Source organism: Mycobacterium sp. NGS33, from assembly GCF_059812885.1.
The window spans coordinates 1-54,624 of sequence record NZ_JCALDN010000027.1 but is presented as its reverse complement, the minus strand read 5'-3'; the positions used below and the strand labels follow the sequence as shown (position 1 = coordinate 54,624).

General features: G+C 69.4%; 57 protein-coding genes, 1 tRNA gene and 2 pseudogenes (1 of these 60 only partly in view). 28 read left to right on the top strand and 32 right to left on the bottom strand.

The features are described 5' to 3' along the window. The 4 genes from AC5Y5B_RS24435 to AC5Y5B_RS24420 all read left to right on the top strand — a co-directional run. Positions 1-186, top strand: partial view of a GGDEF domain-containing protein gene (locus AC5Y5B_RS24435; protein ID WP_112634748.1) — the end only. Its footprint begins 762 nt before the window's first position; only the last 186 of its 948 coding nucleotides appear in the window; its start codon lies beyond the left edge, outside the window; the stop codon is at positions 184-186. Positions 187-252: 66 nt separating this feature from the next. Beyond that, a complete protein-coding gene (locus AC5Y5B_RS24430; protein ID WP_500007142.1) occupies positions 253-789 on the top strand; it encodes a hypothetical protein in 537 nt (178 codons plus the stop codon). 20 nt (positions 790-809) lie between these two features. Beyond that, entirely contained in the window at positions 810-1,298 is a 489-nt protein-coding gene (locus AC5Y5B_RS24425; protein ID WP_500007140.1) for a glutathione peroxidase, read from the top strand. 84 nt (positions 1,299-1,382) lie between these two features. After that, positions 1,383-2,078: a TetR/AcrR family transcriptional regulator gene (locus AC5Y5B_RS24420; protein ID WP_500007139.1), complete on the top strand. Its 696-nt coding sequence runs from the start codon at positions 1,383-1,385 to the stop codon at positions 2,076-2,078. On the opposite strand, the gene AC5Y5B_RS24415 is transcribed toward AC5Y5B_RS24420, so the two are convergent. From AC5Y5B_RS24415 to AC5Y5B_RS24380, 8 genes and pseudogenes are all read right to left on the bottom strand, one after another. After that, positions 2,050-2,472 (bottom strand): methyltransferase, encoded by a 423-nt coding sequence (locus AC5Y5B_RS24415; protein WP_430919962.1) that lies wholly within the window; start codon positions 2,470-2,472, stop codon positions 2,050-2,052. The two genes, AC5Y5B_RS24420 and AC5Y5B_RS24415, sit on opposite strands and share 29 nt — an antisense overlap. Continuing rightward, positions 2,405-2,689 (bottom strand): hypothetical protein, encoded by a 285-nt coding sequence (locus tag AC5Y5B_RS24410; protein WP_500007138.1) that lies wholly within the window; start codon positions 2,687-2,689, stop codon positions 2,405-2,407. The genes AC5Y5B_RS24415 and AC5Y5B_RS24410 overlap by 68 nt, the downstream gene beginning before the upstream one ends. Before the next feature lie 238 nt (positions 2,690-2,927). Further along, positions 2,928-3,026: pseudogene (locus AC5Y5B_RS24405) on the bottom strand (hypothetical protein); the annotation flags it as partial. Between the two features lie 434 nt (positions 3,027-3,460). After that, positions 3,461-4,255: an RsiV family protein gene (locus AC5Y5B_RS24400; protein WP_500007136.1), complete on the bottom strand. Its 795-nt coding sequence runs from the start codon at positions 4,253-4,255 to the stop codon at positions 3,461-3,463. A 187-nt stretch (positions 4,256-4,442) separates the two neighbouring features. Further along, positions 4,443-4,519: transfer RNA gene (locus tag AC5Y5B_RS24395), tRNA-Met, on the bottom strand. Between the two features lie 77 nt (positions 4,520-4,596). Next, positions 4,597-5,133 carry a cupin domain-containing protein gene (locus AC5Y5B_RS24390; protein ID WP_112634753.1) on the bottom strand — a complete coding sequence of 179 codons (537 nt, stop codon included), beginning with the start codon at positions 5,131-5,133 and terminating at the stop codon, positions 4,597-4,599. A 42-nt stretch (positions 5,134-5,175) separates the two neighbouring features. Then, positions 5,176-5,880, bottom strand: a complete 705-nt coding sequence (locus tag AC5Y5B_RS24385) for a nitroreductase family protein (protein WP_112634754.1) — start codon at positions 5,878-5,880, stop codon at positions 5,176-5,178. A 16-nt stretch (positions 5,881-5,896) separates the two neighbouring features. Then, positions 5,897-6,547, bottom strand: a complete 651-nt coding sequence (locus tag AC5Y5B_RS24380) for an HD domain-containing protein (protein WP_112634755.1) — start codon at positions 6,545-6,547, stop codon at positions 5,897-5,899. Between the two features lie 136 nt (positions 6,548-6,683). Between AC5Y5B_RS24380 and AC5Y5B_RS24375 the strand changes: the two genes are divergently transcribed. Beyond that, the gene (locus tag AC5Y5B_RS24375; RefSeq protein ID WP_112634756.1) at positions 6,684-7,628 is read left to right on the top strand and encodes a GlxA family transcriptional regulator; all 945 of its coding nucleotides are present in this window, start codon (positions 6,684-6,686) and stop codon (positions 7,626-7,628) included. Between the two features lie 3 nt (positions 7,629-7,631). On the opposite strand, the gene AC5Y5B_RS24370 is transcribed toward AC5Y5B_RS24375, so the two are convergent. After that, complete coding sequence (locus AC5Y5B_RS24370) at positions 7,632-10,613, bottom strand: UPF0182 family protein (protein ID WP_500007133.1); 2,982 nt, start codon at positions 10,611-10,613, stop codon at positions 7,632-7,634. A 74-nt stretch (positions 10,614-10,687) separates the two neighbouring features. Next, the gene (locus AC5Y5B_RS24365; protein ID WP_112634758.1) at positions 10,688-11,710 is read right to left on the bottom strand and encodes a YlbL family protein; all 1,023 of its coding nucleotides are present in this window, start codon (positions 11,708-11,710) and stop codon (positions 10,688-10,690) included. Positions 11,711-11,814: 104 nt separating this feature from the next. Here AC5Y5B_RS24365 and AC5Y5B_RS24360 point away from each other — a divergent pair, with 104 nt between their 5' ends. The 3 genes from AC5Y5B_RS24360 (at position 11,815) to AC5Y5B_RS24350 (ending at position 15,594) form a co-directional block, all read left to right on the top strand. Next, complete coding sequence (locus AC5Y5B_RS24360; protein ID WP_500007131.1) at positions 11,815-13,218, top strand: zinc-dependent metalloprotease; 1,404 nt, start codon at positions 11,815-11,817, stop codon at positions 13,216-13,218. A gap of 36 nt (positions 13,219-13,254) precedes the next feature. Next, a complete protein-coding gene (locus AC5Y5B_RS24355; protein ID WP_500007129.1) occupies positions 13,255-14,121 on the top strand; it encodes a cyclodehydratase in 867 nt (288 codons plus the stop codon). Between the two features lie 129 nt (positions 14,122-14,250). Beyond that, positions 14,251-15,594, top strand: a complete 1,344-nt coding sequence (locus AC5Y5B_RS24350; RefSeq protein ID WP_112634767.1) for a macrolide-binding ATPase MABP-1 — start codon at positions 14,251-14,253, stop codon at positions 15,592-15,594. Positions 15,595-15,604: 10 nt separating this feature from the next. Here AC5Y5B_RS24350 and AC5Y5B_RS24345 read toward each other — a convergent pair whose 3' ends face one another. Together AC5Y5B_RS24345 and AC5Y5B_RS24340 are read right to left on the bottom strand one after the other, a co-directional pair. Next, on the bottom strand, positions 15,605-15,877 hold the full coding sequence (locus AC5Y5B_RS24345; RefSeq protein ID WP_112634761.1) for a WhiB family transcriptional regulator: 273 nt from the start codon (positions 15,875-15,877) through the stop codon (positions 15,605-15,607). Between the two features lie 412 nt (positions 15,878-16,289). Beyond that, positions 16,290-18,398: an ATP-dependent DNA helicase UvrD2 gene (locus AC5Y5B_RS24340; protein ID WP_500007126.1), complete on the bottom strand. Its 2,109-nt coding sequence runs from the start codon at positions 18,396-18,398 to the stop codon at positions 16,290-16,292. A 125-nt stretch (positions 18,399-18,523) separates the two neighbouring features. Between AC5Y5B_RS24340 and mrx1 the strand changes: the two genes are divergently transcribed. Then, positions 18,524-18,778 (top strand): mycoredoxin Mrx1, encoded by a 255-nt coding sequence (gene mrx1 / locus AC5Y5B_RS24335; RefSeq protein WP_112634764.1) that lies wholly within the window; start codon positions 18,524-18,526, stop codon positions 18,776-18,778. Between the two features lie 3 nt (positions 18,779-18,781). Here mrx1 and nudC read toward each other — a convergent pair whose 3' ends face one another. The 5 genes from nudC to AC5Y5B_RS24310 are packed head-to-tail and all read right to left on the bottom strand — an operon-like array spanning position 18,782 to position 28,158. Then, positions 18,782-19,714 carry an NAD(+) diphosphatase gene (nudC, locus tag AC5Y5B_RS24330; RefSeq protein WP_112634765.1) on the bottom strand — a complete coding sequence of 311 codons (933 nt, stop codon included), beginning with the start codon at positions 19,712-19,714 and terminating at the stop codon, positions 18,782-18,784. After that, the gene (locus AC5Y5B_RS24325) at positions 19,714-20,784 is read right to left on the bottom strand and encodes a potassium channel family protein (protein WP_112634766.1); all 1,071 of its coding nucleotides are present in this window, start codon (positions 20,782-20,784) and stop codon (positions 19,714-19,716) included. Before AC5Y5B_RS24325 ends, nudC begins: the two co-directional genes overlap by 1 nt. Before the next feature lie 48 nt (positions 20,785-20,832). Beyond that, positions 20,833-24,150 carry an ATP-dependent helicase gene (locus AC5Y5B_RS24320; protein ID WP_289176370.1) on the bottom strand — a complete coding sequence of 1,106 codons (3,318 nt, stop codon included), beginning with the start codon at positions 24,148-24,150 and terminating at the stop codon, positions 20,833-20,835. Next, positions 24,147-27,281: an ATP-dependent helicase gene (locus AC5Y5B_RS24315; protein WP_500007117.1), complete on the bottom strand. Its 3,135-nt coding sequence runs from the start codon at positions 27,279-27,281 to the stop codon at positions 24,147-24,149. Before AC5Y5B_RS24315 ends, AC5Y5B_RS24320 begins: the two co-directional genes overlap by 4 nt. Positions 27,282-27,315: 34 nt before the next feature. Beyond that, positions 27,316-28,158, bottom strand: a complete 843-nt coding sequence (locus tag AC5Y5B_RS24310) for a DUF6159 family protein (RefSeq protein WP_500007115.1) — start codon at positions 28,156-28,158, stop codon at positions 27,316-27,318. A 117-nt stretch (positions 28,159-28,275) separates the two neighbouring features. On the opposite strand from AC5Y5B_RS24310, the gene AC5Y5B_RS24305 reads away from it, so the two are divergent. The 3 genes from AC5Y5B_RS24305 to AC5Y5B_RS24295 are packed head-to-tail and all read left to right on the top strand — an operon-like array spanning position 28,276 to position 29,624. Next, entirely contained in the window at positions 28,276-28,482 is a 207-nt protein-coding gene (locus AC5Y5B_RS24305) for an Rv3202a family protein (RefSeq protein WP_112635583.1), read from the top strand. 45 nt (positions 28,483-28,527) lie between these two features. Beyond that, on the top strand, positions 28,528-29,313 hold the full coding sequence (locus AC5Y5B_RS24300; protein WP_500007113.1) for an alpha/beta fold hydrolase: 786 nt from the start codon (positions 28,528-28,530) through the stop codon (positions 29,311-29,313). Positions 29,314-29,315: 2 nt separating this feature from the next. Then, positions 29,316-29,624, top strand: coding sequence for an MGMT family protein (locus AC5Y5B_RS24295; RefSeq protein ID WP_112635586.1), 309 nt, complete (start codon positions 29,316-29,318; stop codon positions 29,622-29,624). An 11-nt stretch (positions 29,625-29,635) separates the two neighbouring features. Here the strand turns inward: AC5Y5B_RS24295 and AC5Y5B_RS24290 are convergent, their stop codons facing one another. The 3 genes from AC5Y5B_RS24290 to AC5Y5B_RS24280 form a co-directional block, all read right to left on the bottom strand. Beyond that, the gene (locus AC5Y5B_RS24290) at positions 29,636-30,490 is read right to left on the bottom strand and encodes a TIGR02569 family protein (protein ID WP_112635588.1); all 855 of its coding nucleotides are present in this window, start codon (positions 30,488-30,490) and stop codon (positions 29,636-29,638) included. 91 nt (positions 30,491-30,581) lie between these two features. After that, entirely contained in the window at positions 30,582-31,766 is a 1,185-nt protein-coding gene (gene moeZ / locus AC5Y5B_RS24285; protein ID WP_500007112.1) for an adenylyltransferase/sulfurtransferase MoeZ, read from the bottom strand. 85 nt (positions 31,767-31,851) lie between these two features. After that, a complete protein-coding gene (locus tag AC5Y5B_RS24280) occupies positions 31,852-32,991 on the bottom strand; it encodes a DUF3152 domain-containing protein (RefSeq protein ID WP_112635594.1) in 1,140 nt (379 codons plus the stop codon). 93 nt (positions 32,992-33,084) lie between these two features. On the opposite strand from AC5Y5B_RS24280, the gene fasR reads away from it, so the two are divergent. Then, positions 33,085-33,768, top strand: a complete 684-nt coding sequence (gene fasR, locus AC5Y5B_RS24275) for an HTH-type transcriptional activator FasR (RefSeq protein ID WP_066867944.1) — start codon at positions 33,085-33,087, stop codon at positions 33,766-33,768. On the opposite strand, the gene AC5Y5B_RS24270 is transcribed toward fasR, so the two are convergent. Then, complete coding sequence (locus AC5Y5B_RS24270; protein WP_112635596.1) at positions 33,765-34,025, bottom strand: DUF3107 domain-containing protein; 261 nt, start codon at positions 34,023-34,025, stop codon at positions 33,765-33,767. The genes fasR and AC5Y5B_RS24270 overlap by 4 nt on opposite strands. Positions 34,026-34,243: 218 nt before the next feature. Between AC5Y5B_RS24270 and AC5Y5B_RS24265 the strand changes: the two genes are divergently transcribed. Continuing rightward, positions 34,244-34,966: an MmpS family transport accessory protein gene (locus tag AC5Y5B_RS24265; RefSeq protein WP_289176372.1), complete on the top strand. Its 723-nt coding sequence runs from the start codon at positions 34,244-34,246 to the stop codon at positions 34,964-34,966. Positions 34,967-34,982: 16 nt separating this feature from the next. On the opposite strand, the gene AC5Y5B_RS24260 is transcribed toward AC5Y5B_RS24265, so the two are convergent. Further along, positions 34,983-35,702, bottom strand: coding sequence for a ferritin-like fold-containing protein (locus AC5Y5B_RS24260; RefSeq protein WP_500007110.1), 720 nt, complete (start codon positions 35,700-35,702; stop codon positions 34,983-34,985). Positions 35,703-35,981: 279 nt separating this feature from the next. Here AC5Y5B_RS24260 and AC5Y5B_RS24255 point away from each other — a divergent pair, with 279 nt between their 5' ends. Continuing rightward, entirely contained in the window at positions 35,982-37,529 is a 1,548-nt protein-coding gene (locus AC5Y5B_RS24255) for a DEAD/DEAH box helicase (RefSeq protein ID WP_500007108.1), read from the top strand. A 17-nt stretch (positions 37,530-37,546) separates the two neighbouring features. Further along, on the top strand, positions 37,547-38,773 hold the full coding sequence (locus AC5Y5B_RS24250) for an Rv3212 family protein (protein WP_500007106.1): 1,227 nt from the start codon (positions 37,547-37,549) through the stop codon (positions 38,771-38,773). Positions 38,774-38,931: 158 nt separating this feature from the next. Here AC5Y5B_RS24250 and AC5Y5B_RS24245 read toward each other — a convergent pair whose 3' ends face one another. Then, a complete protein-coding gene (locus AC5Y5B_RS24245; protein ID WP_112635096.1) occupies positions 38,932-39,732 on the bottom strand; it encodes a ParA family protein in 801 nt (266 codons plus the stop codon). A gap of 132 nt (positions 39,733-39,864) precedes the next feature. Between AC5Y5B_RS24245 and AC5Y5B_RS24240 the strand changes: the two genes are divergently transcribed. The 3 genes from AC5Y5B_RS24240 to AC5Y5B_RS24230 are packed head-to-tail and all read left to right on the top strand — an operon-like array spanning position 39,865 to position 42,028. Next, complete coding sequence (locus tag AC5Y5B_RS24240; RefSeq protein ID WP_112635095.1) at positions 39,865-40,455, top strand: acid phosphatase; 591 nt, start codon at positions 39,865-39,867, stop codon at positions 40,453-40,455. Next, positions 40,452-41,549 (top strand): isochorismate synthase, encoded by a 1,098-nt coding sequence (locus tag AC5Y5B_RS24235; protein WP_500007097.1) that lies wholly within the window; start codon positions 40,452-40,454, stop codon positions 41,547-41,549. The genes AC5Y5B_RS24240 and AC5Y5B_RS24235 overlap by 4 nt, the downstream gene beginning before the upstream one ends. Next, a complete protein-coding gene (locus AC5Y5B_RS24230; RefSeq protein WP_112635093.1) occupies positions 41,546-42,028 on the top strand; it encodes a GNAT family N-acetyltransferase in 483 nt (160 codons plus the stop codon). The genes AC5Y5B_RS24235 and AC5Y5B_RS24230 overlap by 4 nt, the downstream gene beginning before the upstream one ends. On the opposite strand, the gene AC5Y5B_RS24225 is transcribed toward AC5Y5B_RS24230, so the two are convergent. Beyond that, positions 41,980-42,411, bottom strand: a complete 432-nt coding sequence (locus tag AC5Y5B_RS24225; protein ID WP_112635092.1) for a hypothetical protein — start codon at positions 42,409-42,411, stop codon at positions 41,980-41,982. The two genes, AC5Y5B_RS24230 and AC5Y5B_RS24225, sit on opposite strands and share 49 nt — an antisense overlap. A 63-nt stretch (positions 42,412-42,474) precedes the next feature. Here AC5Y5B_RS24225 and AC5Y5B_RS24220 point away from each other — a divergent pair, with 63 nt between their 5' ends. Beyond that, on the top strand, positions 42,475-43,440 hold the full coding sequence (locus tag AC5Y5B_RS24220; protein ID WP_112635091.1) for a diacylglycerol/lipid kinase family protein: 966 nt from the start codon (positions 42,475-42,477) through the stop codon (positions 43,438-43,440). Positions 43,441-43,721: 281 nt separating this feature from the next. Continuing rightward, positions 43,722-43,976: a transcriptional regulator WhiB1 gene (whiB1, locus tag AC5Y5B_RS24215; RefSeq protein WP_003874607.1), complete on the top strand. Its 255-nt coding sequence runs from the start codon at positions 43,722-43,724 to the stop codon at positions 43,974-43,976. 66 nt (positions 43,977-44,042) lie between these two features. Here whiB1 and AC5Y5B_RS24210 read toward each other — a convergent pair whose 3' ends face one another. Both AC5Y5B_RS24210 and AC5Y5B_RS24205 read right to left on the bottom strand, forming a co-directional pair. After that, complete coding sequence (locus AC5Y5B_RS24210; protein WP_500007092.1) at positions 44,043-45,542, bottom strand: sensor histidine kinase; 1,500 nt, start codon at positions 45,540-45,542, stop codon at positions 44,043-44,045. A 50-nt stretch (positions 45,543-45,592) separates the two neighbouring features. Further along, positions 45,593-45,808 carry a biotin/lipoyl-binding carrier protein gene (locus tag AC5Y5B_RS24205; RefSeq protein ID WP_007773063.1) on the bottom strand — a complete coding sequence of 72 codons (216 nt, stop codon included), beginning with the start codon at positions 45,806-45,808 and terminating at the stop codon, positions 45,593-45,595. A 238-nt stretch (positions 45,809-46,046) separates the two neighbouring features. Between AC5Y5B_RS24205 and AC5Y5B_RS24200 the strand changes: the two genes are divergently transcribed. Next, positions 46,047-46,121: a 50S ribosomal protein bL37 gene (locus AC5Y5B_RS24200; RefSeq protein ID WP_011728008.1), complete on the top strand. Its 75-nt coding sequence runs from the start codon at positions 46,047-46,049 to the stop codon at positions 46,119-46,121. A 9-nt stretch (positions 46,122-46,130) separates the two neighbouring features. Here AC5Y5B_RS24200 and rsrA read toward each other — a convergent pair whose 3' ends face one another. Together rsrA and AC5Y5B_RS24190 are read right to left on the bottom strand one after the other, a co-directional pair. Continuing rightward, the gene (gene rsrA, locus AC5Y5B_RS24195; protein ID WP_112635089.1) at positions 46,131-46,445 is read right to left on the bottom strand and encodes a mycothiol system anti-sigma-R factor; all 315 of its coding nucleotides are present in this window, start codon (positions 46,443-46,445) and stop codon (positions 46,131-46,133) included. After that, on the bottom strand, positions 46,442-47,104 hold the full coding sequence (locus tag AC5Y5B_RS24190) for a sigma-70 family RNA polymerase sigma factor (protein WP_112635088.1): 663 nt from the start codon (positions 47,102-47,104) through the stop codon (positions 46,442-46,444). The genes rsrA and AC5Y5B_RS24190 overlap by 4 nt, the downstream gene beginning before the upstream one ends. Before the next feature lie 312 nt (positions 47,105-47,416). Between AC5Y5B_RS24190 and AC5Y5B_RS24185 the strand changes: the two genes are divergently transcribed. Both AC5Y5B_RS24185 and AC5Y5B_RS24180 read left to right on the top strand, forming a co-directional pair. Beyond that, positions 47,417-48,277, top strand: a complete 861-nt coding sequence (locus AC5Y5B_RS24185; RefSeq protein ID WP_500007090.1) for an SDR family oxidoreductase — start codon at positions 47,417-47,419, stop codon at positions 48,275-48,277. Positions 48,278-48,336: 59 nt separating this feature from the next. Then, positions 48,337-48,822, top strand: a complete 486-nt coding sequence (locus AC5Y5B_RS24180; protein ID WP_500007088.1) for an aminoacyl-tRNA deacylase — start codon at positions 48,337-48,339, stop codon at positions 48,820-48,822. Here AC5Y5B_RS24180 and AC5Y5B_RS24175 read toward each other — a convergent pair. From AC5Y5B_RS24175 to AC5Y5B_RS24160, 4 genes are read right to left on the bottom strand one after another with little or no spacing between them, the layout of a single operon-like run. Next, on the bottom strand, positions 48,809-49,819 hold the full coding sequence (locus AC5Y5B_RS24175) for a zinc-dependent alcohol dehydrogenase (protein WP_500007086.1): 1,011 nt from the start codon (positions 49,817-49,819) through the stop codon (positions 48,809-48,811). The genes AC5Y5B_RS24180 and AC5Y5B_RS24175 overlap by 14 nt on opposite strands. Further along, positions 49,816-51,000, bottom strand: coding sequence for a sulfotransferase family protein (locus AC5Y5B_RS24170; protein WP_500007084.1), 1,185 nt, complete (start codon positions 50,998-51,000; stop codon positions 49,816-49,818). The genes AC5Y5B_RS24175 and AC5Y5B_RS24170 overlap by 4 nt, the downstream gene beginning before the upstream one ends. Before the next feature lie 4 nt (positions 51,001-51,004). Then, positions 51,005-51,754, bottom strand: a complete 750-nt coding sequence (locus AC5Y5B_RS24165; protein WP_500007081.1) for an SDR family NAD(P)-dependent oxidoreductase — start codon at positions 51,752-51,754, stop codon at positions 51,005-51,007. Continuing rightward, positions 51,751-53,001, bottom strand: a complete 1,251-nt coding sequence (locus AC5Y5B_RS24160) for an alkyl sulfatase dimerization domain-containing protein (protein WP_500007079.1) — start codon at positions 52,999-53,001, stop codon at positions 51,751-51,753. Before AC5Y5B_RS24160 ends, AC5Y5B_RS24165 begins: the two co-directional genes overlap by 4 nt. Before the next feature lie 63 nt (positions 53,002-53,064). Here AC5Y5B_RS24160 and AC5Y5B_RS24155 point away from each other — a divergent pair, with 63 nt between their 5' ends. The 4 genes and pseudogenes from AC5Y5B_RS24155 to AC5Y5B_RS24140 all read left to right on the top strand — a co-directional run. Next, positions 53,065-53,274: a hypothetical protein gene (locus tag AC5Y5B_RS24155; RefSeq protein WP_112635081.1), complete on the top strand. Its 210-nt coding sequence runs from the start codon at positions 53,065-53,067 to the stop codon at positions 53,272-53,274. An 8-nt stretch (positions 53,275-53,282) separates the two neighbouring features. After that, a complete protein-coding gene (locus AC5Y5B_RS24150; protein ID WP_112635080.1) occupies positions 53,283-53,903 on the top strand; it encodes a TetR/AcrR family transcriptional regulator in 621 nt (206 codons plus the stop codon). A gap of 78 nt (positions 53,904-53,981) precedes the next feature. Beyond that, a complete protein-coding gene (locus AC5Y5B_RS24145) occupies positions 53,982-54,218 on the top strand; it encodes a hypothetical protein (protein ID WP_500007076.1) in 237 nt (78 codons plus the stop codon). Positions 54,219-54,404: 186 nt separating this feature from the next. Continuing rightward, positions 54,405-54,624, top strand: a pseudogene (locus AC5Y5B_RS24140) (HNH endonuclease signature motif containing protein); the annotation flags it as partial.

Genomic DNA, 54,624 nt, shown 5'->3' with positions numbered 1-54,624 from the left:
CTGCTGGTCGGTGCCGAGCGCGCCGAGGCCGAGCGGATCCTCGATCGGCTGCGCGACCGCTGGGCTCAGGATGGCGAACCGGTCGGCTTCAGCGCCGGGATCGCCGTCGGCGAGCGGGACCTCATGCGGCTGGCCGACGAGCACATGTATGCCAACAAGCGCTCCCGCGATCTGTCCGCCGACTGAGCCGTCGTAGTGAGCGCGCGGTCTACGCTCGATGAGGATCGCGATGAGGACAAAGAAAGGTGCGCGATGCTGGCAGCGTTCGGATTCGAATCCCTGGGCGTGGTCGTCGGGGACATGTACTTCATCGACCCGTCCCCGCTCGAGGGTCAGGAGACCCCGGAGCGCGGAGTCAGACTGGAACTGCGCCTCGTCGAGCGGGCCGAGCCGCAAGGCTCGATCTACGCCGGCGTCCCGTTCGCCTTCACCCGCCCGGTGTGGCGGGTGGACCTGTTCGGGTCCACCGAGAGCCCGCCCGGGACCCTGGACCGCGCCCATCACCACCCGCAGTTCAACGGCTGGGAACCCAGTCGCCGGCACTTCGTGCCCGAGCTGTCGGCCGACCCGCTGACCTGGCTGTCCGAGCAGCTGGCCGACCCGGTCGCCGTGCTGGCCCGCGCCGGCGTCGGCGCGGACGAGGTCAGCGAAGCCGACACGGCCGGGCTCGCGGCCGCCGCTCCGGAGATCGTCGCCGCGGTGAAACGGTTGCTCGACGGCGTGCGCAACGGCGAATTGGCCCCGGCACCCGCCGAGCCGGTCGCCGCCGCCCGCACCGGCTGGCTCTGACGTGCGTTAGCGTCGTCGGCGTGACACTGAAAAACATCGCCCTGACTACCCTCGACGGCCGGCCCACCACGCTGGCCGAATTGTCCGACGGCGCAACGCTGGTCGTCAACGTAGCCTCCAAATGCGGGCTGACGCCGCAGTACACGGCGCTGGAAAAGCTGGCCACGGACTATCGCGATCGCGGCCTGACCGTCGTCGGCGTCCCCTGCAACCAGTTCATGGGCCAGGAACCGGGCACGGCCGAGGAGATCCAGGAGTTCTGCTCGACGACCTACGGCGTGACGTTCCCGCTCCTTGCCAAGACCGACGTCAATGGCAAAGGCCGCCACCCGCTATACGCCGAGCTGACCAACGCCGCCGACGCCGACGGACAGGCCGGCGACATCCAGTGGAACTTCGAGAAGTTCCTGCTCGCACCCGACGGTGCGGTGGTGCGCCGCTTCCGCCCCCGCACCGAGCCCGACGCCCCGGAGGTCATCAGCGCCATCGAGGACGTGCTGCCGCGATAGGCGGGCGCCTGCACTTAGTCCTGCCGTTGGGCAGCAAACCGTGGCCAACCTTTTCACTATGGGTTGAAATGATAGGGTTCGCACGTGCCGCCACCTGGGAATACGACGAAGCGACGAGGCAGGCGCCAGGGTGGACCGGTATCGCGCGACGCGGTCCTGCACGCTGCGAAGCAGCAGTTCGCCAAGCGCGGCTATGACAAGACGACGCTGCGAGCGATTGCCGACGATGCGCGGGTCGATCCTTCGATGGTGCTGTACCTCTTCGGCTCGAAGGCGGAATTGTTTCGGGAGTCGATGAAGCTGGTGCTGCCGGCGAACCTGTTGACGAACGAACTCGCCGAGAAGGACGACGATGTAGGACGCCGCGTGGTGCGGGCCTACCTCGGCATTTGGGAGCGGCCCGATACGGCCGCCAGCATGGCCTCGATGGTGCAGTCGGCGACGTCGAACAGCGATGCCAACGAGGCGTTTCGCGGTTTTCTGCACGACTATCTGCTCACTGCCGTGGCCAACGCTCTGGGCGGCGGCGGCGAAGCGCGACTGCGTGCGATGCTGGCCGCCACCAGCCTCGTCGGCACCGCGATGTTGCGCTACATCATGCGTGTGCCGCCCCTGTCATCGCTCGGAGTCGATGAGGTGGTCGCGCTCGTCGGTCCCGCAGTGCACCGATCCTTGACCATCCCCGCCGACGAGCTGGGGTTGGACCTGCCGCCCAGTAAAACCCGGGCCGCCCAGACCACGGGCCCCGCGGCTACACTGCGGTCGCCTCGAGGATATTGAGCGGCGACACGGTTTCGACGACGCGGTTCAACCGGAAACCGGCTTGACCGAACAGCCGGTCGTACTCTTGGGCGATGCGTTCGCGCGCGCCGGCAACGACCAACATCTCGATATCCACCCACTTGCCGTGGAAGTCGCGATCGTGGTCGGGAATAACGAACTCGCAGAGCAGAATTCGCGCGCCGGTGCGAGCCGCGCTGCGGACGTTGTTCAAGATGCGCACCGCGTCATCCTCGGGCCAGTCATGGATTACGTTTTTGAGCACATACGCGTCACCGCCGGCCGGCGCGGAATCGAAGAATGAGCCCTGCTCGATCCGGACGCGGTCATGGACACCGTTCTCGCGCAACAACTCTGGAGCGCACGCCACCACCTCCGGGAGATCGAACAGCACGCCGCGCGAATTCGGAGCCGCTGAATGGCGGCCAGCAACCGACCGTGGCCGCCACCACATCGACGATCGTCGCGAAGGTACTGAAGTCATACGCCGCCGTCAGGGGCGCGATGGAGAATTCGGACAGATTGGTCATGGCGGAGTTGAAAATCCGGCCGAGCTTCGCCTCGCCAGCCAGGTACTCGAAGACCGTTTTGCCGCGAAGCTTTGGAATCACCGGTTTCCCGGTCCGAATTGCTTCGGTCAGGTGGCTCCAGTGCTCGCGATGCTGAGGCGACCCGACCCACCTTTGCCATCCCGGCCATCACACCGGCGCGTCGGTCCGCAGCGTTTCGGCGAGCGGATTGAGGGCGTAACGGCCGTCTCTGCGTCGCCGGAAAATGCCGACGCCGATCCGCGCGCAGCAGTCGCCGCAGCGCGGCGGTGTCGGCGCCGACCCGGCCCGCCAACTGCTCCCCAGACAACGGACCATCCGCGAGGGCGTCTGCCACTCCAAGATCCGCGGCGGTCGCGACCGCCTGAGCGACCCATCCGTTCAGGGTCGTCTCCAGCATCACCACCGCGGGCGGAGCAAAGCGTTGGCGCAGACCCGTCAAGTGGTGGCGGGCGCGTTCAACGGCTCGCGCTACCTTGGCCGGCGGAACTTTCGACGTCAATTGCCACCTTCTCACGCACTTCGAACGGGCACCTTCTACCCTGCCCGCAAACCAACAATATTTCAATAGTCATTGAAATATTGTCCGGATCGCTCTAGAGTCCTGCCAGGGGGCCGGATGAATGGAGCTGCCATGTCGCGTCTAGCCACCAAGGTCGTCGTTGCGGCGATCCTCGCCTTCACCGCCGTCACGGCGAGCGGATGCCTTCCCACGGCCAGCGTCGAGCCACCGCTCGGCGTCGCAGCCGGTTAGTGCGGTCGCGGCAGGGTGGTGGCGCGCCGCGCCACCACCCGAGCCCAGCGGGGAGAGGTCTCGAACCTGCGTTGCGCTCGTTAAGCGAGCATGGGGTCGATCGCGGAGCGCGGTACCAACACCTGAGGGGCACCCGCCGCGTCGGGCAGCATATGACCCTGGTCGAAAAAGAAGATCACACCGTCGTTGGTGACGGCGAAATTCTGATAGTTCGCCGGGTCGTAGAGGACGGCCGGCGCGATGGTCACGGGCGGCGCGGTCGGCGCCTGGTTCGCCGGCGACGTGGTCTGCGTCTGGTTCGCCGGCGGCGCGGTCGGCGCCTGGCCCGCCGGCGGCGCAGTCTGCTTCTGCAGCTCGCTCTGCACGATGGGCGCGACGGTCGTCAGCGGGTCGTCGACGCGCCACAAGGGCGTGTTGTTCTTGTCGTCTGACGCTGCGGTCCACACAATCGCCTTGCGGTACGTCTGGTCCCAATTGAAGGACTTGTAGGTCGTCTGGGGGTGTGCGCCGACGTTCTGAACGACCTTCAACACCACGGCCTCGGTGCCGCGCGGCGGTATCGCCGACCCGTAATTCGTCGCCGAAATGGTCAGCTGGGAGGGCTGATCGCGGGATGCGGAGGATTTGGCGACGTTGAGGAAATCGTCGCGCTGCTTGGTAATGAAGTCGGCGATGGACTTCTCGTCGGGGTAGTTGGCCGGGAAGCTGATGTCGACGTTGTAGCCGACGTCAGCCATGTGGATTTCGCACGCCTGGCCCGTGTTGGCACCTTTGAGATCCGCGCAGTAATCCTTGGGCGGCGCGGCAGCGGCGACGCCAGCGGAGCCAAAGAGAACGAGGACCGTCGCGAACGCCGCCACCTTGAAGCTGCGCATGTGGGATCTCCTCCGACAACTCGCGGTACCGATGGACAGATGCAGGTAAAGATAAGCCATCGCCCCGCCGGCCATGATCGCCGGACTTCCGGAGAGGGCTCATCGGCGAACGGCGCCCGCCTTGCGCGCGAACGTCTCACCGGGCATGAAAACGGCCCCCGGACAAATCTCCGGGAGCCGTTTTACCTGGTAGCGGGGACAGGATTCGAACCTGCGACCTCTGGGTTATGAGCCCAGCGAGCTACCGAGCTGCTCCACCCCGCGTTGGTGAATGCCAGGTTACCGAACCGGTCTCTCGGCGACCAAATCGCGCGGTCAGCGGCCGTCGCAACCGCGAATGCTCAGTGCGATGGCGGGTTCAGCCCGTATCGCTGCGCGATGTCGTCCATCCACTCCGGGGACCCGTACGTCAGCCCGTATTTGTCGGCGAGCTCGCCGAACTCGGGCAACTCGTGCAGGGGCTTGCCGGCCGGATCCCGGTCGTGCTCCAGGAGCAGCTCGCCCAATTCGCGGAAGTAATTCTCGAATCCGCCCGGGGTGATGACCTCGATGATGCGGCCCGGCTCGCTGCCGGCATTCCACATCGCATGCATCTGCCCGCGCGGCTTGGTGATGTATCCGCCGGGACCCAGGACCACTTCGCTGTCGTCGGAACGGAAGCCGATCTCGCCGGCCAGCACGATCGAATGCTCGTCCTCGCGGGTGTGGCGGTGCGCCGCGGTGAGCAGGCCGACGGCGAACGGATGCTCGACGATGGACACCTCGCCGCCATTGGTCCTGCCGGACAGCTTGAACACCACCCCGAACCCCGGGAGGGTGACGACATCGCCCTCCCCCGGCTGCACCACGGTGACACCGATTGGATCTGAACCACTCATGCAACTACCTTCCTCGCAAATCCGTTGCGCCGCAAGGCCTATTCAGCCCGCCTCGGCCAGGTCGGCCGTCATCTCGTCGCGCGGCGGCCACAGCGGCTGCGGCACTTCGATGCCAAACGGCTTGTCCCAGCCGTTGCGGGACGAAACCTCTTGCACGGGATGGCGATTGGCCGCGACGCCCCACCTGCCCAACGGGTAGCCCAGGGTGAGCATGGCCGACATCTTCCAGCCCTGCTCGACCGGGACTCCCAGGAGTTCATTCACCTCGTCCTCGAAGTTGCGCAGCACCATCGTCATGACGCCGCCGACGCCCTCGGCACGGGCGGCGAGCAACGCACTCCAGATCGCCGGGTAGATGTTGGCGCCGCCAAGGTCATCGATGGCGTAGACGAACAGCAGCAGGGGGATCTCTTCGAAATGGTCGGCCAGGTAATTGCCCGAGCCCTTCATTCGGCGCATCGTTTCGGCGTGAGCTTCCGGATCCGCTCCAGGCGCCGTCGCCACCATCGGTCCCGTTCCCGCGCTGAACTTTTCGTATTCGACGGCGCGGGCCTTGCGGAACAGGTGGGCAAACTTGGCGATGAGTTCCCGATCGTCCACGGCCACGAAGTGCCAACGCTGGGTGTTGCCCCCGTTCGGGGCGCGCACGGCCGCATCGAGGATGCGGGCCTGGGTGTCCAGCGGGATCGGGTCCGGGCGCAGCCGCCGCATCATCCGGGTGGTGTAGAGGCCTTCGTAAATGTCCATTGTTGCGCTCCTTCCGCTACTCGGGCCAGCGGTTGTGCAGGATCAGGTCGACGAAGTCGACGCGCTCGAAGGCGGGATCGAAGTGCGCCAGCACGTCGGCGTTCATGGTGCCGGCGGTGGTCCGCGGCCGGTGCTTCATGCCGTCGTTGAACGCCGCCAGGATGCGCTGCTTGAACTCATGCCGCGGGTGCGCGGCGGTCACCGCGGCCAGCGCCTCGGGGTCGAGCTGCTCGCGCCCGACGCCGACCACGTCGACCTCCACGCCGGCCTGCAGCAAGGCGACCTCGGGGGCCATGAACTCGGGCACGCCGGGGGTGGTGTGCAAGGCGATGCCGAGCCACACCTTGTCGGCTTCGGCCCTGTCGACGCCGTGGGCCGTCAAGAAGTCCCGGGCGGCGTCGGCACCGTCGACCTCGAAGCGGACGGCCGAGCCGCGGTAACGCTCGGTCAGACCCAGGTCGTGAAACATCGCCGCGACGTACAGCAGCTCCGCGTCCGGCTTCAGGCCGCGGCGCAGGCCCTGCAGCGCGCCGAAGAAGAACACCCGCCGGGAGTGGTTGAACAGCAACTCGTCCTCGGTGTCGCGGATGAACTCGGTGGCCTCGCGCGCCAGCGCGGTGTCGGGGACATCGATGCCGGCGACGGTATCGATTGAGCTGGTGGTCATAGTCCTCATCTCCTTCGTGGTGACCGTTGCTATGAGTGTGCGGCGGTGGGGACGGATCGACCGTGGCCGTTCTGGCCGTCCTCCCCACAGAACGCGACACAATGGCTGCGTGAGCGACGCCAAGGCGAGTACGCGGGTGGTGGTCATCGTCGTATTCGACGGGGTGACGCTGTTGGATGTGGCCGGCGCGGGTGAGGTGTTCGTCGAGGCCAACCGGTTCGGCGCCGACTACCAGGTCAAGATCGCCTCGCTCGACGGACGCGACGTGACCAGCTCGATCGGGGCCCGGCTGGGCGTGACCGACAGCATCGCGGCGATCGAGTCCGCCGATACCGTCCTGGTCGCCGGCAGTGACAACCTGCCCGCAGGGCCCATCGACCCCGCCCTGGTCGAGGCCATGCGATCGGTGTCGGCCCGGACCCGGCGCCTGGCGTCGATCTGCACGGGCTCGTTCATCCTCGCGCAGGCGGGGGTGCTCAGCGGCCGGCGCGCCACCACGCACTGGCACGACACCCGGTTGCTGGCCCGGGCGTTTCCCGATATCACCGTCGAGCCGGACGCGATCTTCGTCCGCGACGGCGACATCTTCACCTCGGCGGGGATTTCGTCGGGCATCGACCTGGCGCTGGCGCTGGTCGAAATGGATTACGGGACCGAGCTGGTCCGCGACGTGGCCAGGTGGCTGGTCGTCTACCTCAAACGCGCGGGCGGCCAGTCACAATTCTCGGTGTTGGTCGAGGCCGATCCCCCGCCGCAGTCGCCCCTGCGCCCGGTCACCGACGCGATCGCGGCCGACCCCGGCGCCGACTACAGTCTCAAAAGGCTTGCGGCGCTGGCGTCCCTGAGCACCCGCCAGTTGACCCGGCTCTTCCAGGCCGAGCTCGGGATGAGCCCGGCGCGCTACGTCGAACTGGTCCGGATCGATTTCGCCCGCAACGCGCTGGAATCCGGCCGATCGGTGACCGAGACCGCGGGCCTGGCCGGCTTCGGCAGCATCGAAACCCTGCGACGGGTGTTCGTCAATCACCTGGGCATCAGCCCAAAGGCCTACCGGGACAGGTTCCGAACGGCCTACGCCTGAAAGCTATTTCGTGTTGTTGTACTTGGTGATCGCGTCGTCCAGCCGCTGCAGCGCCGCACCGTAGCCGGCGAAATCGCCCTTCTTCTGCGCGTCTTTCGCCGCGCCGATGGCCGCCTGAATCTCTTGCAGGACGGCCGCTTTCGCCGGCGACAGCGTCACCGACCCGTCGGAGACCGGCGGCGCTGCCACGGGCGGCGGCGATCCGGGCGTGACGGCCGGTGCCGGCGTGTTGGCCGGCGGACTGGCGGCGGGAGTGCCGGACTCGGTGGGCTGGATGCCCGTCGCCGCCGCGCCCGCGCCCGGACCGAACAGCCCGGTCAGGGCGTCACGTACGGTCGGGCCGTATCCGATCTTGTCGTTGTACATCATTGCCACCCGGATGAGCCGCGGATACGACGACGCCGCGTCGCTCGCGCCCGGCGAGGCGTACACCGGTTCGACATAGAGCAACCCGCCCTGGCCCACGGGCAGGGTGAGCAGATTCCCCCACCGGATCCGGTTCTGGTTGTCGCGCCCGATCACACCGAGGTCCTGGGACACCGCCGGATCGGTGGTGATCGCATTGTTGGCCAGCTTCGGACCGTTGACCTGACCCGGGATGGTCAGCACGGTGATCCTGCCGTAGGTCGCCGGGTCGGAGCTGGCGCTGATGTAGGCGGCCAGATAGTCACGCTTGAACCGGTTCATCGCGCTGGTGAGCTGATACGACGCCGTATTGTCGTTCTTCGCAATGTTTTTCGCCACGATGTAGTACGGCGGCTGGTAGCTGCTGGCCGTCGGGTTCGGATCAAGCGGCACATCCCAGAAGTCCGACGTGGAGAAGAACGTCACCGGATCGTTGACGTGATACTTGGCCAGCAGCATCCGCTGCACCTTGAACAGGTCCTCGGGATAGCGCAGGTGCTCGGCCAGCTCGGGGCTGATGTCGCTCTTCGGCTTGACCGTGCCCGGGAAGACCCGCATCCACGCCTTGAGGACCGGGTCCTGTTCGTCCTGCTGGTACAGGCTGACCGTGCCGTCGTAGGCGTCCACGGTCGCCTTGACCGAGTTGCGGATGTAGGAGACCCGCTTGTCGGGTGCCAGCCTGTTGAACGCCACCTCGTTGGAGTCCGCGGTCGCCGACTCCAGCGACGTGAGTTCGGAATACGGGTAGTTGTCCAGCGTGGTGTAGCCGTCGATGATCCACACCAGTCGCTTGTTGACGATCGCCGGGTACACGGCGCTGTCGGTGGTCAGCCACGGCGCCACCGCCTCCACCCGCCGCGCCGGGTCACGGTTGAACAGGATCTTGCTGTTCGAGCCGATCACGTTGGAGAACAAGAAGTTTCGCTCGGCGAATTTCGCGGCGAACACGCTGCGCGACAGCCAGTCGCCGATCGGGACGCCGCCGAGCCCGGTGTAGGTGTAGTTCTTGGTCTCGTTGCTGGTCTCGTAGTCGTATTCGCGATCGGTGCCGTTGCGCCCGACGATCGCGTAGTCGGCCGACGTGTTCGCGATGACCGGCCCGAAATAGACGCGCGGCTGGTCGAGCTGCGCCGGACCGTCGGACACCACGCCGCCGTTGGCGCCGACGACGTTGACCAGGAATTCGGGGTAGCCGCCGTTCTGGTTGGGGTCGTTGGCGATTCCGCGCACGGTGTTGGCCGGCGACGCGATGAAGCCGTTGCCGTGGGTGTAGACGGTGTGCCGGTTGATCCAGTCGCGCTGGTTGTCGATCAGCCGGTCGGGGTTGAGCTCGCGGGCCGCCACGACGTAGTCACGCAACGCGCCGTTGCGGTCCTGGTAGCGGTCGATGGAGAGCTGGTCGGGGAAGTAGTAGAAGTTCTTGCCCTGCTGGAATTGGGTGAACGCCGGGCTGACGATCGTCGGGTCCAGCAGCCGGATGTTCGACGTGGTGGCCCGGTCGTCGGCGACCTGCTGGGCGGTGGCCTGCGCGTCGCCGGTGTAGTTGCGGTAGGTGACCTGGTCGGACGTCAGGCCATAGGCTTGCCGAGTCGCGGCGATGCTGCGGCTGATGTATTCGCTTTCCTTTTGCGCGGCATTGGGTTTGACGCTGATCTGCTCGACGATCAGCGGCCATCCCGCCCCCACGATCAGTGACGAGAGCAGCAACAGGACCAGACCGATCGCGGGAATCCGCAGATCGCGCAGCACGATCGCCGAGAACACCGCGCCGGCGCAGATGAGCGCGATGGCCATCAGGATCAGCTTGGCCGGCAGCACCGCGTTGATGTCGGTGTACCCGGCGCCGGTGAAGGGCTTGCCCCCGCGGGTATGCGACAACAACTCATAGCGGTCCAACCAGTAGGCGAAGGCCTTGAGCAGCACCAGCACCCCGACCAGGGTGACCAGCTGGATGCGCGCCGATCGGCTCAGCGCCCCGGCGCGGCCGGACAGCCGGATGCCGCCAAAAATATAGTGGGCCAACAGGTTCGCCACGAAGGCCAGGAAGACCGCGACGAACAGGTAGGACAGCAGCAGCCGGTAGAACGGCAGCTCGAACGCGTAGAAGCCGAGGTCCTTGCCGAACTGCGGGTCCTTGATGCCGAAATCGCCGCCGTGCAAATACAGTTGGATGCGCACCCAATAGCTTTGGGCGACGATGCCGGCCAGCAGGCCGATCGCCACCGGAATTCCGGCGCTCACCAGTCGCAACCGCGACAGCACCAGGACGCGGTAGCGCGCCACCGGGTCGTTGTCGTTGCTCGGCACGAACACCGGGCGGGTGCGGTAGGCCACCGCCAGCCCGGCGAACACGATGCCGCCCACCAACAGCCCGGCGATCAAAAACACCACGAACCGCGTGACCAGCACGGTGGAGAACACCGAGCGATAGCCGAGCTCGCCGAACCACAGCCAGTCGACGTAGGCGTCGATCAGCCGCGGACCCGCGAGCAGCAACGCGATCACACCCAGTGCGATCAGGATCAGAATCCGGCTACGCCGAGTCAGCTTCGGCATCCGTGCGGTGGGCCGCATCCCCACTGGCTACGCTCCCTGATCGATTGCTAGACGGTGACAACTCTACGCATGGCACAACCCGTGATCGCCCGGCTTCGCTAGCAGCTTGGCGCCTGCCCGCCCGAGCCGATCGCGTGCAACGCGTCCACTGCCTGCCCGAGCGTCTCGACCTTGACCAATCGCAGGCCGGACGGATTGTCCGAGCTGGCCTCGTAGCAGTTCTTCGCCGGCACCAGAAACACCGTGGCCCCGGCCGCGTGCGCGGCGACCATCTTGTGGGTGATGCCGCCAATCTGGCCGACCTTGCCGTCGGACGAGATGGTGCCGGTCCCGGCGATGAAATTCGACTTGGCCAAGTCCCCGGTGGTTAACTTGTCGACCACCGCGAGGCTGAACATGAGCCCGGCCGACGGCCCGCCCACGTTGGCGAGGTTGAAGTCGACGGTGAACGGCGCCCACGGGGCGTCGAGCACCGCGACGCCCAGAAAGCCGTAGTCGCGGTCCTTGTTGGCGCCCAGGGTGATCTGCGCCACACCGGCCGGTTCGTTCTTGCGGCGGTAGTCAATCGTCACCACCTGGCCGGGCTTGGTGTTCTTGAGCAATCCGGTGAATTCGTCGACGGTGGCCACCGGGACGCCGTTGACCGCGTCGATGGCGTCACCGGTCTTGAGCTTGCCCGCCGAGGGCCCCGGCTCGGGGACTTTGGCGACGGTGACCGCGGCCGGGTACTTGAGGTAGCCCAGGGCGGCATAGGCGGCGCTGTCCTCGGATTGCTTGAAGTCGGCGTTGTTGGCCTTGTCCACTTCCTCGCGCGACTTACCGGGCGGATAGATGAGGTCGCGCGGTACCAGCTGTTCGGTGTCCGAAAGCCACAGCGTCAGCGCCTCGCCCAGCGTCAGGTCGTCGCGCTGGGACACCGTCGTCATATTGAGGTGGCCGGTGGTCGGATGCGTCTGGGTGCCCTCGATCGCCACCACCTGCTTGCCGTCGACCTCACCGAGCGTGTCGAAGGTGGGGCCCGGCCCCAGCGACACGAACGGCACCGTCACCACCGCCAGCAACACGCCGAACACCACGATCGGCACCAGCGCGACCACCAAGGTCAGGATGCGCCTGTTCACGCCGATCACACTAGACGGCGGCCGCGGCACGGTGTTCAGCCACGACGCCCGGTGCGGCGGGTTCAGCTACAAGCTGACCCGAGGTCGCGCCGCCTGACCTAGCGGTGAGTACCGTTGAGGGTATGGCTGACCTGCCTTTCGGGTTCTCTTCGGGAGACTCTGGGGACGACCCCGACAAACACGGGAAGAAAGATCCCAACTCGGGCTCGAACCCGTCCGACCCGTTCGCCGCGTTCGGCATGAGCGGCGAATTCGGCATGGGCGACTTGGGGCAGATCTTCACCCAACTGGGCCAGATGTTTTCCAGCGCGGGCACTGTCGGGCCCGGCGGAACCGGCTCGGGTCCGGTCAATTACGACTTGGCGCGCCGCGTCGCGACGAATTCGATCGGCTTTGTGGCGCCGATTCCGGACACCACCAACTCGGCGATCGCCGACGCGGTGCACCTGGCCGAAACCTGGCTGGACGGATCCACGGCGCTGCCGGCGGGCACCACCAAGGCGGTGGGCTGGACTCCCGGCGACTGGGTCGACAACACCTTGGAGACCTGGAAGCGGCTGTGTGACCCGATGGCACAACAGATTTCGACGGTGTGGGCCGCGTCGCTGCCCGAGGAGGCCAAGAGCATGGCCGGCCCGCTGCTGCAGATGATGTCGCAGATGGGTGGCATGGCGTTCGGCTCGCAGCTCGGGCAGGCGCTGGGCCGGCTGTCCCGCGAGGTGCTGACCTCGACCGACATCGGTTTACCGTTGGGGCCCAAGGGGATTGCGGCGGTGCTGCCCGACGCCGTCGAATCGTTCGCCACCGGTCTGGAGCGGCCGCGCAGCGAGGTCCTGACCTTTTTGGCCGCGCGGGAGGCCGCCCACCACCGGCTGTTCAGCCACGTGCCGTGGCTGTCGAGCCAGCTGCTCGGCGCCGTCGAGGCGTACGCCATGGGCATGCAGATCGACATGTCCGGAATCGAGGAACTGGCGCGCGACTTCAATCCGGCGTCGCTGTCGGATCCGGCGGCCATCGAAAACCTGCTCGGGCAGGGCGTTTTCGAGCCGAAGGCGACGCCGGCCCAGACCCAGGCACTGGAACGCCTGGAGACGCTGCTCGCCCTCATCGAGGGCTGGGTGCAGGTGGTGGTGGCCGGCGCGCTGGGCGACCGGATTCCCGGTGCCGCCGCGCTGGGCGAGACGATGCGCCGCCGCCGGGCCAGCAGCGGCCCGGCCGAGCAGACCTTCGCGACGCTGGTCGGGCTGGAGCTGCGGCCCCGCAAGATGCGTGAGGCCGCGGCCTTCTGGGAGCGCCTGACGGAGGCCGCCGGCGTCGACACGCGTGACGGCATCTGGCAACACCCCGATCTGCTGCCCGACGCCGAGGACCTCGACGAGCCGGCGGGCTTCATCGACCGGGTCATCGGCGGCGACACCAGCGGTATCGACGAGGCCATCGCCAAACTCGAGCGCGAGGGCCAGGGACCCGACGGGCCGGGCGCCGACGGCGGCTCTGTGGATAACTGATCGGGCCCATCGCCTACGGCGTGCCACAGTGACGCCGTGTCTTCGCCCTGCCAGGCCACGCTTTCCACCTATGCGCTGAACCCGGCGCTGCCGGTCCTGCTGCGGCCCGACGGCGCGGTCCAGGTGGGCTGGGATCCCCGCCGCGCGGTGCTGGTCCGTCCGCCGGGCGGCCTGGCCGCCGCCGAGCTCGCCACCCTGTTGCGGTTGATGTGGTCACCGACCCCGCTGGCGGAATTGCAGCGCCGCGCGCTCGAGCGCGGGCTGACCGACGCCGACGGTCTGCGAAACCTGGTCGCGCAGTTGGTCGGAGCCGGGGTGGCCACCGAATGCGGGCGGCCGCGAGGCCGGGCGGCCTCGGTGCGGATCCACGGCCGCGGGCCGCTTTCGGAGCTGCTAGTGGAGGCGTTGCGCTGTTCGGGCGCCCGGATCGCGCACAGCAGCCAACCCCACGCCGCTGTGTCGGCCCACGACGTCGATCTGGTGGTGTTGTCGGACTTCCTGGTCGCCGACCCGCGCATGGTGCGCGATCTGCACGGCCAGGGCGTCGCCCATCTGTTGGTACGGGTGCGCGACGGCATCGGCCTGGTGGGTCCGCTGGTGATTCCCGGCGTCACCAGCTGCCTGGGTTGTGCGGACCTGCACCGCCGGGACCGCGACGCGGCGTGGCCGGCGATCTGCGCGCAGCTGCGCGACACCGTCGGCGTCGCCGATCGGGCCACCGTGCTGGCGACGGCGGCGCTGGCGCTTTCTCAGGTGAACCGGGTGATCGCGGCGGTGCACGGACAGGAGGCCGCCGCAGGTCCCGAACCACCCCAGACGCTGAACGCGACCCTGGAATTCGACCTGCACTCCGGTGCGATCGTCACGCGGCACTGGGTCAGACACCCCCTGTGCTCCTGCTGAATCGCGGCTACTTCCGTTGTGGCGCTTGGCGTTGCCGCCGGCCAGTGGTGGCGAATAGGGCAGTTGACCTGCGCTTACAAAATGTGACAACGAGCGTTGTCGACTTGTCTCCACATCGCGGTGGCCATCATGGATGATGGACACGTGGCAGACATCAAAAGGGGCCGTGCCGCGCGTAACGCGAAGCTGGCCAGCATTCCGGTCGGGTTCGCCGGCCGGGCGGCGATCGGATTCGGTAAGCGGCTGACCGGAAAGTCCAGGGACGAGGTCCAGGCCGAGATGCTGGAGAAGGCCGCCCACCAGCTGTTCACCGTCCTCGGCGAGCTCAAGGGCGGCGCGATGAAGGTGGGCCAGGCCCTCTCGGTGCTCGAGGCCGCGATTCCCGAGGAGTTCGGCGAGCCCTACCGCGAAGCGCTGACCAAGCTGCAAAAGGACGCCCCGCCGCTGCCCGCCGGCAAGGTGCACCGGGTGCTCGACGCCCAGCTGGGCACCAAGTGGCGCGAGCGGTTCAGCGCGTTCGACGACACCCCGGTGGCCTCGGCCAGCATCGGCCAGGTGCACAAGGGGGTGTGGTCCGACGGCCGCGAGGTCGCGGTCAAGATCCAGTACCCGGGCGCCGACGAGGCGCTGCGCGCCGACCTCAAGACCATGCAGCGCCTGGTCGGGGTGTTCAAGCAGCTCGCGCCCGGCGCCGACGTCCAGGGCGTGGTCGACGAGCTGATCGAGCGCACCGAGATGGAGCTCGACTACCGGCTGGAGGCCGAGAATCAGCGCGCCTTCGCCAAGGCCTACCAGGACCACCCGCACTTCGCGGTGCCGCGGGTCGTGGCCAGCGCGCCGAAGGTGGTCATCCAGGAATGGATGCAGGGCACCCCGATGGCCGAGATCATCCGGCACGGCACCGTCGAGCAGCGCGACTTGATCGGCACGCGGCTGCTCGAGCTCACCTTCGACGCGCCGCGCCGGCTCGAGATGCTGCACGGCGACGCCCACCCGGGCAACTTCATGCTGCTTCCCGACGGCCGCATGGGCGTGATCGACTTCGGTGCCGTCGCACCGCTGCCCGGCGGCCTGCCGATCGAGCTCGGTATGAGCATCCGGCTGGCCCGCGACAAGAACTACGACCTGCTGTTGCCGACGATGGAGAAGGCCGGCTTCATCCAGAAGGGCCAGCAGGTGTCGGTGCGCGACATCGACGACATGCTGCGCCAGTACGTCGAACCCGTCGAGGTCGAGGTCTTCCACTACACCCGCAAGTGGCTGCAGAAGATGTCCGCCATCGAGATCGACCGGTCGGTGTCGCAGATCCGGACGGCGCGGCAGATGGATCTGCCGCCCAAGCTGGTCATCCCGATGCGGGTGATCATGTCGGTGGCCGCCATCCTCTGCCAGCTCGACGCCCACGTGCCGATCAAGGCGCTGTCCGAGGAACTGGTGCCCGGCTTCGCCGAGCCCGACAACGCGGTCATCTAGCCGCCGCGCCCTAGGCGGCGGCTCCGTCTCGCCGTCCGTCTTTGCGCGGACGCCCGCGGGGCCGTTTGAAGCTCAGGACCGACCCGCGGTCGATGATCTCGCCGCCCCACACACCCCAGGGTTCGGCCCGTTCCAGCGCGGCCGCCAGGCACTGGCGCCGGACCGGGCAGCTGCCGCACAACGTCTTGGCCCGCTCGAGATCGGCCGGGGTGTCGGCGAACCACAGGTCGGGATCGCCGGCGTGACACGGCAGGGCTTGTCTGGGGACCGTCGATGCCGACATGTCCTACCACCTACTTCCTGATCTGGGTTGCTATCCGTTGGGGATCCGGACCAGGTCAAGAAGTTGTCGCTCAACAACTATGGCCACGGATCCTGTGACTTCGGGTCCGTGGCCATCTGGGGAGAAAACCGGGCTGGTGCTTAGCTTGCCTTCGGTGGGCCCCCGACTTGTACGGACGCGTCGGTCGCGGCGGCGGCGCGATGCTTACGCGCGGCCGCCGTGGCGGCGTGTGCGGCGTGGGAGGTAGCAGCGTCGAGCGCCGCGCGGGCCACGCCTACACCGAAAGCGTCGTTGATCATCGTGGCCACCCCCTTCCATGTGCCGACATCCGTGGTGCCGAGTTGTGCGATTCGAGGGTAAATGGTCACCGCCGCAGACCACAACCGATTTTCTGACCTGCGGGTTTAGCCGGTCAGCGGCTGCGCACCAACTCCAGCACGTCGGGCCCGTACTGTTCCAGCTTGCGGGAGCCGATGCCCGGGATCGCGATGAGCGCCTCTTCGTCACCGGGCAGCAGCTCGGCGATGGCGATCAGCGTGTTGTCGGTGAAGACGACGTAGGCGGGCACCTTCTGCTCCTTGGCGACGTCCAGCCGCCAGGCCTTGAGCCGCAGCAACAGGTCCTCGTCGATGTCGGCGGCGCAGGTCTCGCAGCGCCGCAGCATGACGGCGGCCGGGGTGGTCAGGTTGTTGTTGCAGATCCGGCAGCGGGTCGCGGTGCCGCGGGTGCGGCGAGACTTGTTCGGCGCGGCGTCGGCCCGCGCCTGGGGCGCGATGCCGTTGAGGAACCGCGAGGGCTTGCGCCCCTGGCGACCGCCCGGGCTGCGGGCCAGCGCCCAGCTGAGCGCCAAATGCGTTCTGGCCCTAGTGATTCCGACGTAGAGCAGCCGGCGTTCCTCCTCGACCGCTTCGCTTTCGGCGCCGTGCGCCAGCGCGTGCGAGATGGGCAGCGTGCCGTCGGCCAACCCGACCAAGAACACCGCGTCCCACTCGAGCCCCTTGGCGGCGTGCAGCGAGGCCAGCGCGACGCCCTGCACCACCGGTGGGTGCCGGGAGTCGGCGCGCATCCGGAGTTCGGCCATCAGCCCGGGAAAGTCGAGCTGCGGACGCTGCGCGACTTCGTCGTCCACCAGTTCGGCCAAGGCGGTCAACGCTTCCCAGCGCTCGCGGGCCCGGGCGCCCACCGGTTCCTCGGCGGTGAGCCCCAGCGGTTCCAGCACCGAGCGCACCACGTCGGGGAGCGGCCCCCCGGCGTCCTCGGTGGCGCGTTCCGAGGCCCGCTGCAGCGCCAGCAGGGCCTGCTTGATCTCCTGCCGGTTGAAGAACCCCTCGCCACCGCGAACCTGATAGGCGATGCCGGCCTCGGTCAACGCCTCCTCGTAGATCTCCGATTGCGCGTTGACGCGGTAGAGCACCGCGATCTCGGACGCCGGGGTACCGGATTCGATGAGCCGCTTGATCGACGCCGCGACCGCGGCGGCCTCGGCGGGTTCGTCGGGATGCTCGCTAAACGAGGGCGCCGGACCGGGGGCCCGCTGGCCCACCAGGTGCAGCTTGCTGCCGGCGACGCGGCCGCGCGCCGCGGCGATCACCTGGTTGGCCAGCGACACCACCTGCGGGGTGGAGCGGTAGTCGCGTTCCAGGCGCACCACGGTGGCGTCGGGGAACCGGCGGGAGAAGTCGAGCAGGAACCGCGGCGAGGCGCCGGTGAACGAGTAGATGGTCTGGTTGGCGTCGCCCACCACGGTCAGGTCGTCGCGATCGCCCAGCCACGCCGTCAGCACCCGCTGCTGCAACGGGGTGACGTCCTGATATTCGTCGACGACGAAGCAGCGGTACCGGTCGCGGAACTCTTCGGCCACCGCGGCATCGTTTTCGATCGCGGCCGCGGTGTGCAGCAACAGGTCGTCGAAATCGAGCAGGGTGACGTTCTCGTCGCGGACCTTGAGCGCCTCGTAGGCGGCGTAGACGGTGGCGACCCGCGCGGCGTCCAGCGGGATGTCGCGCGCGGCGTCGGCAACGGCGGCCGGGTATTCCTCCGGGCCGATCAGCGAGGCCTTGGCCCACTCGATCTCGCCGGCGAGGTCGCGCACGTCGTCGGTGCCGACGTTGATCCGGGCGCGGGCGGCCGCCCGGGCGACGACGGCGAATTTGCTGTCCAGCAGCTGCCAGCCGGTGTCGCCGACCACCCGCGGCCAGAAATACCGCAGCTGCCGGTGGGCGGCCGCGTGGAACGTCAGGGCCGAGACCGCGCCGACGGTGGTGCCCGCGCCCGCCGCGGCGTCGATCATCCGCAGCCTCGAGCGCATCTCCCCCGCCGCCCGCTGGGTGAAGGTGACGGCCAGCACCTGCCCGGCCGCGACGTGACCGCTGGCGATCAGCTGCGCGATCCGGTGGGTGATGGTGCGCGTCTTTCCCGTTCCGGCGCCGGCGAGCACGCAGACCGGGCCGCGGGGAGCCAGCACGGCTTCGCGCTGCTCGTCGTCCAGCCCGGCTGTCAAGGGATCGGCGACCGTCGGCATGGCGTCCATCTTGGCAGCGCTCGGTGACAAACCCCGCGCATCGCCACACCTTGATCGGCGGCCCGGCGTGTCGCCCGAACACCCCCGGCGCGGAATGCATCGTCGCCAAGCTACGTTAACCAACCATGACCTCTGCGCCGCTCACCGTCTACACGACCTCCTGGTGTGGTTACTGCCACCGGCTCATGACGGTGCTCAAGTCCAACGGGATCCCCTACGAGGCGGTCGACATCGAGCACGACGCGGCGGCCGCAGACTTCGTCAGCTCGGTCAACGGCGGCAACAGGACGGTCCCGACGGTCAAGTTCGCAGACGGGTCGACGCTGACCAACCCGAGCGCCGCCCAGGTGAAGGCCAAGCTGGCCGAGGCCGGCAGCTAGCCCTCAGTCGATCGCGGCCCAGGATTCGATGATCACCCGGGCGATCGAGATCGACCCCGGCAGCAGCAGTTTCGACTCCGACGAGCTCGACCAGTCCCCCGCCGCCAGCGCGGCCCGCACCTCCTCGCGGGTGAACCAGGCCGCCTCGGCGATCTCGCCGTCGTTGAAGGAGAACTCTTCGGCCGGGTCGCCGACGGCGTGGAAGCCCACCATCAGCGAGCGCGGGAACGGCCAGGGCTGGCTGCCCAGGTAGCGCACGTCGCGCACGGTTAGGCCGATCTCCTCGCGGATCTCGCGGGCGACGCATACCTCGAAGGATTCACCGGCCTCGACGAATCCGGCCAGCAGCGAGAACATCCGCTCCGGCCACACCGCCTGGCGGGCCAGCACCGCGCGGTCACCGCCGTCGTGGACCAGGCAGATCACCGCCGGGTCGATGCGCGGGAACTCCTCGTGACCGGTGACCGGGTTGACGCGTGCCCATCCCGCCCGGGCCGGCCGCGTCGGCGAACCGTCCTCGGGGCTGTACCGCGCCTTCTCGTGCCAATTCAGCAGCGCGACGGCCGCGGACACCAGCTGGCTGCTGGTGTCATCGAAGATCGGGCCGAGGCTGCGCAGGTTCACCACCTCGGCGTGCGCGCCCGGATCGTCCGGGGCTTGCAGCGCGCCGCGGATCCCCCAGACGTGCCGGCCGTCCTCCAGGCGACCCAGAAACACCGCCTCCGGCGGCGGCTTGTCGCCCACTTCGGCCGCGGCGCCGAGCACCACGCGGCCGTTGGCGGCCAGCACCTGGTTGCGCGAATCCACCCGCAGCAGCGCCGCCTCCGCCCAGCCGGCGGTGGCGGCCTCGACGTCGGTGCGCAGCTGATCGGCGCGGTCGGCGCCGACGCGCGACAGCAACGGCACGCTGCGCAGCTGGAAGTCCGCGATCGCCATCAGTGGTCGGCGTTTCGGATGTAGAGCAGCCGGTCGTTGGCCTCGATGGCATCCACCTCGGGTGCGCCGATGCGCAGCAGCCGGCCGTCGCGGACCACGCCGAGCACGGTGTCGCGCAGGTGCCGTGGCGATCCGCCGACCTCGGTCTGCTCCACCTCACGCTCGGCGATGGCCAGCCCGACGTCGGGGGTCAGCAGGTCCTCGATCATCTCCACGACGCTGGGCGTGGTGGTGGCCAGCCCCAGGAGCCGGCCCGCGGTGGCCGAGGAGACCACCACCGAGTCCGCTCCGGACTGCTGCAGCAGGTGCTGATTCTCCGTCTCCCGGATCGAGGCGACGATCTTGGCGTTGGGTGCCAGCTCGCGCGCCGTCAGCGTCACCAGCACCGCGGTGTCGTCGCGGCTGGTGGCCACCACGATGGACGCCGCGTGCTGGGCGCCGGCCAGCCGCAGCACATCGGCCTTGGTGGCGTCGCCGTGCAGGGTGACCAGCCCCGCGCTTTCGGCGTGCTCGAGGGTGCCGCGATCGGTGTCGACGACGACGACGTCGCCCTGGGCGGTCTCGTCACCGAGGATGGCGGCGACCGCCGTCTTCCCCTTGGTGCCGTAGCCGATCACGATGGTGTGGTTGCGCACTCTGCTCCTCCAACGCTGAATCTTCCACCCTTGGCGAGACCGCTCGGAGAGCACTTCGAGCGTGGTGCCGACCAGCACGGCCAGGAACGCGATCCGCAGCGCGGTGAAGATCAGGGTGTGCACCAGGCGCGCGGTCTCGGTGTAGGGCGTGATGTCGCCGTAGCCGGTCGTCGACAGCGAGACCGCGGAGAAATACACGCAGTCCAGAAACGTCAGCGGTTGGTTGCGCACGTCGCGGTACCCGTTGCGGTCCAGGTAGACGATGACGGCCGCGGCCAACAGCACCACCAGCGCGATGGCCAGGCGACGGGTGATGACCCGGATGGGACTCGCGTGATCTTCGGGGATGCGCACCACGCCGATCAGCTGGTGACCGCGCTGAGCGGTCAGGGTTTCGTCCAGACCGCTCAGCTTTCGGGACCTACCGTTGCCCACGGCGGCCCGTCACCGGCTGCACTTCTGCGCACGCGACACGCACGGGTCTTATGTAACCACGGCCACAGCTTCCCCAATACTCGGAGCCGACAGCAGGTCCGCGACCTCGGCGTCGCCCGGCAGTGCATCGGGGATCACCGTGGTGCGGGCGCGCACGTAATAGAAGGCGGTGCGCACCGACGATTCGGGCACACCGGCCAGCGCCGCCCAGGCCGAGCGATACACCGCGAGCTGGACGGCGGCCTGCCGCATCGCTTCGGGCCCGCGCGGCGGTTCACCGGTTTTCCAGTCGACCACGGTGGCGCCGCCGTCGGGGTCGGCGAAGACCGCGTCGATGCGCCCGCGCACAAGGGTGTCGCCGATCGGCATTTCGAACGGCACCTCCACGGCGACGGGTGTTCTTGCGGCCCAGGGTGATTCGGCGAAGGCCTCCTGCAATGCGGCCAATTCCGTGCTGTCGCCGACATCGGAATCCGCCGCGCCGGGCAGGTCGCCGAGATCGAACAGGCACTCGGCGCCGTAGAACTTCTGCACCCACGCGTGAAAGGCATTGCCCAGCAAGGCATGCGGTTCGGGGCGCGACGGCAGCCGATGCCTCAACCGCTGCGCCGTGCCCTCCGGGTCGCGCGCCAGGCCGACCAGGGAGCTGACGGACAATTGGCCGGGCAGGGTGCGCGGCGCCGGCTGCACCAGCCTGGCACGCTCGGCCAGCAGGGCGTCGACGTCGGCGGCCCAGCCATCCACGTCGACCCCGGTTTCGGTCGCGCCGGCGCGCAGCGCCCGAGCCACCAGCGCCGCCCCGCGCTCGACGTCGTTGCGCCGCCCGGACAACGGGTCGGGTGGCCAGACGGCTTCGACGACGTTGTCGCGCAGCGGGTTTGGTTCGCCGTCGGCGGGTGACGGCGCCCAGTGCTCCACCGTTCCGCAGGGTTCGCCGGCAGCGACCGAATCGTCGATGACGGCCTTGATCTCGCACAGGAAGTCCGACGGGCCGCGCGGCTTGATGCCGGTGGCCCCCCAGTGGTGCCCGGACACCAGCAGGGTGTCCTCCGCGCGGGTGATGGCGACATACAGCAGCCGCCGCTCCTCGTCGATGCGCCGCTGCTCGAGCTGGCGGCGATGCTCGGAGATCTTGTCCGACAGCTGCTTTCGGTTGGTGACGTCCGAGGTGTCCATGACCGGGATGCCCAAAATGCCGGCGTCGGCGCGGTCGCCTCGCAACAGCGGCGGCAGCTCCGCGGCATCGGTGAGCCAGGTGCTCTTCGACGCCGTCGACGGGAAGGTGCCGCCGGACAGGTGCGCCACCGCCACCACCTGCCATTCGAGCCCCTTCGCCGAGTGCACGGTGAGCACCTGGACGCGGTCGCGGGCGACCGCCAATGGTGCCGGCGCCAGGCCGTTTTCGACCGACTCGGCCACGTCCAGGTAGGCCAGCAGGCCGGTCACCGACGTGGCCGCCGATCCGTCCCCCGGCCCGGTGACGGCGTCGGTGCGTTCGGCGTAGGCGGCGACGACGTCGGCGAACGCGTCCAGGTGCTCGGTGCCGGCCCAGCCGGCTCCCACCCCCGCCGCGGCCCGGACCTCGCAGTCGATGCCGAGCACCCGGCGCACCTCGGCCACGAGCTCCGGGAGCGGATGGCCGAGGTGGGCGCGCAGGGCGCTTAGTTCGGCGGCCAGCGCGGTGATGCGCTGATATCCCGCGGCCGAATATGCCCCGGCCGCACCGGGATCGGCGATCGCGTCGGCCAGGCACACGATGTCCGCGTCGGGGCCGGCCGCACTCGCGATCGACTCCGGCGAGCAGGCGTCGACCGACGGCGCACCCGCGCCCAGCGCTCGGGCGCGCTGCCACAGCGCCGCGAGGTCGCGGGCGCCCAGGCGCCAGCGCGAACCGGTGAGCACCCGCATCGCCGCCGCGCCGGCCGTCGGGTCGGCGACCAGCCGCAGCACGGCGACCACCTCGGCGACCTCCGGGATGGCCAGCAGCCCGGCCAGCCCGACGACCTCGACCGGGATCCCGCGGGCGTGCAGCGCGTCCGCGATGGGCGCCGCATCGGCGTTGCGGCGCACCAGCACCGCGGCCGTCGGCGGGCTGACCCCCTCGTCGCGGGCCCGCCGGTAGTGCGCGTCGAGGTGCTCGGCGATCCACTCCCGCTCGGCCGTCACATCGGGCAGCAACGCACAGCGGACCGTGCCGGGCGGGGCGTCCGGGCGCGGGCGCAGCGCGTGCACGGCGACCGAGCGCCGCCGCGCCTCGGCCGACACCGCGTTGGCCACCCGCAGCGTGCGCGGCGGATTGCGCCAGCTGGTCCGCAACTCGCGCATCGGCGCGGGGGTGCCGTCGGATCGGGGGAAGTCGGTGGTGAACCGGGGCAGGTTGGTCGCCGATGCGCCGCGCCAGCCGTAGATCGACTGGATGGGGTCGCCGACGGCCGTGAGAGCCAGACCGTCGTCGACCCCACCGCCGAACAGCGTTGAGAGCGCGACGCGTTGGGCGTGGCCGGTGTCCTGGTACTCGTCGAGCAGCACGACGCGATACCGGCCGCGCAGGTCCTCGCCGACTTGCGGGAACGTCGCCGCCAGCCTGGCCGCGGACGCCATCTGCATCCCGAAATCCATCACCTTCGCGGCGCGCATGCGTTCGTTGAGGGCGTCGAGCAGTGGCACCAGTTCGGCGCGTTCGGTCTGGGTGGCCAGCAGCCGCAGCAGCCATTGGCTGGGGCCGCGGTCCCGCTGGTATGGCCCGGCGGGCAGGGAGTGGATGAGCCGTTCCAGCTCCACGTGGGTGTCGCGCAGCTGGCCGGTGTCCACCAGATGTTCGGCCAGCTGTCCCCACAGCCGCAGCACCATCGAGGTGACGGCCGCCGGGGTCTTGTCGGTCCGCAGTTCCCCGGGATAGGCGTTCACCACGTCGAAAGCCAGTTGCCACAACTCGGTTTCGCTGAGCAGTCGGGTGTCGGGCTCGAGGGGCAACAGCAGCCCGTAGTCGCGCAGCAGCGAGCCCGCGAAGGCGTGGTAGGTGCTGACCGTCGGCGCGCCCTCGGTGTCGACTGCCGCATCGACGGCGCCCGGCACGCCCAGGCCGACACCCGCCAGCCGGCCAAGTCGGGTCCGGACCCGGCGCAGCAGCTGGCCGGCGGCCTTGCGGGTGAAGGTCAATCCGAGCACCTGGCCGGGGTCGGCATAGCCGTTGGCGATCAGCCACACCACCCGCGCGGCCATCGTTTCGGTCTTGCCGGCGCCGGCCCCGGCGATGACCACCAGCGGCCCCGGCGGCGCGGCGATGACGGCGGCCTGCTCGTCGGTGGGCGGGAAAAGGCCGAGCGCGCCGGCTAATTCGGCCGGGGAATACCGTGGCGCCCTCATCGGGGTGACCCGTCGGCGTGGGCCGGGCAGTTCGGCCGGATGGGGCAATGGGTGCAGCCGTCGTTGCGCCGGGCGATGAACTGCGGGCCGGACGTCGCGCCGGCCGCCGCCGCGATGACCTTGCGCCATTCGTCACCACCGGCCGCGGTCATCGGATCCTGTTGGCGTTCGGCCACTCCCGATGCCCCGGTCTTGCCGAGGTAGACCAGCCGCGCGCCGCCGGGTTCGACGTTGTCGGTCCCCTCGCCGACCAATCCCTCGGCCACCGCCAGCTGATACATGGCCAGCTGGGCGTGTTGCTGCGCGTCGTCCTTGCTGACCGGCGTCTTGCCGGTTTTGATGTCGACGATGACCAGCCGGCCTTCGGCGTCGCGTTCGACCCGGTCGACCCGCCCGCGCAGCCGGACCTCGCCGCCCTCGGTGGTTACGGTTCCGTCGATCTCGACCTCGACGCCGACCTCGGTCAACGCGCCGCGGGTCTGCGCTCGCCACTCGGTGAACGCCTCCAGCATGGCGCGGTGGCGGGCCAGCTCGTTGGCCGAATGCCATTGCGCCGCAAAGGGCAGGTGCTGCCAGGCGCGGTCCAGTTCGGCCAGCAGTTCTGCATCGCTCTTGTTCGGCTCGGCGATCAGGGCGTGCACCACCGAGCCGATCGTCGAGCGCACATCGCGCGGGTTGGCTCCGCCGTGCCGCTCGGCGAGCCAGCGCAGCGGGCAGTCGTTGAGGGTTTGCATGGTCGAGGGCGTCAGGGTGACCACATCGCCGCTGCCCCGCAACGGTTCGCTGGTGCTGATCGGGATCATGCCGTGCCACCCGGCCGGGTCGGCGCCGGGCACGCCCACCTTGGCCAGCCGGGCCAGTTGCGTTGCCGCGCAGTCGCGGGCGACCTCGTCGACCGCGCCGTCGGGGGCGCACACCACGCCACGCAGCCGGCCCACCAGCGCGGCCGCCGACAACACCCGCGGCGCCGAGACCGGTTGCACCTCAGCGCAATCCGGTTCTTCGTCGGCCCACCGCGCGATCTCGGCGAAGAACACCGACGGCAGCGCCGCCTCGTGGCCCGCCCCGCCGGTGTCGCTGTCGACGGCCGTCACCAGGAGGCGCCGGCGAGCCCGGCCCATCGCCGCGACCAGCAGCCTGCGCTCCTCGGCCAGCAGCGGCGCCCGCACCGAGGCGTCCGCGCCGACCCCGTCCAGCACGTCCAGCAGCCGCTGGGTACCCAGCACGCCTCCACGCGGAACGGTGTTGGGCCACAACCCTTCCTGCAGTCCGGCGATGACCACGAAATCCCATTCGTGCCCCAGCGCCGCGTGCGCGCTGAGCACCTGGACCTGTTCGGCCGCCGCGAACGGCTCGGGAACGGCACCCGGCAGCGCCAGCGCGGCGACGTGCTCGACCAGACCGCGCAGGGAGGCGCCCGAGGTGCGCGACACATAGTCGTCGGTGACGTCGAACAGCGCCGTCACCGACTCGAGGTCCCGGGTGGCCTGGGCCGCGGCGGGCCCGCCGCGCTCGCTGACCAACAGCCAGCGGCGCTGCAGGCCGGACCGGTGCCAGGCGGCCCACAGGGTGTAGCGCGGGTCCTCGCCGGCGCCGTGCGAGCGCGCCGCCGCGTCCAGCACCGCGCGGACCTTGCGCAGCGGGGCGAACTGCGGGCCCGCCGGCACGCCGTCGGCGGACAGCGCCTCGACCAGCAGCTCGGCGAAGTCACCCGGGCGGCGATCGGGGTTGGCGCGCTGCAGCGTTCGGCGCAGCTGGCGCAGCGACACCGGATCGACTCGGCCGATGGGCCCGGTCAGCAGCGTCAGCGCCTGCTGGCCGTCCAGTCCGTCGGCGGTGGCCTGCAGCACGGTGAGCAGGGCCCGCGCGGCCGGTTCCTCGGCCAACGGTCCGGGGATGGCGGGCGCGGCCACCGGCACCCCGGCGGCGGCCAGGGCGCGCGGCAGGCGCGCACCCGCCCGCGGCACCGACCGGACGACGACCGCCATCCGCGACCAGGGCACGCCGTCGATCAGGTGTGCGCGCCGCAGCGCGTCGGCGATGGTCGCCGCCTCGGCATGCGCCGACGCGGCCAGACGCACCGAGACCGAGCCCTCCCCCGCCCCGGCGCCGTCGATCCGCCGGCCGGTGGCGCCGCCGGGTAACCGGGCGGCGATACCGCTGACCGCCCGCGCCACGGCCGGGGCGCAGCGATGCGACGTCGTCAGCGTCACCGAGGGCGTGTCGCCGCCGAGCAGCCCTGCGGGTTCACCGCCCCGGAAACCGAACACCGCCTGGTTGGGATCCCCGGCGATCAGCGCCAGCTCGGCGCCGGCGGAGAGCACCCGAACCAGTCGGGCCGCCTGCGGGTCGAGCTGCTGGGCGTCGTCGACCAACAAGACGCGGATCCGGCCGCGTTCGGCGGACAACAGCTCGGGGTCCGCGGCGAACGCTTCCAGCGCGGCGCCCACCAGTTCGGCGGCACCCAGCGCGGGCGTGGTGGCCTCCGGCGCGGCCGTGCCCACCGCCGCGCGCAGCAGCATCACCTGCTCGTACTGGCGGGCGAATTGGCCGGCGGCGGTCCATTCGGGCCGCCGGCAGCGACGGCCCAGCCGCTCCAGCTCCTGGGGGTCCACGCCGCGTTCGGCGCAGCGGGACAACAGGTTTCGCAGCTCGGCGGCGAATCCCGCGGTGCTCAGCGCGGGCCGCAGTGGGGTCGGCCAGGCCGTCGCCGCGCGCGGCCCGTCTTCGAGGTCGCCGGCCAGCAGCTCCCGGATGATGGCGTCCTGTTCGGCGCTGGTGACCATCCGCGGGGGCGCCTCACCGGCCCGCTCGGCCGCGCGCCGCAGGACCGCGTATGCGTAGCCGTGCACGGTCCGCACCAGCGGCTCGCTGACGGCGGCCCGGCCCGGGCCGGCGGACCGCGCCCGCAGCAGCGCCGTCGTCAGCGCGCCGCGTTCGGCCATCCCGATCCGGCCGGAACCGGTAAGCAGCAGAACCGATTCCGGGTTGACCCCGCCGTCGATCTGGGCGACCGCCGCGTCGATCAGCAGGCTGCTCTTGCCGGTGCCAGGGCCGCCCAGGATGCGCAGCTGACCGCGCGCACCGGGGTCCAAGACGGTGTGCGCTTGCGCATCCCACGTGTAGGCCATGACGGCATGACATCACGAGGGTCCGACAGATCCGCTAGCGCGCGACGAACGCCGCCTGCAGCAGCCGGTGGTCGAACGCGCCGACCGTCTCGCCGGTGACCGCGTACTGGTAGACCGCGACCCGGAAGATCTGGCTGAGCGCGGTCGAGATGAACGAGATGGCAACGGCGACCGCGAACGTCGCCGCCAGCACCGCGAGACCCAGCGGCGCCAGACGGGCCGCGATCAGCGCGATGCCGCCGACCACACCGCCCACCACGACCACCAGGGTGACCAGAAACGTGACCACCCCGATGGTGGCCGCCCCGGCGGCGCTCTCACCCCAGCGCGCCTTGATGGTGTCCACCGAGCGGCGCAGTGACCGAAACGGTCCGGTGCCCTCGAGCGCTATCACCGGGATGACGAAAAACGTTGCGACCGCCCACGCCGCGCCGACCAGGTCCGCGGCGAGCCTGGCCAGGGTCGGTAGGCGCTCCTCGAGCGCCTTGAGGACCAGCCCGACCGTGGTCGCCACCACGCTCCACCCCAGGATCGGGCCGATCCGGCGCGCCGCGGCGGTGATGCCTTCGGCGACCCTGGTGTCCTCGCCGCGCATCGAGCGCACCGCGCACGCGGCGAGCGCCACATTAAAGAAGATGGCGATGAACGTCGACACGTACGCCGTCGCCACGCCCGCGATGTAGTAGACGGGGTCCTGGTGGTCCACCTGATGGCCGCCGAACACGCCGCGCAGCAGCAGCGTCGGCGCCCAGATCGCGATCGCGGCGAGGACGGCGAAAAGGGTGGACAGGACGGGGAAAAGGACCAGCGACCGGTCGTTTTTCAGCACCTGCCAGCTCTGCTGCGATAGCGCCCAACCGCGCCTGATTCTGCCCATGACCGCTCCCCTTGGGTCGTCGACCTGATCGAGCGGCCAGCGTACCCGGCCCCCCCGCCGCCGCCTCTTACCCTGGAGGCCGGAGGAGCCGGAGAACGGAAGGAGGGGTGCAAGACCATGAACGACGACGAACGCGGCTTTCCCGTCGACGAGGCGCCGGAAGGCGACGCGGTGGAACAACGGCGGCCTGTCGATTCCGACGACGAGACCGGTCTGGACATCGAGTACGTCGCCGCCGCCGCGGACCGGGAAGCCAACGAGGCCGACGTGATCGAACAGGCCTACATCGTCTCCACCGAGGACGACCGGGATGACGACCGTTAAGGACCGCCCGCAACCCGCGACCGCGGCGGCTGGCACCATCGACGGGTGACCGCGAAGTTGCATGTGCACCGCTACGGCCCGTCCGGTCCGGTGCGGATCCTGGCGTTGCACGGGCTGACCGGCCACGGCCAGCGCTGGGAGCAGCTGTCCGGCTTGTTGCCCGGGATCGGCATCGCCGCACCGGATCTGGTGGGCCACGGCAGGTCGTCGTGGGCGGCGCCGTGGACCATCGACGCCAACGTCGCGGCGTTGGCCGCGCTGCTCGACGAGCAGCCCGACACGCCCGTGGTGATCGTGGGTCACTCGTTCGGCGGCGGGCTGGCCATGCATCTGGCCGCCGTCCGCCCGCAGCGGGTGGCGGGGCTGCTGCTGCTCGACCCGGCGGTCGGGCTGGACGGCACGTGGATGCGCGAGATCGCCGAGGCGATGCTGTCCTCGCCCGACTACCCGGACCCCGAGGAAGCGCGCCTGGAAAAGGTGCACGGCTCGTGGTCGGATGTCGAACCCGCCCTGCTGGACGCCGAGATCGACGAGCACCTGATCGCCCTGCCGGGCGGGCGTTACGGCTGGCGGGTGAGCCTGCCGGCGATGATGTCGTACTGGAGCGAGTTGGCCCGCGAGACCGTGCTGCCGCCCGCGTCGACCCCGACCGTGCTGGTGCGGGCCAAGCGCACCACCCCGCCCTATGTCACCGACACACTGATCGACGCCCTGGCCGAGCGGTTGGGACCGGACTTCCGGCTGCTGGATTTCGACTGCAACCACATGGTGCCCTACGCCAAGCCCGACGAGGTCGCCGCGTTGACCCGCGAGCTGTTGGAAGCCCGCTGACCGTGGCGCCGGTCACCGACGAGCAGGTCGAGCGGGTGCGTGCGCTGGTTGCCGCGATCCCGTCCGGGCGGGTGGCCACCTACGGTGACATCGCCACCGCCGCAGGGCTTTCCAGCCCGCGGATCGTCGGCTGGATCATGCGGACCGACTCGTCGGACCTGCCGTGGCACCGGGTGATCACGGCGTCCGGTCGTCCGGCGCGGCACCTGACGACCCGCCAGCTGGAGTTGTTGCGCGCCGAAGGCGTGCTGGCGACCGACGGCAAAATCGCGCTGCGCGAGGTTCGCTACGAGTTCCCCGACGGGCGTTAGCGGCGGCCAGGTTAGAGCACCAGGCGGACCAGCGCCGCGGTGCGGGCCAGGCCCGGGAACGCCTCGGCGGTGGACCGAGGATGCAGCGCGTGGACCGCGAGACGAAACATCAACGCCCGCAACAACATCTGCGGCCATTCCGGCAGGGCGTTCCAGCGCTCGATGAGGCCGTCGTCGGCCTCTCCCCACGACAGCGCATCGATGACGACCACACCGGCCGCCCACGACGCGGGCCGCCAGTACGGGGTGATGTCGGTGATCCCGGGGGCGGCGGTGCCGACGAAAAGCACTGTGCCGTAAAGGTCTCCGTGGACCAGCTGGTTGGGGCTCTTGGTCGGCTTGCGCAGGGTGCCCAACTGATGCAGCAGCTCGACGGATCGCTCGGCATCCGCCGTCGCGGGCGCCGACCGCGCTCCGGGCGGCACCGAGGCCAGCGGCCGTTCCTCCCACGCCGCGCGATCGGCGGCGATGAAGATGTCGACGTCGCCCCACGGCGCCGTGGGCCCCTGGGTCAGGAAGCGGGGCCGCTCGAGTTTGCCCGTCGCCTCGTGCAGGCGCACCGCGGCCGAGACGACTTCGTCATGGCGGGGCTCCGGCGTCCCGGCGACGAAGGTGTCCGCCCGCCACCCGGAAACGACGTAACGCCCGTCGGTGGAACGCACCGGCCGCGCCAGGCGAACGCCGTCGACGAACAAGGTCTCGCGGACCCGGGCCGACCAGGCCGCGCGCGCGTTGTCGGCCACCAACGACAAGACGACTTCGCCGCACCGCCAGCCGCCCTCCCAGCTGGCCCCCAGATTGACGGGTGTGACGCCGGCCAAACCAAACGCCGACAGCACATGATCCGGCGGTGGCTCGACTGTCACACCGGTACTCTAAACGAGTCCAACAAGCGGCGATCGCAAGCGCGGCGAAGCCGGGCGCGGCGGGTCGCCGCAGTCCACAGGGCGTGCCGGGTCAGTACATGACCATGTCGGGTTGCATCTGCTGCGCCCACGCCACGATCCCGCCCTGCAAATGCACCGCGTCGGCGAAGCCGGCCCTGCGCACCACGGCCAGCGCCTGGGCCGAACGCACCCCCGTTTTGCAGTACAGCACCGGCAGGCGGTCCTGCGGCAGCTTTGCCAGACCCTCGCCGGAATTGATCGACGACTGCGGGATCAGCTGGGCCCCATCGATGTGCACGATGTCGAACTCCACCGGCTCACGCACGTCGATCAGCGCCAGCTTCTTGCCCGAATCCAGCCAGTCGCGCAGCTCGCGCGGCGTGATGGCCGACGCGGCGTCGTGCGCCGAGGGCTCGGGCGTCACGCCGCACAGCTGCTCGTAGTCGACGAGCCCGGTGATCGTGGGCCTCGACGCGTCCGAGGGGTCGCGGCGAATCGCGATCGTGCGGTAGGTCATCTCCAGCGCGTCGTAGATCATCAAGCGGCCCAGCAACGACTCGCCGATCCCGGTGATGAGTTTGATCACTTCGGTGCTCATCACCGAGGCGATGGACGCGCAGACGATGCCCAGCACCCCACCCTCGGCGCAGGATGGGACCGAGCCGGCCGGCGGGGGTTCGGGGTAGAGGTCGCGATAGTTGAGCCCGCGTCCGTCCGGGGCGTCCTCCCAGCAGACCGAGACCTGGCCCTCGAAGCGGTAGATCGACCCCCACACGTACGGCTTTTTCGCCAGCACCGCAGCGTCGTTGGCCAGATACCGGGTCGCGAAGTTGTCGGTGCCGTCCACGATCAGGTCGTAGCCGCCAAACAATTCGACGGCGTTGGTGGAATCCAGCCGGAATTCGTGCAGCCGCACGTCGACCAGCGGGTTGATCGCGGCGATGGAGTCGCGCGCCGACTGCGCCTTGGACCGGCCGACGTCGGCCACCCCGTGGATGATCTGGCGGTGCAGGTTCGACTCGTCGACCACGTCGAAATCGACGATGCCGATCGTGCCCACGCCCGCGGCCGCCAGGTAGAGCAACGTCGGGGCGCCGAGCCCGCCGGCGCCGAGCACCAGCACCCGGGCGTTCTTGAGCCGCTTCTGCCCGTCGAGCCCCAGGCCGGGAATGATCAGGTGCCGGCTGTAGCGGGCCACCTCGTCGCCACTGAGGTGGTCTGCGGGCTCCACCAGCGGCGGCAGCGACGTCGACACGTGCGAAACATCTCCTCGGTTGGCTTCTCTTACCATCACAGCAGCCCGCGCGGGGCGCGGCAACGAGGCGGCGTCTAAAGGCCCGTCAGGCGATCGGGTACGGCCAGGGATTGAACCGGCAGGTCTTGCCGTCGGCCTTGACGACGTCGGGGTCGAACTGCGCGGCGTCGTTGTTCGACGTGGAAAACGTCTGCTGCATCATCACCGGCGCCAGGGCGTTCTGCTGCTCGCAGGGTTCGTGGTGCAGGTATCCGATGGCGTGGCCGACCTCGTGGTTGATCACGTACTGCCGGTAGGAGCCGATGTCACCTTCGAACGGCACGGCTCCCCGTACCCAGCGCGCCTCGTTGATGAACACCCGCGCCTCCCGGTTGGCGCCGAATACCGGGTTGTAGCAAGAGGTTTCGAGGCGGAATTCGTAACCGCACCCTTCGCGCACCGTCACCGGCGACACCAGCGAGATGCGAAAGTCGGGTTTGCCTCCACTGGCTCCGTCGATCCGGATGAACGCGAACTGCGGATTGTGCGTCCAGCCCTTCGGATTGGCCAGCGTCTGGTCGACCATCTGGGCGAAGGCGTCGTCGCCGCCGAACATGGTCGGATCGATGCCGTTCTCCACTTCGACGGTGTACCGGAACACCTTGGCGGTGCCCTGGCCGATCTGCGGCGTGGTGCCCGGCACGATGTGCCAGGTCTTGTCGCCCGCCTCGGTGAACGGGCCGCCGTCGGGCAACGTTCCGGCCGGCAGGTTGGCGTCGAACGCGGCGAGCCCGCGCGGCGGGGCGTCGATGATCGTGGTGCCCACCGCGCCGATCGCCGGCGGACTCTGGATGGGCTGGCCGGCCGTCGGCTTGGGGGCGCCGGTGCCGGTGACCGTCTGGTACATCACCACCGCGGTGAGCACCACCAGGACCGGCAGGGCGTACGCGCGCCACCCGTAGGTGGAGACGAAGCGGCCCAGCCAGGTTTGTTTGCGCCACTGTCGCGGCCGCTCGCGGTCGGCCCGGACCCGTCCGGCTTCCCGCGCCAACGGATCGCGCAGCGCCCGCAGCGGCTCTCGCCACTCGTCGCGTAACACCGGCACGCGCCCTGTGCTGCGTGGGGGCCGGGGGGACGTCATTTCCCCAGGATTACACAGCCGGGCACCGCCGCCGCCGGTGGCGCGCCCGAATCGGCCGTCCGACACCGCTTCTGCCAGCGGCGACGACGGCGATGACGGTCGCATCGAGGCGGCGGGTAGTAAGGTCTTTCCCACGGGCTGCGAGCGGTTGGCCCCGATTCAGCGATGGCCGGCCGCCGATAATCAGATGAGGACTCGATGAGCGAACTCGCCAAGGTGCCGGCGCGGCGCGCCGTCAGATCGGCTGACCGCGGTCGGCCGGACGGAGCCGCGGTTTCCAACCGGCGAGGCAATCGGTTGCCCCGCGACGAGCGGCGCGGCCAATTGCTCATCGTGGCCAGCGACGTGTTCGTCGACCGCGGCTATCACGCGGCGGGCATGGACGAGATCGCCGACCGCGCCGGAGTCAGCAAACCCGTTCTGTACCAACACTTTTCGAGCAAGCTCGAGCTGTACCTGGCGGTGCTGGCGCGGCACGTGGAAAACCTGGTGTCGGGCGTTCAGCAGGCCCTGAGCACCACCACCGACAACCGGCGCCGGTTGCACTCCGCGGTGCAGGCGTTCTTCGATTTCATCGAGCACGACAGCCAGGGCTACCGCCTGATCTTCGAGAACGACTACGTCACCGAACCCGAAGTGGCCGCCCAGGTGCGCGTCGCCACCGAATCCTGCATCGACGCGGTCTTCGCGTTGATCAGCGAGGATTCCGGGCTGGACCCGCACCGGGCCCGGATGATCGCGGTCGGTCTGGTGGGAATCAGCGTCGACTGCGCCAGGTACTGGCTGGACTCCGACCGGCCGATTTCCAAGGCGGACGCGGTCGACGGCACCGTCCAGTTCGCCTGGGGCGGGCTGTCACACGTGCCGCTGACCCGCTCCTAACGGCCCTTGCCGGCGTGTTTGCCGGTTTCGGCGCTGATCCCGAAGCCCACCCGGCGCGCGTCGGCGGCGCCGATCTCGACGTAGGCGATCTTGGCGGTGTGAATCAGGAAGCGGCGGCCCCGCTCGTCGCTCAGCCGCAGCAGACCCGACGCGTCGCTCAGTGCGGCGCTGACCAGATCTTCGACCTCGGCGGGCGTCTGGGCGCTGGCAAGGACCAGCTCGCGCGGACTATCCGTGATACCGATCTTGACCTCCACGGTCACCCCTTCCATGGGTCTTGCCGTCATTCCGCAGCTATCGAAGTCCCGGCCCTGTCAGCAGCAGGCTAGTGGACGCGGCCGGCCCCGACCCCGCCGCGTCCCCACACTTCGCGGTCAGCGAAACCGGTCGCGGCCCGATAACGATTCGCTCTCAGGTTGTCTCGCCCACCCGCGCGATACCCGATCTGTGCTTTCCCATGGCTAACTTCGGCACCATGGGTACCACGTTGCCGCACCTTGACGACAGGATCCGGGCTTACCCCGACGACTACGCCGCCGATGCCGACGCCTGCGATACCGACCCCTACCTGAACGCCGACTACAACTGGACGGGCTGGCCGGCGGACTCGCGCTGGCGCCCCGCCACGGCGATCGTGGGCGCGGTGGTGGCCCTGGGCGCCATCGCCACGGCCGTGATCATCAACAGCGGCGACAGCGCGTCCACCAAGGCCACGCTGGGCGCCCCCGCCCCCCACCCGGTCACCTCGGCGCCGGCGACCACCAAGGCGTCCGTGCCACCCAGCGCGTCCCCCGGCCCCTCGCAGTTGCCGGCCGAAACCTTCACGACGGTCACCACGCCCAGCGCCGCACCCTCCGCGCCGCCCGGGGTGGCCGCGCCCACCGTCGCCCCGCCGCTCGCCGCGACACCGCCGACGGCCGCGGTGAACCCGCGCACCGTCGTCTACAGCGTCAACGGAACCAAGCAGCTGCTGGACCTGGTCAACATCGTCTACACCGACGCCCGGGGCGTGCCCCAGACGGAGTTCAACGTGTCGCTGCCCTGGTCGAAGGTGGTGGTGCTGAACCCCGGCGTGGAGACCGAGTCCGTCGTCGCGACCAGCTTTTACGGCCGGCTCAGCTGCTCGATCTTCAACGCCGCCGGTCAGCGGGTCATCGCCTCGGCCACCAACTCGAACATGGCGACCTGCGCCCGCTGAGCCAGGTGGGCCTGCCTCAGCTCAGGCCGAGTTCGTGCATGCGCCGGTCGTGCGTCTGCTGCATCCGGTCGAAGAAGGCGTTGAGCTGGCCCAGGCCGCCGGCGCTGGACATCACCAGGTCCACCAGCTCGTCGTGGTCGGCCAGCAGGTACTGGGCCTGGGTGATCGCTTCGCCGAACAGGCGGCGTGACCACAGCGCCAGGCGGCTGCGCTGCTTGCCGCTGGACGTCACCGCGGCGCGCACCTCGGCGACGACGAACTGCGAGTGCCCGGTCTCCGACAGCGCCGCCCGCACCACGTCGGCAACCTCGTCGGGCAGACCGTCGGCGATCTCCAGGTACAGATCGGCCGCCAGGGCGTCGCCCACGTAGGTCTTCACCAGGGCCTCCAGCCACGTGCTGGGCATCGTCAACCGGTGGTAGTTCTCCAGCGCCGAGACGTACTTCGACATCGCCCCCACCACGTCGACGCCGCGGCTTTCCAGCGCGTCGCGCAGCTGCTCGTAGTGCTGCATCTCGGCGGCGGCCATGCTGGCCATGGAGATCCGTCCGCGCAGGTCAGGGGCCATCCGCGCCTCATCGGTGAGCCGGTAGAACGCGGCGATCTCCCCGTAGGCCAGGACCGCGAACAACTCGTTGACACCCGGGTGATCGGCCGATAACCGCGGGGCGGGTGAATCGTCGATCTGGTCGGCGGCCAGAGGGGCTTGGGAGGGCTCGCAGGAGGGCCGGGTCATGGCAACACTGTAGTCGGCTGACTTAGCGCGAAATGGGAGCCAGCTGTCGACCAGCTATCATGTAGGTAGATGGCGGCTGTATTGATGCCGTAACTGTTTTTTCGAGCCGCTATCGGCGAAATGTGCGTGCACAGCTGGCCCGCCCTAACTGGGCCCTCCCAGACTGAGCCAGGGCCGGCGACTCGGCGACGTATTCGGAGTCGGAACTCGTGCGCGCGTGACCGCGACAGAGAAATAACCGACCCAACCGAACGTCACCGAGAGGCTGCTTACCCACGCATGACCGCACCCACAAGCACAACTGAACTCACCCCCCAACCCACATTTGCCCAACTCGGCGTCCGCGACGAAATCGTGCGCGCGCTCGCCGAAAAAGGGATCGAAAGCCCCTTTGCCATCCAGGAACTGACCCTGCCGATGGCGCTCGCCGGCGACGATCTGATCGGCCAGGCCCGCACCGGTATGGGCAAGACCTTCGCCTTCGGCGTGCCGCTGCTGCAGCGCATCACCGCCGGCACCGCCGCCCGGCCGCTCAACGGCACGCCGCGCGCGCTGATCGTGGTGCCCACCCGCGAGCTGTGCCTGCAGGTCACCGATGACCTGACCCTGGCCGCCAAGCACCTGACCGCCGATGAGGGCCGGCCAGTGTCGGTGGTGCCGATCTACGGCGGGCGCCCCTACGAACCGCAGATCGAGGCGCTGCGCGCCGGCGCCGACGTCGTGGTGGGCACCCCGGGCCGGCTGCTCGACCTGAGCCAGCAGAACCACCTGCAACTCGGCGGGCTGTCGGTGCTGGTGCTCGACGAGGCCGACGAGATGCTTGACCTGGGCTTCCTGCCCGACATCGAGCGCATCCTGCGCCAGATCCCGACCGACCGGCAGTCGATGCTGTTCTCGGCGACCATGCCGGACCCGATCATCACGCTGGCCCGCACCTTCATGAACCAGCCCACCCACATCCGGGCCGAGGCGCCGCACTCGGCGGCCACCCATGACACCACCGTCCAGTACGTCTACCGGGCCCACGCCCTGGACAAGGTCGAACTGGTCAGCCGCGTGCTGCAGGCCGAGGGCCGCGGCGCGACGATGATCTTCACCCGCACCAAGCGCACCGCGCAGAAGGTGGCCGACGAACTGGCCGAGCGCGGATTCACGGTGGGCGCCGTGCACGGCGATCTGGGGCAGGTCGCCCGCGAGAAGGCGCTCAAGGCCTTCCGGTCCGGGGAGATCGACGTGCTGGTCGCCACCGACGTGGCCGCCCGCGGCATCGACATCGACGACATCACCCACGTCATCAACTACCAGATCCCCGAGGACGAGCAGGCCTACGTACACCGCATCGGCCGCACCGGCCGCGCCGGCAAGACCGGTATCGCCGTCACCCTGGTGGACTGGGACGAGCTACCCCGCTGGGCCATGATCGACAAGGCGCTGGGGCTGGACTGCCCCGAGCCCGCCGAGACGTACTCCAACTCGCCGCACCTGCATGCAGAGCTCGGCATCCCCGCCGAGGCCGGCGGCACGGTGGGCGCCGCCCGCAAGCCGCAAGGCCAGCGCCGCAGCAGCGACCGCGACGGCAAGAAGCCCGAACAGAAGTCGGAAAGGCCGGCGCGCCGCTCCGGCACCCGGCGGCGCACCCGCGGCGGCCAGCCCGTCACCGCGCACCCGTCGGGCAACGGCGCCGCGAGCAGCAACGGCGAGGCCGCCGCGGAGACACCGGCCGGCTCACCCCCGGGCAACGCCGGTTCGACCCGGCGCCGCCGCCGGCGTCGCAAGCCCGCCGAAGGCCAAGCCGCCAGCGCGGCCGCCGCCCCGCAGAACAACTGACGCGGCCGCGCCGCCGCATGGTCAGACCCGAGCGCCGGACCAAGGGCGACCTGGTCGCCGCCGCGGCCATCGCGGTCGTCGTCGCCGTCGTCGCGGCGTTGATCTGGTGGACCAGCGACGCCCGGGCCATCACCAGCCGGCCCGCGGCCGCCCCCGCACCCAACCCGACGCCGGCCAAGCAGGTGCCGGCCGGGCTGAAGCAGCTGTGGAGCGCCGCGAGCCCGGCCACCACGGCCCCGGTGGTCGCGGGCGGGGAGGTCGTCACGGGTGCGGGCCGCCGGATCGACGGGCGCGATCCCGAGTCCGGCCAGTCCCGCTGGAGCTACGCCCGCGACACCGACCTGTGCGGGATCACCTGGTTGTACCGCTATGCCGTCGGCGTCTACCGCGACGAGCGTGGCTGCGGCCAGGTGAGCACGCTGGACGGCTCGACCGGTCGCCGCGGGCCCGCCCGCAGTGGTTACGCCGATCCGCGGGTGCGGCTGTCCTCCGACGGCATGACGGTGCTCTCGGCCGGCGACACCCGGCTGGAGCTGTGGCGATCGGACATGGTCCGGATGCTGGCGTACGGCGAGACCGACGCCCGGGTGAAACCGTCGACGCGCGGGCTGCACTCCGGCTGCCGGCTGATCTCGGCCGCGGCCAGCTCGCAGGCGGTGTCGGTGCTGGAGAGCTGCGCGAATCAGGCCGACCTGCGGTTGGTGCTGCTGCGCCCGGGCAAGGACGACGACGAACCGCAGCAACGCCTCGTGGCCGAGCCGGGGATCGCGCCGGATTCGGGCGCGCGGGTGCTGGCCGTCTCGGAGAACACCACCGCGGTGTACCTGCCCGCGCCGCAGCCCCGCGTCGACGTGATCGACGAAACCGGCGCGACCGTGTCGAGCACCCCGCTGCCCAAGCCGCCGACGCGCACGTCGGCGGTCTCGCACCCGGGCAGCCTGATCACCTGGTGGACCGGCGATTCGCTGATGGTGTTCGACGCGAACACGGTGGCGCTGCGCTACACCATCGCCGCGGGCGACAAGACCGCGCCGTTGGGGCCCGGGGTGATGATGGCCGGCCGGCTGCTGGTGCCGGTCACGGGGGCGATCGGCGTCTACGACCCGCTCAGCGGCGCCAACGAACGCTACATCCCGGTGGACCGCTCGACCAGCGCACCGCCGGGCGGCAAGCCGGTGTTCCCGGCGGTGATCGGGTCGCGGGTGCTCGAGCAGCGCGGCGACACGCTGGTCGCGCTGGGCTAGGGCCTCAGCGTTGTGACGCCGCCGGGCGGTCTGGCCGTCGAGTGTGAATCGGTGGCGTTCGGTGTGAATCCGCGGCGGCGACACGCCGATCGGCCGCACCGTCAGCTCACACTCGACGCGGTCAGCTCACACTCAAAGCCGCCAGCTCGCGACCGCGGCTAGACCTCGACGGTGAACGTCGGCAGCGGCTTGCCGCTCTTCCAGTGCTTGAGCAACGCTTGCGCCAGCTCGCCGTAGGCCACCGCACCCTTGTTCTTGCGGCCGGCCATCACCGACGACCCCGAGGCGCTGGCCTCGGCGAATCGCACGGTCCGCGGAATCGGCGGGGCCAGCACCGGCAGGCTGTAGCGGTCGGCGACGTCGAGCAGCACGTCGCGGGTATGGGTGGTGCGCGAGTCGTACAGCGTCGGCAGGGCGCCGAGCAGGCGCAGCTCCGGGTTGGTGATCTGCTGGACGTCGGCGACGGTGCGCAGGAACTGGCCGACCCCGCGGTGCGCCAGGGTCTCGCACTGCAGCGGCACGATGACCTCGTCGGCGGCCGTCAGCCCGTTGAGGGTGAGCACGCCCAGCGACGGCGGGCAGTCGATGATCACCACGTCGAAGTCGTCGCCGAGCTTGGCCAGCGCGCGCTTGAGCGCGTATTCGCGGCCGGCCCGCATCAGCAGCATCGCTTCGGCCCCGGCCAGGTCGATGTTGGCCGGCAGCAGCGTCATTCCCTCCGCCGTCTCGACCAGCGCGGCGTTGGGTTCGACATCACCGAGCAGCACCTCGTGCACGGACACCGGCAGCTTGTCGGGGTCTTGGCCCAGCGAGAAGGTCAGGCACCCCTGCGGATCGAGGTCGACCAGCAGCACCCGCTTGTTCTCGTCCATCATCGCCGCCCCCAGCGACGCGACCGTGGTCGTCTTGGCGACACCACCCTTTTGGTTGGCTACCGCCAATACCCGCGTCTTACTCACCGGCGCCGCCACCTCATCGCTGCCTCCCCACTGCGTCGTCGCGTGCGGTTCACAGTGCCATCCTGGCATGTTCGCCCGCCGTGCGCTTCGGCCTGAGCAACCACCGCGAGTCGTCCGGCAGAATCGGTCGATATGGGCTTGCACAATCACCGTATGGTGCTGCTGCGCCACGGCGAGACCGAGTGGTCGAAATCGGGCCAGCACACCGGCCGCACCGAGGTCGAGCTGACCGAGGCCGGCCGAACGCAGGCCAAGCTGGCCCGCGGGGTGCTCGCCGAACTCGAACTCGTTGACCCGCTGGTGATCAGCAGTCCCCGGCAGCGGTCGCTGACCACCGCGCAGCTGGCCGGGCTGACCGTCGACGAGGTGTCCGAGGTGCTGGCCGAGTGGGACTACGGCTCATACGAGGGCCTCACCACGGCGCAGATCCAGGAGACGGTGCCCGATTGGCTGGTGTGGACCCACGGCTGCCCCGGCGGTGAGACCGTCGCGCAGGTCAGTGAGCGCGCCGACGCCGCCGTTGCGACCGCACTAAAGAACATGGAATCGCGCGACGTGGTCTTCGTCAGCCACGGCCACTTCTCCCGCGCGGTGATCACACGCTGGGTCGAGCTCCCGCTCGTCGAGGGCAGCCGCTTCGCCATGATCACCGCGTCGATCGCGGTCTGCGGCTTCGAACACGGCGTGCGCCAGTTGCGGGCGCTCGGATTGACCGGTCAGTGAGCGACCAACCGCCGTTCGCGCTGTGCGGCCCGACGCGCAGCCTGATCGCCGACGGGGTGCGGCACCGCTACGGCGACGTAGGCGCGGCGCAGGCCGCGTTGCGCTCCGGGGAAGCACCGATTGTGTTGGGCGCGTTGCCCTTTGACGTCGCCGGTCCGGCCGCGTTGTTGACGCCCGAGTCGGTGAACGTCACCGACGGGCCGCCGGACTGGCCGGCCGCCGGCCTGCCTGCGGTGCGGGTGGCGCAAGCCGTTCCGCCCCCGCTGGACTACCGGGACCGGGTCCGCCGGGCGTGCGAACAGCTCGCCGCGGCCGACAACCCGCTGCACAAGGTGGTGCTGGCGCGCGCGCTGCGGCTGGTCGCCGAGGCCCCGCTGGACGCGCGGGTGATCCTGCGCCGGCTCATCGCCGCGGACCCGGCGGCCTACGGCTACCTGGTCGACCTGAGCCCCGCCGGCGACGAGTACGCCGGTGCGGCGCTGGTGGGAGCCAGCCCCGAGCTTCTGGTGGCCCGCCGCGGCGACCGTGTCGAGTGCCAGCCGTTCGCCGGGTCGGCCCCCCGAGCGGCCGACCCGGACGCCGACGCGGCCAACGGCGCCGCGCTGGCCGCCTCGGCCAAGAACCGTCACGAGCACCGGCTGGTCATCGAGACGATCAGGGCCGCCCTCGAACCGTTGTGCGACGAGCTGTCGATCGCCGCCGAACCGCAGCTGAGCAGCACCGCCACCGTCTGGCACCTGTGCACGCCGATCAGCGGTCGACTCCGTGAAACATCAACGACCGCAATCGATTTGGCGTTGGCGCTGCACCCCACCCCGGCGGTCGGCGGGGTGCCGACCAAGGCCGCGATGCAGCTGATCGCCGAACTGGAGGGAGACCGCGGGTTCTACGCCGGGGCGGTGGGCTGGTGTGACGCCCGCGGCGACGGCCGCTGGGTGGTGTCGCTGCGCTGCGCGGAACTGTCGGCGGACCGGCGCGGCGCGCTGGCCCGGGCGGGCGGCGGTATCGTCGCCGAATCCGACCCCGACGACGAAGTCACCGAAACGACAACGAAATTCGGCACCATCCTCAACGCCCTGGGGGTTGAGCAATGAGCCGGCACATCCGGCGCGCATCGCCGCGCGACGCCGCCGCCATCACCGACATGATCTACGCGCTGGCCGAATTCGAACACGCCGTCGATCAGTGCACGGTGACCGAAACGCAAATCGCGGCAGCGCTTTTCGGTGATCCACCGACGGTGTACGGCCACGTCGCCGAGGTGGACGGCGAGATCGCGGCGATGGCGCTGTGGTTCGTCAACTTCTCCACCTGGGACGGGGTGGCGGGCATCTACCTGGAAGACCTGTTCGTGCGCCCGCAGTTCCGCAGGCGCGGGCTGGCCCGGGCGCTGCTGGCCGCGCTGGCCGCCGAATGCGTGCAGCGGGGCTACACGCGGCTGTCCTGGGCGGTGCTGAACTGGAACGCCGACGCCATCACGCTCTACGACGGCGTCGGCGGGGAGCCGCAGGACGAATGGACGACCTACCGGCTGTCCGGGGCGCCGTTGGCGCGGCTGGCGGAATCGCCCTGAGCGCCGGCGGCCCATCGCACGGCCGCGGGGCTGAACAGCAGTCCCAGCACGACCAGCGCCACGGCGCCCGCCGGAATCCCCACGCCCGGCCGGTGTGACCCCACCGCGAGGTACCAGGCCACCGGCAACAACAACAGCTGGGTGATCACGGCCAGCCCGCGACCCCAGCGCCTGCCGCGGATCAGGGCGCGCCCCGCGGCGATCACGGCGGCGCCGACCAGCACGAACCAGCCCGCCGTCGCCAGACCGTTGACCACCTGCTGATCGGCTCCGGCGATCCCGCGCACCACCAACACCACGGCCACGATCAACGCCGCAATCCCCTGCAGCGCAACGATCAGGCCCGCGCGGCGAACGGAGTTCGGGGTAGCTGGCGGCGGCACAGCGTCAGCGTAGTCAGCGCCGCGCTGCGGCGCGCATCGTCGCACCGCCTAAGCTCGTGCTTCATGCGGGCCGTGCTGATCGTCAACCCCACCGCCACTTCCACCACCCCGGCCGCGCGCGATCTGCTGGCCCACGCGCTCAAGAGCCGCCTGCAGCTGTCCGTCGAGCACACCAACCATCGCGGTCACGGCACCGAACTCGCACAGAAGGCCGTGGCCGACGGTGTCGACCTGGTGGTCGTGCACGGCGGCGACGGCACGGTGAGTGGGGTGGTCAACGGCCTGCTCGGCCCGCCGGGGCCGCTGCCGAGCGGCCCGGTGCCGGCGGTTGCCGTCGTTCCCGGCGGTTCGGCGAACGTGCTGGCGCGGTCCCTGGGCATCTCCACGGATCCGGTCGCGGCCACCAACCAGCTCATCCAGTTGCTCGACGACTACCAGCGGCGCGCCGTCTGGCGGCGCATCGGCCTGATCGACTGCGGCGAGCGCTGGGCGGTGTTCAACACCGGCATGGGTGTCGACGCCGAGGTGGTGGCCGCGGTCGAGGCCGAACGGGACAAGGGCGGCAAGGTTTCCGCGTGGCGCTACATCCGCGCCTCGGTGCCCGCCGTCTGGGCCTACACCCGCCGCGAACCGATGTTGACGCTCGAACTGCCCGGCCGCGAACCCATTACGGGAGTGAGCTTCGCCTTCGTGTCGAACTCGAGCCCGTGGACCTTCGCCAACGAACGGCCGGTGTGGACCAACCCCGGCTGCAGCTTCGAGTCGGGCCTGGGGGTCTTCGCGCCTACCACCATGAAGCCGATCCCGACCCTGCGCATCGTGCGGCAGATGTTCGCCAAACGGCCGACATTCAACTTCAAGCACCTCATCACCGAGGACGACCTGCCATGCCTGCGAGTTACCTCGACCGGAGGCGCCGTCGCCTGCCAGTTCGACGGCGATTACCTCGGCGTGCGCGAAACCATGACGTTCAAAGCCGTCCCGGACGCGCTGGCGGTGGTCGCCCCGCCTCACCAGAAACGACACTGACCTGCGCTAATACGACAGGCGAACCCGGGTGTGGGGAAATTACCGGGGAAGCAGCCCGTGGAGTGTAGTACAACGGAGTGAGGGCTCGGCTACGAGTTGATCAAAGTGAGATAGCCCACGAGCGAACTCACGCTATTGACATCTTCTGAGCCTGTGAAACGATCAAAAGGTTGCATGCAGAAATTTCCGCAGGAGTCCGGACTCCTTTTCTTCTGCACGCGTTAACAGCCGAAGAAAATGGCCGTGCGCCTTGCTGCGCACTCAGTGAGGAGTAAAGACGTATGGATTGGCGCCACAAGGCGGTCTGTCGTGACGAAGACCCGGAGCTGTTCTTCCCGGTAGGGAACAGCGGCCCGGCGCTCGCGCAGATCGCTGACGCGAAACTGGTCTGTAATCGGTGCCCGGTGACCACAGAGTGCCTCGGTTGGGCCCTGAACACGGGCCAGGACTCGGGCGTCTGGGGCGGCATGAGCGAAGACGAGCGGCGCGCGCTGAAGCGTCGCAACGCCCGGACGAAGGCCCGTAGCGGGGTATAACCGGAGATAACGCAAACAGTGCGGCCTCGGCGAAAGTCGGGGCCGCACCTTTGCGTGTGGGCGGGTCTACAGCAGCAAACGGGTGCGCCGGCCGATCGGCACCCGTAGCACCACATCGGTGCCGCGGGCGGGCGCCTCACGCATGCCCAGGGTGCCGTCCAGCTCGGCCGACACCAGGGTGCGCACGATCTGCAGCCCGAGGCTGTCGGAGGTCTCCAGGCTGAATCCTTCCGGTAGCCCGCGCCCGTCGTCGTGCACCACCACGTCGAGCCAGCGCGCCGAGCGCTCGGCGCGGATCGTCACCGAGCCCTCCTCGACCGCCGGGTCAAAGGCGTGCTCGATCGCGTTCTGCACCAGCTCGGTGATCACCATGATCAGCGCGGTGGCCCGGTCGGAGTCCAGCACGCCCAGATCGCCGACCCGGTTGATACGGATCGGCCGGTCCACCGAGGCCACGTCGTTCATGATCGGCAGGATCCGGTCGATCACCTCGTCGAGGTTGACCTGCTCGTCCACCGACATCGACAGCGCGTCGTGCACCAACGCGATCGAGGACACCCGGCGTACCGACTCGATCAGGGCTTCGCGCCCCTCCGCGTTGACCGTCCGGCGCGCCTGCAGGCGCAACAGCGCCGCCACGGTCTGCAGGTTGTTCTTCACCCGGTGGTGGATCTCCCGGATGGTGGCGTCCTTGGAGATCAGGGCCCGGTCGCGGCGCTTGACCTCGGTGACGTCGCGGATCAGCACCGCCGCGCCGGCGCTGGCGCCGTCGACCATCAACGGCAGCGTGCGCAGCAGCACGGTCGCCCCCCCGGCGTCGACCTCCATGCGCATGCTGCGCCCGCCGGCGACCAGGTCGCGCACGTGCTCGGCCACCTCCTGCGCCTCGAACGGGTCGGAGATCAGCGGGCGGGTGACCTCGATGAGGTTGTGCCCCTCCAGCTCGGTGGTCAGGCCCATCCGGTGATACGCCGACAGCGCGTTGGGGCTGGCGTAGGCGACGACGCCGTGCACGTCGAGGCGGATGAAGCCATCGCCCGCCCGCGGGGTCGAGCGCGACATGACCACGTCCCCCACGTCGGGAAAGGTCCCCTCGGCGAGCATGTGGACCAGATCGGCCGCGCACTCCCGGTAGGCGATCTCGAGCTGGCCGGACGCACGGTCGGCGGCCAACGCGGTCTGATGGTGGGTGAGCACGGCCACCACCTTGCCGCCGTAGCGCACCGGTGACGCCTCGACGTGAGTGCCGGGCAGCCACGAATCTTCTTGCCCCGCAGCGTCGTTGCGCTTCGCGGTGCCCGACGCGAACGTCTCGGCCACCAGTCCCAGCCGGTCGGATCCGACGGCGGTGCCCACCGCATCGGTCTGTAGCGCCGTGGGCGCCGTGTTCGGCCGGCACTGCGCCACACACACCAGCACACCGTCGTCGCGCCGCACCCACATCAGGTAGTCGGCGAAGGACAGGTCGGCCAGCAGCTGCCACTCCCCGACCACCGCGTGCAGGTGGTCCACCGCGTTGCCCGGCAGCATGGTGTGTTCGGCGAGCAGATCACCGAGAGTTGACATTGCTTACTCCCCGGGTCGTTCCCCGGCGGCTGATCGAAGGGGCCGGACGGCTAGCTGATGACCGCGATGAGGTCGCCCGCCTGAATGACGTCGCCCACCGACACGCTGACCTTGCTGACGGTGCCGCCGACCTCGGCCAGGACGGGAATCTCCATCTTCATCGACTCCAGCAGCACCACGATGTCGCCTTTGCCGATCTGGTCACCCTCGTTGACAACGACTTCGAGCACGCTGGCCACGATCTCGGCACGCACATCCTCCGCCATCTTCACCCCACTCGTCTCGGCCTTTGCGCAGGCTGGCTGCTGGTTCATCACGGTTCTCTTCGGCCCATCAGGCTCGGATACATCGAACCACAGGACCACTCGGGGCCGCGGCACACGGGCCCCCGACGGGCCCCGACGAGGGCGAAGACACTGCACAGGACGTCTCGTGAGAGAATGGTCGACAAGCCAACGGGCGCCGGGCGCCCGGTTTGACAAGCAATCACGGAGGTTTTCCATCATGGCCAAACGTGGCCGTAAGAAGCGCGACCGCAAGCACAGCAAGGCCAACCACGGCAAGCGGCCCAACGCCTGACAGGACGCGCTACTGCGAACCCCGGATGATGGTGGTGCGGCGGATCTCGAGCCGTAACCGCTCGCGCAATCCCTCCGGGGCCTTCTCGCCCCTGCACTTGGTGGCGATCAACGCCTTGATCCGCTCTTCGAGCCCGTAGTGCTTGAAGCAGCCGGGGCACGCCTCGAGGTGTCGGCGCAGCTGTTCGCGGGTGTCCGGGCCGCATTCACCGTCGAGCAGCAGCCAGACCTGGCGGATGACCTCCGCGCAGCCGACGCTGCCGTGGGACTCGTCGTTGGGGCAGGCGTCGGGCGAAGCACCGCCCTGGCCGGAGAACTCGCTCATGACGACACCTCCTCGTGCGTCTGCTGACCACGGTTGAAGCCCCGCTCCTTGGCAACGTCGGCCAGCAGGCCGCGCAGCTGCCGTCGGCCGCGGTGCAGCCGTGACATTACCGTTCCGATCGGCGTATCCATGATCTCGGCGATTTCCTTGTACGGGAAACCCTCGACGTCGGCGTAGTAGACCGCCATCCGGAATTCTTCCGGCAAAGCCGCCAGCGCCTCTTTGATCTCCGAGTCCGGCAGTGCCTCGAGCGCCTCGACCTCGGCCGACCGCAGCCCGGTCGACGAGTGCTCGGCGTTGGAGGCCAGCTGCCAGTCGGTGATCTCCTCGGTCGGGTATTCCGCGGGCTGGCGCTGCTTCTTGCGGTAGCTGTTGATGTAGGTGTTGGTCAAGATCCGGTACAGCCACGCCTTGAGATTGGTGCCGGCCCGAAACGAGCGGAAGCCCGCGTAGGCCTTCACCATGGTCTCTTGCAGCAGGTCCTCGGCGTCGGCGGGGTTGCGCGTCATGCGCAGCGCGCCGCCGTAGAGCTGGTCCAACAGGGGAATCGCGTCCCGTTCGAATCGCGCCGTTAATTCGGCGTCCGTCTCTTCGTGCGCCGCGGGGTCAAGAATCTCGGGCCCCGCCACGCCATCGCGGCCATCGTCAGAGTCGGCCATGTCGATTAACCCGGTCCCTTCTGCGGCGGTGTCACCGGAGGCCACCGAAAGCGCCACCGGACTCGCAAGGACGCCAGCCAACAGCTCCTCGCCTAACAGGCTCGTCGCCGTTGACACCACGCTGCTCCTCCCAATCTAAAGGCTGACCCCGACACCGTCCGTCCGGGTCCGCTCCACCACATGTGAGACCGACAAGATCAACAGCGTGCGGGACCCCGCTATTTCCGCAGCGCGATCGGGTCGGGTGGCGGTGTCGGGCGCGCCCGTCGGACCCCGATCCGGCCCCCCCGCGCGTGGCGTTAGTGTGACGCCATGTCCCACGCCAAGTCTCTACAAGGCAAGACCATGTTCATCTCCGGCGCCAGCCGCGGCATCGGCCTGGCCATCGCCAAGCGCGCCGCGCAGGACGGCGCCAACATCGCGCTGATCGCCAAGACCGCCGAGCCGCACCCGAAGCTGCCGGGAACGGTGTTCACCGCCGCCAAGGAGCTCGAGGAAGCGGGCGGGCAGGCCCTGCCGATCGTCGGCGACGTCCGCGACCCGGATTCGGTGGAAGCGGCCGTGGCCAAGACCGTCGAGCAGTTCGGCGGCATCGACATCTGCGTCAACAACGCGTCGGCCATCAACCTGGGATCCATCACCGAGGTGCCGATGAAGCGGTTCGACCTGATGAACGGCATCCAGGTGCGCGGCACCTACGCCGTGTCCCAGGCGTGTATCCCCCACCTGAAGGGCCGGGAGAACCCGCACATCCTGACGCTGTCCCCGCCAATCCTGCTCGGCAGCGAATGGCTGAAGCCGACCGCATACATGATGGCCAAGTTCGGTATGACGCTGTGCGCGTTGGGGATCGCGCAGGAGATGCGCGAGGAGGGCATCGCCTCGAACACGTTGTGGCCGCGGACGCTGGTGGCCACCGCCGCGGTGCAGAACCTGCTCGGCGGCGACGAGGCGATGGGACGCGCCCGCAAGCCCGAGATCTATTCCGACGCGGCCTACGTCGTCCTGACCAAGCCGTCCAAGGAGTTCACCGGCAACATGCTGCTGTGCGAGGACGTGCTGGTCGAATCCGGTGTCACCGACTTGTCGACCTACGACTGCATTCCCGGCTCGAAGCTGGGCGTCGACTTCTGGGTGGACGGCGTCAACCCGCCGGGTTACACGGGCCCCTAGTCGTGATCGCAAGCGCGGCGCAGCCGGGCGCAGCGGGTCACGACCATAGGCAGTAGATCGTGGCCGCCACACCGGGCATCGCCGCATTGGTGAAAGCCGGTGTGCCGCACCAGGTCCTGACCTTCGCCCACGATTCGCGGGAGCAATCGTTCGGCGCGGAGGCGGTCAAAGCGCTCACCGCGGCCGCTGGCATCGAACCCGCACAGATCTACAAGACGCTGGTCATCGCGCTGCCGAATGGATTGGCGGTCGCGATCGTGCCGGCGACCGCGCGTCTCTCGCTGAAGGCGGCCGCTGCGGCGCTGGGGGTTGCCAAGGCGTCCATGGCCGAGGCGTCGGTCGCGCAGCGGGCCACCGGCTACGTCGTCGGTGCGGTCTCGCCGTTCGGCCAACGCAGGCGGCTGCCGACGGTCGTCGACTCCAGCGCGCTGGGCTGGGAGCGGGTGTTCTGCAGTGCCGGCCGCCGGGGCTGGGAGGTCTCGGTGGCGCCCTCGGATCTGATCCGCCTCACCGGCGCGATCACCGCCGACATCAATCGAACGTGACGACGACCTTGTCCGCGGCCCCCGGGGTGTGCGCCAGCTCGAGCGCCTCGCCGACGTTGTCGAATCCGATGGTGTGGCTGACGATCAGCGCGTATTTCTCCCAGTTCGCCACCAGATCCTTGGTCACCTCGAAGATTTCGTCGGGGTAGCCCATGGACCCGAGGATGGTGATCTCGTTGCTCATCACGTTGACGAACTCGACGGGTACCGGCTCCTTGTGCACGCCAACGATTCCCAGCGTGGCCCCCTTCTGGGCGGCGGCCAGCGCGGTGTTGACGACGGCGGGCACGCCGGCGGCGTCGAGGTAGATGTTCGTGGCGGCCTTGCCGGGGAACATCGACTGGCCCTCGCCGTGCAGTTCGATCAGCCGCGCCACCACGTCCTCGTCGGCGGAGTTGATGACGGCGTCGGCGCCGATCTGCAGCGCCTTGTCCAGCCGTCCGGGGATCAGGTCCGCGACCACGATGTGGCTGACGCCAAGGGATTTGAAGGCCAGCACGGCGCCCAGCCCGATCGGGCCGGCCCCGAACACGACGACCTTGTCCGTCGGTTTGGGTTGGCATCGGTTGGCGCCGTGGCGCGCGACGGCCATCGGTTCGTTGAGCGCGGCCACCTCCCACGGGATGTGATCCGGGATCACCTCGAGACTCGTTCCGCGGACGGCGTTTTCGACGAGCAGGTAGTCGGCGAGCGCCCCGGTGGGCCCGCCGTTGCCGATGATGCCGCTGGGCGCGGCCATCGGGTTGATGACGACGTGGTCGCCGACGGCAAGCCCACTCACCTGCGCGCCGACCTCGGCGATCTCCCCCGCGGGCTCGTGCCCGAGCGGGGTGTGCCCCTGGCGCGGCGGCAGGCCGCCGATGGTGATGTAGAACGCGTCGGAACCGCAGATGCCGCAGGCGCGCATCCGCACCAGGACGTCGCGCGGCCCGACGGCTGGGCGCTCGGTGTCGAGCACCTCCGCCGTGCCCGGCCCGGTGACCACGGATGCTCTCACGGTGTGCCTTCCAGTTCGATGTCGAAGGTGTCGAGGTACTCACCGAAGACCGGCGCGAGCGCCTCGACGCTCAGCCCGTACTCGTCGAGGCGATAGGCGTTGAGCGCGAAGCGGTCCTGCGGGTGCGCGGCGAGCCAATCACGCATGCGCGCTTCGGTTTCGGCGGCCAGGGGTTCGTCGGCCCACTCGTAGATGCGCCGCATGACGTCCATCGGGTCGCGCATCATCTCGTGGTAGTACATGTGGAAGAAGCGCTCGTCGCCGATGCGGTCGCGTGCCCGCAGCGGGCGGTCGACGTGGTAGCGCATCTGCCACATCGCGAGCCGGCCCATCTCGGTCTGGTCCAACAGTTCGGTGTTCATCACCAGGCTCTGCGGCAACCGCCACAGGTTGCACAGCGACCCGGTCGCCTTGTACGGGTCGCGGTGCGCCCAGATCAGCCGGGCGTCGGGGAACACCTTCAGCAGCGCCTCGATGTGCACCGAATGCGACGGCATCTTGAGGCTCCAGGTGCCCGGCGCGGTGGACTGCAGCACCTGCAGGTAGCGCTTCTGGTATTCGTAGGTGCTGCTCATGTCGGCCTCGTCGAACAGCCAGCGCGCGTAGCGATCCGTCGGCAGGAACGAATCCCAGGACAGGCCCTTGAAATCCTGGTTGTGGATGAACATGTCCTCGGTCGGACCGTCGGCGTCTTCCCAGTGCGGCAGCGGCATTTTCGCCTGCGTCACCATCTCGAGGATCTTGCGCTGCTCCGCCAGCAGGGCCAGGCAGCGCGGATCGGTGCGCAGCGCGTCGGTGCCGGCGGGCGGAATGGGATCCACGCACTGCCAGTGCAACAACGATCGCCGGGCCGGATCCTGGTCGAGCAGGTAGCTGATGACCGTGGTTCCGGTGCGGGGCATGCCGAGCACGATCAGGGGCCGCTCGACGACCGCGTCCAGCACCTCGGGATGCGCCTGGATGTAGCCGTGCACCTGCATGCGCCGCCCCAGCGCGTTGGTCGCGTCGTCGAGGACCCGTTCGCGCCCGTACGGGGTGAACGCGGGCGAGGTGTTGACCTCGTCGAGGATGAGCCGCAGTCCGTCGCGCCATGAGTCGGAGTCGATTTCGGTGAGGCCGGTGCGCCCCGCCGCCAGCGTGAAGACGTCGTCCGGGGTGGCAACGCTGTCGAAGTCGCTCATGGCTCTAGACCGTCAGGTATCCGCCGTCGACGGCGATGGTGGTGCCGGTGATGTACGACGCGGCATCGGTACACAGGAACAGTGCCGCACCGGCGCAGTCCCAGGGCGTGCCGGGCCTGCCCAGCGGCGTGTGAAAGCCGATCTCGACATCCATCACCTCGGGAATTCCCATGGCGGGGTGGGTAATTCGGGTGTCGATGAGCCCGGGCGCGATGGCGTTGACCCGGATCCCGTCCTTGGCCCACCGGCGGGAGAGGTTCATCGTCAAGGCGACCAGTCCCATCTTCGACGAGGCGTAGCCGGGGACGAAGACCGCCGAGCGGAACGCGGACATCGAGACCACGCTGACGACGCTCGCGCCGCCGGGCGCCCGGCTGGACTTGAGGCGCTCATGGCAGCGCATGGTCAGCCGCATCGGGCCCAGCATGTTCTGCGCCACCGACGCGACGTAGCCGTCCGGGTCGTATTCGTCACCCGCGGGATAGGGTCCGCCTGCGTTGTTCACCAGGATATCCAGGTCGCCCAGCGAATCGGCCAGCGCGTCAACGGATTCCGGTTGCTGGATCCGGCACTGGCGGTAGGTGAATGCGCTCAGCTCCGTCTCGGAATAGTCCGCGGCCGACCCGCGGGTCCCGGTCACCGTGACGGCGGCCCCGGCGCCGGCGAACGCGGCGGCGATCGCGTTGCCGATGCCGCTGGTGCCGCCGGTCACCAGCACGTGGGCGCCGGTGAAGTCGAAGTTGACGGTGTTCATTCGGTCGTCCTCAATTCGTTGGTCGACTTGGTGAGCCAGGCTTTTTCCCAGAAGTTGTCGGAATCGGCGAGCAGCGCCTCGTGCGCCTCGGCGGCCGCCGCCCGCGCGCCGGCGTGCAACGGCTGCGCGGCCAGGATCAGGTCGGTGAGGTGGATGGCCTGCACCGGCCGCCCGGCGGTCAGGTGCGCGCGCGCCGCGTCCACGAGCGCATCGGCGCCGGCGGCGCTGACCACGTCGGCGGCCACCGAATCCGGTGACACACAGTACAATTCGGTGGTCGAGCGATGCCGGAACCATCCGGTGTACATCTCCCAGATCGCCCGCACGTTCCAGGAGGTCTTGCCGTACCCCTCGCCGATGTCGAGGTGCTCGGGCACCCTGACCTCCCGCATCGCGGTGTGGATGTCGGCGCCGGAATTCATCAGCTCGGCGGTGCGATCGTGCACGGCCTGCATCCCGTCGCGCATCGCGGTGACCTCCTCGGCGATGCGATCGGCGCCCTCGATGGGAGCGAAGTGGCCGGTGATCAGCCGCCGCGGCCCGTATTCCAGCACGGTGTTCAGCGATTCGATGTAGAGAATCGGGTCGCGGTACCGGTCGCCGCGGATGGTCATCAGATTCGGCACATGGCCGAACAACGGCCCGAACAGGTTGCCGGTGAACAGGATTCGATCCTCGGGCAACCACACCACCAGCGCGTCGGTGGTCTCGCCGCCGGGCGTCCACGCCAGTTCGAACGTGCGGCCGCCGACCGTGAAGGTGTGGCGGCGGTCGAACGTCGTGGTCGGCTCGGGAAACGAGAAGTCGATGGTGGCGGGGTCGATGGTCTTGAAGTGCTCGAGCACCGCGTCGGAGAACTTTGCGAAGGCGAACGACGTCTTGGGCACGCGGTAACCCATGAGCAGCGTGTTGTCGTCGCGCCAGTATCGGTAGTTGCGATGCATCACGATGTCGGTCGGGGGGTCGGCATTGCGCAGCGCGTGCACCCCACCCCAGTGGTCGGCGTGGCCCTGGGTGACGACGATGGCCCGCGTCGGGCCGGCCACGTTGGCAAAAGCCTTGCGGTGCAACGGCCCTTCGAAGACCAGGCCGCTGTTGACGATGACCCGTCCCTCGTCGGTGGCCACCGCGTAGGAATTGGAGACGCCCGGCGACATCCAGACGCCGTCGCCCAGGTCCTGCGCGGGAGTGGCGGTCGCCGCCGAAAGGTCGCTTGCCCCGGGGCGCTCGCGATGAATCCCTGCCATGACTGGCGATCCTCTACACTTCTAGAGGTAAAGTCAATATCCTCGTCTCGGAAGGGGGCGCTCATGGGACTGCGCGGGCTGGCCGACAAGGTGGCAGTCGTGGTCGGCGGCGCCACCGGCCTCGGGGCGGCGACGGCCGCCCGGCCGGGCGAGGAGGGCGCCCGGGTGGACATCGGCGATGTCGCCGCGCTGGTCGCCTTCCTGCTGTCCGAGCAAGGCGCATGGATCAACGGTCAGGTCGTCGATATCGACGGCGGCACGGTGCTGCGCTGAGGGCGGACATGGCCACCGACAGATCCCGCAGACGCAACGGCGACGAACGCCGTCGCGACCTGTGCGATGCGGCCATCCGGGTGCTGGCCGAGCACGGCTCGCGCGGCCTGACGCACGGGCAGGTCGACCGCGTCGCCGGCGTCCCCGAGGGCACCACGTCGTACTACTACCGCACCCGCGCCGCCCTGCTGCGTGGCGTCGGCAAGCGCGTCGCCGAGATCGATGTGGCCAACCTGCAGTCGGTGATCGACGAGCCGGTCGATCCGGCATCGCCGTTCGCTCATCTGGCGCGGCTCACCATGATCCAGGCCAGCGGCGACGGGCTGATGCTCAACAGGGCGCGCCAGGAGATACTGCTGGGCGCCAGCCGCGATCCCGGCCTGGCCGACACCTCGCAGGTGTTCGTCGCCCGGATCAACGGCATGGCCCGCGACGCCATCGCCCACCTGCAGCCCGAGATTCGCGACCCGCAGCTGCTGGACGCGCAGACCACCGCCGTCACCACGTTCATCGCCGGGGTCTTCACCCGGCTGGCCGTCGGCGACCGCCACGTCGGGGACGCCGAGCAACTCGGCCGGCTGCTGGAGGCCGTGGCCACCGCGGTGGCGCTCGCCGCCCAGCGAAGTTAAGAGTCGCGGCGAAAAGCACCCCTGACCCGTCGATTCCGCATACCGTTAGTGCCGATTCGTGCGCCCACAGGAGGATTGATGGACATGAAGCGTGTTGCCGCCGCAGGCGTGCTGGCGTTGGCCGGGCTGTTGACGATCGGTGTGGGCGTCAGCGGCGCCGACACGATCCAGACCGGGGGCAACTACCCGACGCGGGAGGCGTGCCAGAACGCCGGCCCGGGCGTGAAGGCCACGACCCCGGGCGGCTGGAACAACTTCTGGTGCATCCCGGACCGTAACGTCAACGGCAACTGGAAGTTGGTCCTCAGCAACTGAATTCGGCCCGCCCGTGGTGGGCCGTCGCCCATGACGGTCCGGCGCCTGGCCCATCATCGGCCGCTGTGGCCTGATCCGGACACCATTTCGGATACTGGAAACGCATACCGAAACCCATTGTGTCACTGTGGTTTCAGTGGTCACAGGGCGGCGTTTTTTGTCGGTGGGTGTGGCTAGTTTGGCGGTGTGACTGATCAGCAGGATATCGACGCGGTGTTCGACGCGCTCGATGCCGCCTGGGATCGAGTCTGCGCGCTCAACGTCGACGCGCTGAATCCGCGCCAACAGCTGGCGGTATTGGAGCGGTGTGAAAAGCAGCGCCGGCGCATCCCTGCCGTCGAGCATCCGGTGATCAATTCCCTTGCCCGCCAGGCGCCGTCTGTCGAGCTCGGCGGCACGGTGGTGC

Excerpts from the sequence above, each read along its gene's own strand:
- AC5Y5B_RS24430 (WP_500007142.1), top strand. The coding sequence starts at position 253 with ATGCTGGCAGCGTTCGGATTCGAATCCCTGGGCGTGGTCGTCGGGGAC.
- AC5Y5B_RS24400 (WP_500007136.1), bottom strand. The coding sequence starts at position 4,255 with ATGCGCAGCTTCAAGGTGGCGGCGTTCGCGACGGTCCTCGTTCTCTTT.
- AC5Y5B_RS24390 (WP_112634753.1), bottom strand. The coding sequence starts at position 5,133 with ATGAGTGGTTCAGATCCAATCGGTGTCACCGTGGTGCAGCCGGGGGAG.
- AC5Y5B_RS24385 (WP_112634754.1), bottom strand. The coding sequence starts at position 5,880 with ATGGACATTTACGAAGGCCTCTACACCACCCGGATGATGCGGCGGCTG.
- AC5Y5B_RS24380 (WP_112634755.1), bottom strand. The coding sequence starts at position 6,547 with ATGACCACCAGCTCAATCGATACCGTCGCCGGCATCGATGTCCCCGAC.
- AC5Y5B_RS24350 (WP_112634767.1), top strand. The coding sequence starts at position 14,251 with ATGGATGATGGACACGTGGCAGACATCAAAAGGGGCCGTGCCGCGCGT.
- AC5Y5B_RS24345 (WP_112634761.1), bottom strand. The coding sequence starts at position 15,877 with ATGTCGGCATCGACGGTCCCCAGACAAGCCCTGCCGTGTCACGCCGGC.
- AC5Y5B_RS24340 (WP_500007126.1), bottom strand. The coding sequence starts at position 18,398 with ATGCCGACGGTCGCCGATCCCTTGACAGCCGGGCTGGACGACGAGCAG.
- mrx1 (WP_112634764.1), top strand. The coding sequence starts at position 18,524 with ATGACCTCTGCGCCGCTCACCGTCTACACGACCTCCTGGTGTGGTTAC.
- nudC (WP_112634765.1), bottom strand. The coding sequence starts at position 19,714 with ATGGCGATCGCGGACTTCCAGCTGCGCAGCGTGCCGTTGCTGTCGCGC.
- AC5Y5B_RS24320 (WP_289176370.1), bottom strand. The coding sequence starts at position 24,150 with ATGAGGGCGCCACGGTATTCCCCGGCCGAATTAGCCGGCGCGCTCGGC.
- AC5Y5B_RS24315 (WP_500007117.1), bottom strand. The coding sequence starts at position 27,281 with ATGGCCTACACGTGGGATGCGCAAGCGCACACCGTCTTGGACCCCGGT.
- AC5Y5B_RS24310 (WP_500007115.1), bottom strand. The coding sequence starts at position 28,158 with ATGGGCAGAATCAGGCGCGGTTGGGCGCTATCGCAGCAGAGCTGGCAG.
- AC5Y5B_RS24305 (WP_112635583.1), top strand. The coding sequence starts at position 28,276 with ATGAACGACGACGAACGCGGCTTTCCCGTCGACGAGGCGCCGGAAGGC.
- AC5Y5B_RS24280 (WP_112635594.1), bottom strand. The coding sequence starts at position 32,991 with ATGCGACCGTCATCGCCGTCGTCGCCGCTGGCAGAAGCGGTGTCGGAC.
- fasR (WP_066867944.1), top strand. The coding sequence starts at position 33,085 with ATGAGCGAACTCGCCAAGGTGCCGGCGCGGCGCGCCGTCAGATCGGCT.
- AC5Y5B_RS24265 (WP_289176372.1), top strand. The coding sequence starts at position 34,244 with ATGGGTACCACGTTGCCGCACCTTGACGACAGGATCCGGGCTTACCCC.
- AC5Y5B_RS24260 (WP_500007110.1), bottom strand. The coding sequence starts at position 35,702 with ATGACCCGGCCCTCCTGCGAGCCCTCCCAAGCCCCTCTGGCCGCCGAC.
- AC5Y5B_RS24255 (WP_500007108.1), top strand. The coding sequence starts at position 35,982 with ATGACCGCACCCACAAGCACAACTGAACTCACCCCCCAACCCACATTT.
- AC5Y5B_RS24250 (WP_500007106.1), top strand. The coding sequence starts at position 37,547 with ATGGTCAGACCCGAGCGCCGGACCAAGGGCGACCTGGTCGCCGCCGCG.
- AC5Y5B_RS24240 (WP_112635095.1), top strand. The coding sequence starts at position 39,865 with ATGGGCTTGCACAATCACCGTATGGTGCTGCTGCGCCACGGCGAGACC.
- AC5Y5B_RS24230 (WP_112635093.1), top strand. The coding sequence starts at position 41,546 with ATGAGCCGGCACATCCGGCGCGCATCGCCGCGCGACGCCGCCGCCATC.
- AC5Y5B_RS24220 (WP_112635091.1), top strand. The coding sequence starts at position 42,475 with ATGCGGGCCGTGCTGATCGTCAACCCCACCGCCACTTCCACCACCCCG.
- whiB1 (WP_003874607.1), top strand. The coding sequence starts at position 43,722 with ATGGATTGGCGCCACAAGGCGGTCTGTCGTGACGAAGACCCGGAGCTG.
- AC5Y5B_RS24210 (WP_500007092.1), bottom strand. The coding sequence starts at position 45,542 with ATGTCAACTCTCGGTGATCTGCTCGCCGAACACACCATGCTGCCGGGC.
- AC5Y5B_RS24205 (WP_007773063.1), bottom strand. The coding sequence starts at position 45,808 with ATGGCGGAGGATGTGCGTGCCGAGATCGTGGCCAGCGTGCTCGAAGTC.
- rsrA (WP_112635089.1), bottom strand. The coding sequence starts at position 46,445 with ATGAGCGAGTTCTCCGGCCAGGGCGGTGCTTCGCCCGACGCCTGCCCC.
- AC5Y5B_RS24190 (WP_112635088.1), bottom strand. The coding sequence starts at position 47,104 with ATGGCCGACTCTGACGATGGCCGCGATGGCGTGGCGGGGCCCGAGATT.
- AC5Y5B_RS24185 (WP_500007090.1), top strand. The coding sequence starts at position 47,417 with ATGTCCCACGCCAAGTCTCTACAAGGCAAGACCATGTTCATCTCCGGC.
- AC5Y5B_RS24170 (WP_500007084.1), bottom strand. The coding sequence starts at position 51,000 with ATGAGCGACTTCGACAGCGTTGCCACCCCGGACGACGTCTTCACGCTG.
- AC5Y5B_RS24165 (WP_500007081.1), bottom strand. The coding sequence starts at position 51,754 with ATGAACACCGTCAACTTCGACTTCACCGGCGCCCACGTGCTGGTGACC.
- AC5Y5B_RS24160 (WP_500007079.1), bottom strand. The coding sequence starts at position 53,001 with ATGGCAGGGATTCATCGCGAGCGCCCCGGGGCAAGCGACCTTTCGGCG.
- AC5Y5B_RS24155 (WP_112635081.1), top strand. The coding sequence starts at position 53,065 with ATGGGACTGCGCGGGCTGGCCGACAAGGTGGCAGTCGTGGTCGGCGGC.
- AC5Y5B_RS24150 (WP_112635080.1), top strand. The coding sequence starts at position 53,283 with ATGGCCACCGACAGATCCCGCAGACGCAACGGCGACGAACGCCGTCGC.
- AC5Y5B_RS24145 (WP_500007076.1), top strand. The coding sequence starts at position 53,982 with ATGGACATGAAGCGTGTTGCCGCCGCAGGCGTGCTGGCGTTGGCCGGG.